Below are 55,337 nucleotides of genomic sequence, written 5' to 3'. Positions count from 1 at the left end.
CTCTCCACGCCGAGGGACCCGGACCCGGCGTACAGGTCCAGCACGTGCGCCCCGTGGAGCACGCCGTAGGACTCGAGGCTCGAGAAGAGGGCTTCCTTCACGCGGTCGGTCGTGGGCCGGGTGCCGTTTCCCTCGACGCTGGTCAGGGTCGAGCCGCCCGCGGCTCCGGCGATGATGCGCGTCATACCGTCGACTCTATCGCCCGCCCGGCACACGCGCCCTACACCGCGTAGATGCTCGCGTCCTCGTGGCGGAACCCCAGGAACAGGCGGCTGCCGGGCTCGATCCCGAGGGTGACGACGTCGGACGGTGCCACGTCCGCTTCCATGCCGCCCGCGTGCACCCGGACGAGGTCGCCGCGGTGCTCGACGTCGTCGACCTCCGCCAGACGGAAGGCCGTCCCCGGTGCGGTCGGGGCGCTGCGGGACACGGTGACCCGGCCGGGGCGGACGGCGAGCGCGAGGGACGCCCCCTCCGGCGCCGTGCCGGTCAGCGGCACCGTCCATCCGTCCCGTGACGCGAAACCGTCCGCCGTCCGGAGGCCCCGAAGGAGGTTAAGGCCGGCGAGGTGCGCGCCGAACGCCGTCACCGGCCGGGTCAGGACGGCCGCTGTGGCGCCGGCCTCGACCACCCGGCCGCCGTCGAGGATGAGCACGCGGTCGGCGAGGAGGAAGGCGTCGAGGGGATCATGGGTGACGATGATGGCCGACCGTTCCGCGAGGACATCCCGCAGCAGGGTGCGGATGGCCGGCGCGACGGTGACGTCGAGGGCGGACAGCGGTTCGTCGAGCAGGAGCAGGGAGGGGTCGGCCGCGAGGGCGCGGGCGACGGCGACGCGCTGCGCCTGCCCGCCCGAGAGCGCCCCTGGACGTCGTCCGGCGAGGTCCGCTGCTCCGACGCGATCCAGCCAGTCCATGGCCGTCGCGCGGGCGGAGCCGCGGTGCGCACCGCGGCTCCGGGGACCGAAGGCGACGTTCTCCAGCGCGGAGAGGTGCGGGAACAGCAGCGCCTCCTGCGCGAGCAGCGACACGCCGCGGTGCCGTGGTTCGGTGAGCGTGCGCCGGTCCGCGCCGACGTCGAACAGGACCGTCCCGTCCAGCTCGGCCCGTCCCGTGGACGGCGCGAGCAGCCCGGCGGACAGCGCGAGCAGCGTCGACTTCCCGGCGCCGTTGGGCCCGAGGACGGCGAGGGTCTCCCCCGGCGCGAGCTCGAAGGCGACGTCGAAGCCGCGGTCGACGAGGGTCGCGGCGAAGGTGAGGCTCATGGGCGGGCACCGTCCCGGGACGGTGCCCGCGGCGGTGCGAGGTCGCCGAGGGGGCGGACGCGGTGGGCCACGCCGACGACGGCGATGGCCACCAGCACGAGGATGAAGGAGAGGGCGACGGCAGCATCGGGGTCGGTCTCGCGCTGGAGGTAGACCTCGAGCGGGAGTGTCCGCGTGGTGCCCTGGAGGCTGCCGGCGAAGGTCAGCGTGGCGCCGAACTCCCCGAGGGCGCGGGCGAAGGAGAGCACCGCCCCGGACACGAGGGCGGGCAGCACGAGGGGCAGGGTGATGCGCCGCAGCACGGTCCAGCGCCCGGCGCCGAGGGTGGCGCCCACGGCCTCGTAGCGGGTGCCGACCGTCCGCAGGGCTCCCTCGAGGCTGAGCACCAGGAACGGCAGGGCCACGAAGGCCTGTGACAGGACGACGGCGGTGGTGGTGAAGGCGATCTCGAGGCCCAGGGCGCTGAGGCTGCCGCCGAGCAGGCCTCGCCGCCCGAAGGTGTAGAGCAGCGCGATGCCGCCCACCACGGGCGGCAGGACCAGGGGCAGCAGCACGAGGGCGCGCAGCAGCCGCTGGCCGCGGAACGAGGTCCGGGCGAGGACGAGCGCCATGGGGATGCCGACCAGGACGCAGAGCGCCGTCGCGGTCAGCGACGTGCGCAGGCTCAGCAGCAGGGCCGCCGTCGCGCTGTCCGAGGTGACGAGCACCAGGAAGTTCGGCCAGTCGACCCGCAGCGCCATCGCGACGACCGGCAGCACCACGAACAGGCTGCCGACGACGGCGATTCCCACCACCCATCGGGGCAGGCGTGCGGCGTTCATGGGCGCGGTGTTCATGGGCGCGACCTCAGGGCGCACCGAAGGGCGCACCGAAGCCGGCCGATGTCAGGACGGACCGCCCTGACGGACCGGACGCGAAGTCCACGAACTCCTGCGCGGTACGGGCATCGGAGCTCCCTGCGACGGTTGCGATCGAGTAGGTGGTGGGCACACCGGCGGCTTCGGGGAGGACGATGCCGTGGACGGCGCCGCCCGCCGCCCGCACATCGGTCACGTAGACCAGCCCGGCGTCAGCCTCGCCGGAGGTGACCTTCCCCAGCACGTCCGTCACGGAGGACTCCTCGCTGACGGGCCTCAGGTCCACGCCGGCAGCGTCCCCGACCCTGGCGGCAGCTGCGCCGCACGGCACCTGCGGTGCGCAGACCACCGTCCGGACGCCGGGCCGGGCCGCGTCGGCGAGGGAGGTGATTCCCGCCGGGTTGTCCGGCGGGACAGCGAGCTGGAGCGTGTTGGTGGCGACCTCCACCGGGTCCCCGACGAGCAGGTCCGACACCCGTCCCATGGTCCGGGCGTCGGCGGAAGCGAACACGTCCGCCGGGGCACCCTCGCCGATCTGGGTGGCGAGATCGGACGAGCCCGCGAAGGTCAGGCCGACCTCCGTCCCCGGGTGGGCCTCCTCGAACTGCCCGGCCAGTTCGGTGAAGGGGGCGGTGAGGGAGGCGGCGGCGAACACGGTGATGCTGCCGTCGCCCGCGTCGCGGCTCCCGGCAGCGTCAGTCGCGTCGGGGTCGGCGGTGCCGCACGCCGTCAGGGCGAGGAGGACGGCGGCGGCCCCCGCGACGACGGTGGCGGTTCCGACGGCAGCCGTCGAACGCACGCGGCTCATGCCTTGCCCGTGGGCGTCTCGATGATGACCGTGGTGGCCTTGACGACGGCGATGGCGATCGAGCCCTTCTCCAGGCCGAGGTCCCGCACGGCCTCGCTGCTCATGAGGGACACGACGCGGTGGGGCCCGCACTGCAGCTCGACCTGGGCCATGACGGTGTCGGTGATGATGTCCGTGATGATGCCGACGAACCGGTTGCGGGCGGACCGGCCGATGTCCGAGGGGTCGCCGGGCAGCACGGCGTTGCGACGGGCGAGCCCGGCAAGTTCCAGCGCGTCCACCACGGCCCGTCCCGAGGCGTCCTTCGTGCTGCCGAGGAGGCCGCCGTCGATCCAGCGGCGCACCGTGTCATCGCTGACGGCGAGGAAGCGGGCCGCGTCGCCGATCCGTATTTGCGTCATGCAGGAGACGTTACCCCCTCAGGTGCGGAGATCTCAGCCCTTCTCCAGGAACGCTTCCTTCTCGGGGTTGAGATACAGCTCGATGGCCAGGGCCAGGCCGGGCAGCTCGCGCAGATCCGGGTCCACGGCGACGATCTCCTGGGCGTCGGTGCGCGCCTTGTCGATGACCGTGCCGTGCTGGGTGATCTTCAGGAAGCGGAGGGCCGAGCGCCCACCGGACTGCGACGCCCCGAGGATGTCGCCCTCGCGCCGGAGTTCGAGGTCCTTCTGCGAGAGTTCGAAGCCGTCCGTGGTGGACGCGACGGCGGAGAGCCGCTCACGACTCGGGTGGTCGGGCTCGAGCTTCGTCACGAGCAGGCAGGTCCCCGCGTGCCCGCCACGGCCGATGCGCCCGCGGAGCTGGTGCAGCTGGGAGATGCCGAAGCGGTCCGCGTCCATGATGACCATGAGCGTGGCGTTGGGGACGTCGACGCCCACCTCGATCACCGTGGTGGCGATCAGCAGCTGCACGGTGCCGTCCGCGAAGCGCGCCATGACGTCCGCCTTGTCCTGCGGGTCCATCCGCCCGTGCAGCATGCCGCTCGTGACACCCTGCAGCTGGGGGATCCCCGCCAGGGACTCGACGAGCGCGACGACGCTGGTGAGCTCCTGCGCCCCCCCGGCCTTCCGGTCCGCGGCGGGCTCCCCGTAGAGCGCCTCGGGGGCGTCGTCGTCGGCCCTGCCGTTGTCGCCGATCTTCGGGCACACCACGTAGACCTGCCGCCCGGCGTCGATCTCCTCGCGGGCGCGCGCCCAGATCCTGTCGATCCACGCCGGGTGCTCGGTGAGCCCCACCTCGTGGGTGACGATCGGCGACCGGCCGGCCGGCAGCTCGGAGAGCGTGGACGTCTCGAGGTCCCCGAAAACCGTCATGGCGACGGTCCGGGGGATCGGCGTGGCGGTCATGACCAGCACATGCGGGGAGGTGCGGGCCTTGGTCCGCAGGGAGTCGCGCTGCTCCACACCGAAGCGGTGCTGCTCATCCACGACGATCAGGCCGAGGTCGAAGAACTGCACGTTCTCGGACAGCAGCGCATGGGTGCCGACGACGATCCCGGCGTCCCCCGAGGCGGCGTCGAGCAGTGATTTCTTCCGCTGCGCCGTGGACATGGACCCGGTGAGCAGCACCACGCGGGTGCCGTCCAAGGCTCCGCCGAGCATGCCGCCCTCGGCCAGCGGCCCGAGGGTCCGGGTGATGGACTGCAGGTGTTGCGCGGCGAGCACCTCGGTGGGCGCGAGCAGCGCCGCCTGTCCCCCGGCGTCGATGACCTGCAGCATGGCGCGCAGGGCCACGAGGGTCTTGCCCGAGCCCACCTCGCCCTGCAGCAGCCGGTTCATGGGGTGGTCCCGGGCGAGGTCCTCCGCGAGGGTCAGGCCGACGTCGCGCTGGCCCTGCGTCAGGGTGAAGGGCAGCCGGGCGTCGAACTGGTCGAGCAGTCCGCCCGTGGAGGGCGGGCGCGCCGTCGCCTCCTCGCGGGCAGCGAGCGAACGACGGCGGGCGAGGGCCGCCTGCAGCACGAACGCCTCCTGGTAGCGGAGGCGGTGCTGGGCCCGGTAGGCGTCCTCGATCTGGGGCGGCCGGTGCACGAGTTCGTAGGCCGTCGCGAGACTCATGAGCTTGTCGCGGCGGGCGATGGACCCGGGGATGGGGTCGTCGAGGTCGGCGAGGTGCAGGGTGTCGAGGACCACGCCCACGGCCTTGGCGATCGCGTCGCTGCTGAGCTTCTCCACCGCCGGGTAGACGGGGATGGGCCGTCTGGCGCGGGCGGGGTCGTCGTCGCCCTCGTCGAGCAGGGAGTAGCGCGGGTTGGTGAGCGAGAGCCGGCCGCGGTAGAGCGTGACCTTGCCGGAGAACATGGCCCGCACCCCGGGCTTGAGTTCACGGGCGGCGGTGAAACCGTTGAAGAACGTGAGGTTCATGCCGCCGAGGCTGCCGTCCGCATCGTCGGTGATGACCACCTCGAGGAGCGTGCCCTTGCGCGTGTGCATGCGCCGTGAGTTGGCGGACTGCACGCGGGCGATCAGGGTGACCTCCTCGTCCACCGGGACCTCGGCGATGGGCGTCAGTTCGCCGCGCTTGAGGTAGGTGCGCGGGAAGTGGTTGAGCAGCTCGCCGACCGTGGTGATGCCGAAGTGCTTCTCCAGGTGCTTGGCCACCGGGCCGAGGCGCTTGTGGAGCGGTGCGTCGAGCTCGGAAGCGGTCGTCTCCCGGACTGCACCCGTCATGGGCCGGACGACGTCAGGACTCACCGGCCTCGACTCCGACGGGCGGGGCGGCGAGCTGGGTGACCGTGATGCTGACGGGCGTGCCCGCCTCGTGGATGAGTGCCAGGGCGGGTGCCGGGTCCGGGACGTGCACGTGGACGCGCCAGCGGTAGCCGTCCTCCACGGGGGAGACTGCACTCATGATCACGGAGTCGCCGATCTCGTCGAGGTGCAGGCGCAGGGTGGCGGCATCCAGGGGGCTCAGGTTGATGGTGCACATGACCTCCACCCCGTCCGTGTCGCCGCCCAGGTGGATGTGCGGGGCCTGGATGTCGTAGCCGTGAAGGCCGTCGAGGAGCTCGTCCTGCAACTCCTCTCCGAGGGCCGCGGCGCGCAGCGCATCGAGGATCAGGAGGAAACCCACGCCTCCGGCGTCGACGACCTTCGCCTCGGCCAGCACCCCGAGCTGGCTCTCGGTGTCGACCACGGCCCGGAGTGCCGCCTGCACCGTGGCCCGGAGGGTCCGGGCGAGGGCGGCGTTGCTGTCATCGGCGGCGTCCCCGGAAGCGGTCTCGGCCGCGCCGCGCGCACTGGCCTCGAGGACCGAGAGCATGGTGCCCGGGACGGGATCGCTGAGCGCGGACCAGCTGCGGATCTGCGCGCGATGCAGGGCGGAGGCGAGCGACGAACTGGTGAGCCGTGTGGTGCCGTGCAACGGTTCGGCGAGTGCGGAGAGGAACACGGCGAAGAGAGTGCCGGAGTTCCCGAGCGCCTCCTCCATGGCGGCGCGGCCCGCGACGGACAGCAGTTCACCGAGGTCGTCGGCGTCCTCGTCGAGCGCGGCACGTGCGGCGGAGCAGACGGTCCGGTAGAGGTTGGTACCGGTGTCGCCGTCGGCCACGGGGAAGATGTTGATCGCGTTCAGGCGGTCGCTGTGATTGCCGAGGGACTCTTCGGCCTTGCTCAACCAACGCTTCATCGCGATCGCGTTCGCGGTGATCTTAGTGTGCAAAATGATCCCATCCCCTGAGAGCTGCGGCCTGTGACGCCAGTGTCACGAGCGGCTTGCCCGCCACTACCGAGCCTACCGCAGTGAACCCGGCCGGCAGCAGGGCGCCGCGGGGGAACGTGGCGAGGAGCCCGTGGTCCTCGCCCCCGCCGAGCACCCACTCCAGGGCATCCGCGCCCAGCAGCGCTGCGGCTTCCTGCAGAGGGACCGCGTAGCGCCGCAGCACGTCGGGGTCGAGGTCCAGTCCCACGCCGCTCGCCGTCGCGATGCGTCCGGCGTCGCGGAGGAGCCCGTCGGAGATGTCCAGCATGGCGGACGCGCCTGCGACGGCGGCGGCAGGACCGGCGGCAAGGGGCGGGCGCGGCCGCAGCTGCGCGGCGATCAGCTCCTCCAGTCCGACCTCCTCCACCGAGCGGCTGTCCTCGAGCAGGGCGAGGCCCGCGGCGGCCCGGCCCAGGGTGCCGGCGACGGCGACCGTGTGCCCGGGCTTCGCGCCGGAGCGCAGGACGGGCTCCCGGCCGTCGAGCACCCCGGTCACCGCGGCCGTGACGACGAGCTGCCCTCCGGCACCGAGATCACCGCCGACGACGCCGCACCCCACCGCGCCGAGGTCGCGGATCGCGGCCGTGAGGCCGTCGGCGAGCTCCTCCACCCACGCCACGGGGGTGGCGGGCGGGAGCGTCAGGCTGACCACCAGCGAAGTGGCGCGGCCCCCCATCGCGTTGATGTCGCTGAGGTTCTGGGCTGCACACTTCCAGCCGACGTCGAAGCCGGTGGTGCGGTGCCCGTTGGGGCGCAGGAGCCGGAAATCGTGGTCCTCGACGAGCGTGTCGATGCTGAGCACGGTCCTGCCGTCCGGCGCGGCGAGAAGTGCGGCGTCGTCGCCAGGACCCAGGAGGACGCCCTCCGGCACGGGGAGGCGCGGGAAGATCCGCGCGAGGAGTTCGGCTTCGGAGAGGTCCGCAACGAGGGAGCTCCCCGCCGCGTCCCCTGCGGGACGGGACGGCGATCCCGGGCGGTTGCTGCTCATGACGCTACCCCCGACGCGCCGGACCGGCAGGACCGGACCGATACTCGGTGGGTGCCGCCGGTCGCCAGAACTTTCCTCACGTCCTGCACCTTACCGGTCGCCCGCGGCGAGGGGCGCGACCGGATCAGTGCCGACGACGTCGGACGGCGAGGACCACGACGGCAGCGAGCGCGGCGGCGACCAGGCCCGCGCCGATCCACGCGACCGGTGCCAGCGAGGTCGCGCGCGCCTCCTCGGCGACGACCGTCGCGGTGCTGCTCGCGGAGCTGCTCGCGGTGCTGCTTGCGGTCGGCGTGGCGGACCGTGTGGCGAGCGGGGTGGCGTCGGCTGGTGCGGTGTCGGTCGCCGGGACAGTACCCACCGCGGCAGGCGAGGCGGTCGGTGCCGGTGGGGCGGTCGTGGCCGGGACGGTTGCCGTCGCGGCGGGCGTGGCCGAGGGGGACGCCGTCGTCTCGGCCGGGCTGGGACTCGGCGCGGGCACCGGCGCCTCGTCGGCGACCGGTACGACCTCGCGGGTCGCGGCGTCGTACCGGAGGTTCGTGTAGATGAGGGTGTCGGCGAACACGAGGTTGCCGGTGCCGGGTTCGATGAGGTGGCCTGTCCCGGGGTGGACGAGGAACCCCGTCCGGGCGTTGATGGCGAAGCCCGTGACCGGGTCCGTCCCGGAGGTCGCCAACGGGTCGACGACGGGCGGAGCCGGCTCCCCGAAGGTCGCGCCCGGCCGGGGTTGCTCCACGACGCGCGGCTGCTGCTGGCCCGCGACGGCGGGACGCACGGACGAGGGCTCGGACTCGACGGCCAGGGCGGCCGCGGGGGTCCAGAGGACGGCTGCTGCGAGGACGACGGCAAGGGCGCCGGTCGTGGTCCTGAGGGCAGTGGCGGTCAGGGGGAAGCGGTGGTGCGTGGTCATTCGTCCTCGGCTCGGGATCTCGCACGGGCGGCTGGTGGCGACACCGGGTGCGCGGGGGAACCGGCGGCCTGAGACTGGCTGCCGGCTCCTGCATCCTACGGGCGGCAGCTCCTGCCGCCCTGCTTCCGGCAGGCCTGACGGCGGCGTGTCGCACGCGAGCGGACGCCGCTCGGCGTGTGCGCACCATCCTCCCGGCGCGCGCACGGAGACCGCTCCCGCCGCTGCAGCGCACGTCCACCGATAGGCTGGCATCATGCCCGCCCTCCCCCGCGCCCTGACCGCCCTGCTGCCCGCCGTGGTCCTTCTGGCCGGGCTGACCGGGTGCTCGGCGGTGGTGGACGTGGACCCCGCCGGGGACGCCGCGAACGCCCGGTGCGCCGACGTCATGATCGCCCTGCCGCCCACCGTCGCCGAGAGCGAGCAGCGCGAGACGAACAGCCAGGCCACCTCCGCCTGGGGGGACCCGTCCCGGGTGGTGCTGCGGTGCGGCGTCGACGTGCCGGGCCCCACCACCGATCCCTGCGTCACCGTGAACGACGTCGACTGGGTGGTGCGCGAGGGGGACCCTGCGTGGACGGCCACCACCTACGGGCGGGATCCGGCGGTCGAGGTCCTGTTCGATCCCGACGAGGTGGCCTCGAGCACCGTCCTCGTGGAACTCGGCGATGCCGTGTCGCGGGTCGAGCCGACACGTGCCTGCGTCGGGCTGTCCGACGCCACCCCAGCGCCGACCGGCGGCTGACGTCCAACCCCGCGACCGCGCTCCATCCACCGACTGCCAGGAGGCACCGTGAAAGCCGAGCAAATCTCCGACGTCTGCACGTTCCATGGCGAGGGCCCGTACTGGGATCCGCGCCGCGGCGAACTCCTGTTCGTCGACATGATGGCGGGCGACGTCCTGCTGCGCCACGAGGACGGCAGCATCGACCGCTTCAGCGTCCACCCCCGCCTGGCCGGTGTGCTCCGCGGTCGCGCCTCCGGTGGCTACGTCATCGGCGTGGAGCGCGGCTTCGTGTTCGCCGACGACTCCTTCTCGACGCTCGAGCAGGGCCCCGAGGCCTTCAGCGACAGCGCGGTCCGCATGAACGACGGCGGCTGCGACACCGCGGGCCGCTTCCTGTGCGGGTCCATGGGCTGGGAGGGCGGCTTCGGCGCGGGGACCCTGTACTCGCTGGACACCGACCACGGTGTGTCCACGCTCCTGACGGGCCTCACCGTGTCCAACGGACTGCACTTCTCCCCCTCGGGCGACACCGCGTTCCTCAGTGACACCCCGACGGGGCGCATCGACGCCCTCGGATACGACGTCGACGCCGGCCGTTTCACCGACCGCCGCACGTTCGCCGTCGTCGAACCCGCCCTCGGCATGCCGGACGGCATGGCGGTCGACGCCGAGGGCGGCATCTGGACGGCCCTGTACGGGGGCGGCGCGGTGGCCCGGTACGACGCGTCGGGCCGGCTCTCCGAGCACATCACGCTGCCCGTCACCAACGTGACGGCGTGCGCGTTCGGCGGGACGGATCTCTCGACGCTGTTCATCACGACGACGCAGGAGAACATCCCGGAGGGCTCGGAGCCTCCCGCCGGCGCTCTGTTCGCCTTCGAGCCGGGCGTCACCGGTGCTGCCCTGCCCATGTTCCGCGGGTAACGCCGACGTTCCGCGGGTAGCGAGGAGGATGCGCCGGCACCACATGCGTCGGTCGAGGGGTGCGGTACCGGTGGTCCGGCCGTCCGGTCATCGGCCCGATCTTCCGCCGGGGTCATCGTCCGGCTCAAAGGACGGGCTGGCTCCGGTGACGGCGATGCGGGCGCCGGAGACGTAGTGCGCATGCGCACCGTCGACTGCATACCACCGTCATGGATGGCACTCCCCGGAGATGTCAGAGACGCTCAGTAGACTGACGGTCCACGCTGATCACGACGAAGAGGAACCGACATGGCAGACACACTGGGAAGCCCGCAATCCGAGCCCGAGGGCGGCTTCGAGCGCGATCCCTCCGACTGGGTCACGGGCGACGAACCGATGACGGCGGCGCAGCGGAGCTACCTCGACACCCTGGCACGCGAGGCCGGCGAGGAGATCCCCGCCGACATCAACAAGGCCGAGGCCTCCGAGCACATCGACCGGCTGCAGGGCAAGAGCAAGCGGGTCAGCGACTCCTGACCTGCGCCGATCCCGCTTCCCGAATCTTTCGGGGAGTGGGGTCGGACGCCCGGCGCCCTCTATCGCACGCCGGCGAAGTTGAACTCGGTGCAGATGTCCTGACCGAACACGAAGCGCCGCACGGGGGCGGTGCGCGCTTCGGCAAGCGCATCGGAGCCGGTGAAGCGGATGCCCGGGACGCCATCCCCCACGAGGACCGGCGCCGTGGTGAGGTACAAACGGTCCAGCAGGCCGGCTTCGAGGAAGCGCGACACCGTGTTGCCACCGCCCTCGATGAGGATCTTCTCGAGTCCACGCGCCCGCAGCACGTCCACGATGTGCTGCGGTGCGAAGTCCTCGTCGCGCGCCCGAAGCACTTCCACGGAGGACGGCAGGCCGTCGGGAACCGTTGCGTCGTCGCCGACGATCCAGAGGGTGAGCACGCCGTCGTCGGCCAGGACCCGTGCCCCCACCGCCACGCGCGCCGACGAGTCCAGGACCACCCGCACGGGGCTGGATCCGCGCACGTCGCGCACCGCCAGCGAGCAGTCCTCCGCGAGGACGGTCGACGCCCCGACGACGACGGCGTCGACCAGTGCGCGCAGGCGCTGCAGGTGCCCGTGGTCGCCGCGGTCCTCGTGGAGCCCGGCGTCGCCGGAGCGTGACGCGATGAAACCGTCGAGGCTCTGCCGCAGCTGGCCGACGACGAGCTGTCCGGACGCCGCCGCGAGATAACCGTAGCGGTGGGTCAGTTCCTCCGCCTCGCCCGGCGCGGGCGCCGGGGGGACGACGCCGTCGAGCAGTGACCTCCACGCGTCGGCGGACGGCGGAGTGTCGTGCCGCATCCGAGCGCGCTTCGTCGCGAGGTACCCGGCGTTCTCCGATCGCTCGGACACGGGGAGCCCGCGGCGCTCGACGACGTCGATCCCGAGGTCCTCGAGTGCCTCCTCCTTCGCGGGGTTGCCCGAGAGGAGGCGGACGGCACGGATGCCGAGGTCCTGGAGGATCTCCGCCGCCTGGTCGTAGCGCCGGGCGTCGACGGGCAGGCCCAGCTCCGTGTTCGCATCCACGGTGTCCACGCCCTGGTCCTGGAGGGCGTAGGCCTTGAGCTTGGCGAGCAGTCCGATGCCGCGGCCCTCGTGCCCCCGGACGTAGACGACGATGCCGCGTCCCTCCCCGGCGATGGCGGAGAGCGCGGCGTCGAGCTGTTCGCCGCAGTCGCAGCGCCAGGATCCGAAAGCGTCCCCGGTGAGGCATTCGCTGTGGACGCGGACCAGGGGCGGCACCTCGTGCCGGCCGTGCGCCGCATCGTCGATCCCCTGCGCCAGCGCCACGTGCTCCGTCCCCTCGCCGTCCCGGTAGCCGATCATGCGGAAGGTCCCGTGCCGGGTGGGCAGCACGGTCTCGACGACCCTCTCGATGGTGGCCGGCACGGGAGCCGATGCGGGGTGCGTGGACTGCAGGGACATGGAACAACCTTAGGAGCGGGGCGTGGGTACGCGAAAAGCAGGTCTGCTGGTGTCAACGGGCGGCGGCGGCCATTTATTGCTGGGCCTCCTCGTGCCGGCCCGCCTGCCGGTCCTCCTGCCGGTCCTGCTGCCGGTCCTGCTGCCGGTCCTGCTGCCGGTCCTGCTGCCGGGAGGGACGCCTGACCTCCGCGGCGGCCCGGCCCAGGACCTCACGGACCGCGAGGACGGCGGGACGCCGGGCGCCGGCGCGGCGCGCGGAGGTGAAGATGGAGCGCTGCGGATCCTCGGCGAGGTCGAGCAGTCGCACGGGCACGTTGCGGCCCGTCCAGACCAGCTCCGGCATCAGCGCGACGGCGTTGCCCGATTCGATGAGGCGGATCTGTGCCTGGAGATCCGCCGTCTCGTACCGCACGTCGGGTTCGAAGCCGGCCCGCCGGCACGCCTGCTCGGCCCAGTGCCTCGACGCGGCCCCCCGTGGTTCCATGACCCACGCCGCTTCAGCAGCCTCCGCCACCGAGGAGATGCGGGCGTAGGGGTGGCCCGCCGAGGGCACGGCGAGCTGGATGGCGTCCTGCGTCAGCGCGAGGTGGTCGAGTTCGGGGTGGCGTGGTGCGGCATGTCCGGGGTACTGCTCCGCGATCACGAGGTCGAAATCCCGGGCGAAGGTCTCGTAGAGGGCGGTCTCCGGCTCGCGCTGCACCATCTCCACGCGGACGTCGGGGTAGTCGTGGGTCATGGACGTCAGGGCGTCCGGCATCAGTGCGAGGGCGGCCGACTGGAACACCGCGACGCGGACGGTCCCCGACACCGTGGTCAGCGAGGCGGCGAGATCCGCCTCGGCGCGCTCGAGGGTCTCCAGCAGTTCGGCGGTGTGCGCGACGAGCACCTCGGCCTGCGCCGTGAGGACCACGCGGCGGCCGGTCTTCCGCAGCAGCGGGACGCCCACCTCCCGCTCGAGCTGGGCCAGCTGCTGCGACACGGAGGAGGGGCTGTAGCTGAGGGCTGCGGCGACGTCCGCGAGGGTCCCCCGGATCTTCAGTTCGCGGAGCAGCCTGAGCCTGCGCAGGTCGAGCATCGGCCTCCCGTACGGTTCGGTTTTACTGACGAATACCATTTGGTATTCATTGCTTTTCCTAATCGTACGATGCGCCCGATACTGGTAGGGAAGTAGCTGCTTCATCCTGTGCCCGGCGCCAGCCGTCCGACCGAAAGCCGTTGCCATGACAACCCAGATCCCGCCCCGCGAGGGCACCGCCACCACCCCGGCGTCCCCGGACCCGTCGATCGCCTCGCACCCGAGCGCCGACGTGGAGCCCGCCACCTTCTCCGCCGGGGCCGGCGGGACCACAGGGATCCCGGGAGGGTCGCCGGGCGAGGCGATCGCCCTGGTGCGGCGGTGGCTCACCGAGGCGTCGAAGGTCCCGGTCGATACCTCCGCCAAGCAGCTCGCCGGCGTCCTGAAGGACCCCGACGGGCTGGCCTTCACCGTCGGCTTCGTCGACGGCGTGATCCGCCCGGACGACCTCGCGGTCGCGGCCCGGAACCTCGGCGCCATCGCACCGAAAGTCCCCTCCTTCCTCCCCTGGTACATGCGCTCGGCCGTGAAGGTGGGTGCCGCCGTCGCTCCCGTCCTGCCGCAGGTCGTCATCCCGATCGCCCGCCGCGTGCTGCGCGAGATGGTGGGGCACCTCATCATCGACGCGTCCGACGCCCGGCTGGGGCGCTCCATCGGGAAGATCCGCGGCGAGGACGTGCGCCTGAACATCAACCTGCTCGGCGAGGCCGTCCTCGGTGACCACGAGGCCGAGCGCCGCCTCGCCGGCACCGTGCGACTCCTCGAGCGGCCCGACGTCGACTACGTCTCCATCAAGGTTTCGTCCACGGTCGCCCCGCACACGGCCTGGGCCTTCGACGAGGCGGTCCGGCACGTCGCGGAGAAGCTCGCTCCCCTGTACACGCTCGCGGCGCAGGCCGGGACGCCGAAGTTCATCAACCTCGACATGGAGGAGTACAAGGACCTCGACCTGACGATCGCGGTGTTCATGGAGATCCTCGACCGGCCCGAGTTCATGAGCCTCGAGGCGGGCATCGTCCTGCAGGCGTACCTCCCCGACTCCCTGGCCGCGATGATCCGGCTGCAGGAGTGGGCCGCGGCCCGGCGGGCCCGGGGCGGTGCCGGCATCAAGGTCCGCGTGGTCAAGGGCGCCAACCTCCCGATGGAGCAGGTCGAGGCGTCCCTCCACGACTGGCCGCTCGCCACCTGGGGCTCGAAGCAGGAGTCGGACACGCACTACAAGCGCGTACTGAACTACGCCCTGCAGCCGGGCCGCATCGAGAATGTGCGCATCGGCGTCGCCGGCCACAACCTCTTCGACCTCGCCTTCGCCTGGCTGCTCGCCGGCGAGCGCGATGTCCGCCACGGCATCGAGTTCGAGATGCTCCTCGGCATGGCCCAGGGGCAGGCCGAGGCCGTCAAGCGCGACGTCGGCTCCCTGCTCCTCTACACGCCCGTGGTGCATCCCGCTGAGTTCGACGTCGCCATCGCCTACCTCATCCGCCGCCTGGAAGAGGGGGCGAGCCAGGACAACTTCATGTCCGCCGTCTTCGAGCTCGCGGAGAACGAAGCCCTCTTCGACCGCGAGAAGAGCCGCTTCCTCGCCTCCCTCGAGGAGCTGGACACGGCCATCCCCGCGCCGAACCGACGGCAGGACCGCGGTGTTCCCGCCCCGGCCCACCCGGGGTCCGGGTTCTCCAACACCCCCGACACCGATCCCTCGCTCCCGGCGAACCGGTCCTGGGGACGGGCGATCCTCGAGCGGGTGGACGCGTCCGACCTGGGGAACGACGTCGTCGCCGCGACGACGGTGACGCGTGCCGAGGACCTCGAGGACACGATCGCCGGCGCCGTCGCCGCGGCCACGTCCTGGGGCTCGCTCACGGGTGCCGAGCGTGCCGCGGTCCTGCATCGGGCCGGCGACGCTCTCGAGGCGCGCCGGGCCGACCTCATGGAGGTCATGGCCGCCGAGACCGGCAAGACGCTCGACCAGGCCGATCCGGAGATCTCCGAGGCCGTCGACTTCGCCCACTACTACGCCGAGCTCGCCCGCGAGCTCGACGACGTCGACGGCGCGTCCTTCTCCCCCGTCCGGCTCACCGTCGTCACCCCGCCGTGGAACTTCCCCGTCGCGATCCCCGCGGGCTCCACCCTGGCGGCCCTCGCGGCCGGGTCCTCCGTGATCATCAAACCCGCCACGCAGGCACGGCGCTGCGGCTCGGTCATGGTCGAGGCCCTGTGGGAGGCGGGCGTCCCGCGAGAGGTCCTGCGCCTCGCCCACCTCGACGAGAGGGACCTCGGGCGCCAGCTCGTCGCCGATCCGCGGGTGGACCGCGTGATCCTCACCGGCGGCTACGAGACAGCGGAGCTGTTCCGCTCCTTCCGGCCCGACCTGCCGCTGCTCGCGGAGACCTCGGGCAAGAACGCCATCATCGTGACCCCCAGCGCGGATCTGGACCTCGCGGCGAAGGACGTGGCGCAGTCCGCTTTCGGCCACGCCGGCCAGAAGTGCTCAGCGGCCTCCCTGGTCATCCTCGTGGGCAGCGTGGCGACCTCGCAGCGCTTCCGCAACCAGCTGCTCGACGCCGTCGGATCGCTGACCGTGGGCTACCCCACCGACCCGGACACGCAGATGGGTCCCGTCATCGATCCCGCCGCCGGGAAGCTCCTCGACGGGCTCACGAGACTCGGCGAAGGAGAGTCGTGGGTCATCGAACCGCGGCAGCTCGACGACTCGGGCCGGCTGTGGAGCCCCGGCGTCCGCACCGGAGTGCAGCGCGGGTCCACGTACCACCTCACGGAGTACTTCGGTCCGATCCTCGGCGTCATGACGGCAGCCACCCTCGAGGACGCCATCGCGCTGCAGAACGACATCGACTACGGGCTCACCTCCGGCATCCACTCCCTCGACGGTCGGGAGATCGCCACCTGGCTCGACGGCGTGCAGGCCGGAAATCTCTACGTGAACCGGGGCATCACCGGGGCGATCGTCCAGCGCCAGCCCTTCGGTGGGTGGAAGAAGTCCGCCGTCGGCGCCGGCACCAAGGCCGGAGGCCCCAACTACCTCGTGGGCCTCGGCGCCTGGGCGCCGCAGGAGTCCCGGGCACAGGGTCGCCCCTTGCCCGTCGTCGAACCCCTGCTCACGGCAGCCCACGCGGCCGGCCTGCCCGAGGCCGACGTCGCCCGCCTCCACCGCGCTGCGGTGTCGGATGCGGCAGCGTGGACGAGCGAGTTCGGGCGGGTGAAGGACGTCTCCGCCCTCGCGGCGGAGCGGAACCTCTTCCGCTACCTTGCACACCCCGTGACGGTTCGCCTCGCCGCGGGTGCCCCGGTCGCCGACCTCGTCCGGATCCTGCTGGCGGCCCGCGCTGCCGGCGCCCCGGTGAGCGTGTCGAGCGCCGTCGAGCTTCCTTCGGCCCTGCGGCCCGTCGTCCTCGCGCAGGCGGAAGGCGTCACCATCGAGGACGACGACGCCTGGCTGGCACGGGCGTCGTCGCTCACGGCGCGCCGCGTGCGGCTGATCGGTGGCGGGGCGTCGTCGCTCGCGGAGGCGACCGGCGGCCGTCCGGATCTCGCGGTCTACGCGCAGCCCGTCACGGAATCGGGGCGGGTGGAGCTGCTGCCGTTCCTGCAGGAGCAGGCGATCAGCATCACGGCGCACCGTTTCGGGACGCCGGACGCGCTGACGGACAGCATCCTGTAACGCTGTCGCCCCGTCCACGGGGCACGCACCCGGCTCTTTCATGGAGCACCCGCTTCTACGGGCAGCGGCCTCACGCTGCTCCACCGACAACGAACTACGTGCATCCATCAAAACTGCTCCCCGGAAGTCGGAACTGAATGCCTCAGTCCACCTTCCGGGGAGCAGTTCACCATCGAATACTCATTCACTCATCGACGCCAATGAGGAGCGCGGTGGCTGCAGTAGTAGTGGCCGCAGCTCAGCCGAGCCAGTCCGGGGGCCCAGCGAGGCCGATCCGGTAGCGCGCCGCGTCCTCGGAGGGGCTATGCGGCCCGAGGGCCAGCTGGAAGGTCCGCAACTGCCAGCGGGTGCGCTGCAAGCGTAGGCGCGCCGCGGGCGAGCGATCACCGCGGCCGGGCACCCCGGCGAAGGGGGCCACGGACGGGGAGAGCACCAGCGCCCCGGCGCTGGCGAGGCCGCTGTAGAAGATCCGCTCGGCCCGGTTCAGCCCGTCCGGGGCGGAGAGGAAGGCCAGGAGCTCGGCGGGGACGGGTTCGAGGTCGGTCTCCAGCGCGCGCAGGGCCTCGGTGAGTTCCCGGCGGTTACCCGGGAGGTCCTCGGCCCCGAGCGCCCGGGCGCTGCGGGACCAGTCGGCGACGTAGGTGTCGGCCCAGTTGCGGCCGAACCGCGGGGTTAGGTCGTGGCCGACGGCCTCCTGGGCCCCGAGGAAGGCGTCGGTGAAGGCCAGGTGCACCCAGCGGAGCAGGGCGGGGTCGGAGGCGGAGTAGGCGCGGCCGTCGTCGGTGGTGCCGCGGACCCGCCCGTGCATGCCGCGGACCCGCGCCGAATCCCGCTCGGCGAGCTCTGCGGAGCCGAAGGTGCTCACGGTGAGCCAGCGGGCGGTCCCGGCGAGGCGGGCCCAGGGGTCGCTGCGGTAGGAGGAGTGCCGCGCGACCCCGGCCATCGCCAGCGGGTGGGCACCCTGCCCGAGGAGGGCCGCGACCCCGCCGACGAGGGTGGAGAGGTCGCCGTGGACCCGCCAGACGACGCCGTCGGGCTCGAACCAGCCCGGTCCCTCCCCGACCAGGGCGATGTCCCGCACCCAGTCCGGCGCCCCCGTGGGGTCACCGGAGACCCGGGCACGGAAGGCGCGGCGGACCCGGTGGGCCAGGTCGGCGGGGCGCGGTATCGGACTAGCAGGCATCATGCTCCATCGACGGTAGGTCGGGTACGACGGACACCTAAGGACAGGACTCCACTACGAAGCGTAGAACACGACCCTGACACGGCGATGGCCGAGTGGGTTCCTCATCGTCAGAAGAGCGTTGGTGCGTCGGGGTCGATGCCGCTGATCAGGGGGCGGATGATCGGACTATTACCCGCTCTACAGAACATCGTTTTGAGAACCATACTCATGTCGCTACCGTTAGTGAGAACAGTATTCAATAACGGGGGGTGTGGTACGTGGTGGGTCTTACCCTCAGCGACCTGTCTATTCGGATCGCAAACCATTCGCTCGTCAGGAATGTGGCCCTGTCAATTGCTCCTGGCGAAGCGGTGGCACTGATCGGAGCATCCGGGTCAGGTAAGTCGCTGACTGCCGCAGCCATCACGGGATCCCTTCCGGGAAGCGCGCAAGTCACGGGTCACCTGAAGATCCAGGGGCAGGACGTTCGTCTTGCCGACCGGCATCGCCCGGGCGTGGCCGCTGTGCGCCAGGACTCTCTGACTGCTCTTCACCCGCTGGTGCGGATCGATCGGCAACTCGCCCCTGTTCTTCTCCGATCAGATGCCGCTACGACCCGTGCAGCCGCGGTGGATCTGGCCGCATCCATGCTCGGGGAGGTCGGGTTCGCTGACCCACGACGCGTCCTCCAGAGCTTCCCGATGGAACTCTCCGGCGGGCAAAGGCAACGGGTCTGCATCGTGCAGGCGCTGGCCTGTCAGGCGTCGTTCCTGGTTGCGGATGAACCGACGACGGCCCTCGATGTCGTGTCACAGCAGCTCGTCCTCGCGGCGTTGCGGACAGCGGCTGAAGCCGGCGCCGGGATCCTGCTCATCACCCATGACGTTGCGGTGGCTGCTTCCCTGTGTTCCCGGGCAGTGGTCATTGATGACGGGGTTGTCGTCGATAGAGGTTCCTTCACCGATCTTGCCGTCGCCACGCATTCGAGCGCACCCGCGCTGATCCAGTCCGCGCACCACGCGCCTAGCCGGGGAAGCATCACGGCCGCATGACACTCCTTCCCACCGCTCCTACCGTGACGCTCACGGCACGGGATGTGCGGCTCTCACTGTCGCGGCCCGGGCTGGCTTTTCGCAGGAGCGCGTCCCCAGAGATTCTTCATGGGGTGTCCTTGAAGGTCTCCAGTGGCAGCAGCATGGGACTTGTCGGCAGCTCCGGGTCGGGTAAGTCGACGTTCTTGCGCACACTGCTGGCCCTCGAGACACCGGATTCCGGGTCGGTGACGCTGCACGACCGGGTAATCCGCCCTGGGTCGTTGAAGGCACTGCGCTGGTACCGGCAACAGGTGCAGTACGTACCCCAGGATCCGGCGAGCAGCCTCGATCCGCGGATGACCGTGGACCAGCTCCTGCGCGAGCCTCTTGTGTGCCTTGGAGTCGACGGACAGCACTCGGCCCGGATCCGCGACGCACTGTCCAGGGTGGAGCTCCCCGCGATTTCTTCTGGGAAGCGGCCGTTCGAGTTGTCCGGCGGGCAGAACCAGCGTGTGGCGATCGCCCGGGCCCTCGTGGTCGGTCCTGCAATTCTCCTCGCGGATGAGCCGGTGAGCGGGCTTGACCTGCCGTTACGCAATCAGGTGCTCGAGGTCCTGCGGATGCTCATCAGCGAGCACAACCTGGGGTTGCTGTTCGTGTCCCACGACCTCGATGCGATCGCCGCCGTGTGCGCGAGGACCGCGGTCCTCGCCGACGGGCGGATCGTGGAAGAAGGACCCACCGGGCGGATCCTCGATGATCCGCAGCAGGAGGCAACCCGCGAACTCAACGCCGCACGACTGTTCCCGGGCGCTGTCACTCGATGACCGCTAGCGCTCCTGCGAGGTACCACGCCTCGGCGTCCTTGCTCCTGCCCACCCAGCTGGTGTTCAACATCGGCTTCTACGCGGTCGTCCCGTTCTTCGCCCTCGTCATGAGCGAGGACCTTGGTCTTGGTGCCGCCGCGATCGGCCTCGTTCTTGGGGCGCGGACCTTCAGTCAGCAGGGCATGTTCCTCCTCGGCGGGGTCATCGCCGACCGTTGGGGGCCGCGCCGCAGCATCCTGACCGGCTGCATTATCCGCGCCGCCGGCTACTTCGGGCTCGCAACGTCCGAGACCTTCTGGCCCTTCCTGCTGAGCGCCGTGCTCACCGGCATCGGGGGCGCTTTCTTCTCACCGGCCGTCGAGGGTCTCATCGGCGCCCTCGACCGCGCCCGGAGCGCAGTTACCGCTCAAGGCACGGAAGCGAAAGGCGCGCCGCGACGGAACCTGTTCGCCTTGCTCGTACTGTTCGGAGAGATCGGCGCTGTTACCGGACCCCTTGTCGGCATCGGGCTTCTACCCTTCGGCTTCCCGGTAGTCGCGGTATCGGCGGCGTGCCTGTTCCTCGCCGTCGGCGTCGCACTCTGGCTCCTCCTGCCGAGACACACTGCCGGGACGGGAACTGAGGCCGGAACGGGTGCCGGACCTGCGCCTGAGCGTGCGCAATCAGGGTCACGCAGTGCGTTTGCCTGTCTGCGGGATCGTCGTTTCGTCGCTTTCGCCGCGTTCTTCAGTATCAACCTGCTGGCCTACAACCAGCTGTACTTTGCGCTGCCCCTCGACCTTCAGGACAGCGGTTCTGGTGCAGGGATGCTGGCCGTGATGTTCGCCCTCGCCTCGGTCCTGACGATCGCGCTGCAGCTGCCGATGTCCGCTCTGGCGACCCGCCTCGGCCCAGCCGCTGCTCTACGTACGGGCTTCATCTGCATCGCGGCAGGGTTTGCGGCGATCGCCCTCCTCGGCAGTACCGGGATGCATCTTCTCCCAGGGCTTCCGCCGGTGAACGGACCGGTCGTTCTCGTCGTCCTCCTCAGCCTTGGGCACATGCTCGTCGGACCGGCGGGCATGCAGCAGGTCCACCGCTTTGCCGGTCAACAGCCACTGGGCGCCTACTACGGCCTCCTCACCAGCTGCGGGGGCATCGCCGTCCTGGTAGGCAACAGCCTGACCGGCGTCCTCCGCGACACCCTGGGCAGTCCCTCCGGCTGGGTCCTCCTGACCCTCCTGGCTTCCATCAGCGCGGCGCTTCTGCCCCGCTTCCTCCCCGCAGCTTTCACACGTCCAGCACCGCCTGCATGTTCCTCATCACCGGCTCTCCTACCTGTTCTTTCGCCCGTTCCCGATCAAAAGGTTCAACCATGACTCCCCGCCGTTCCCCTGCCCTTTTCGCCGTCGCCACTATCAGCTGCCTCGCACTGACGGGCTGCTTCTCATCAGGATCCCCCGAGTCAGCACCGGCCACCGGCAACAGCGGTGACGAGGCAGATGATCGGGTGTCCATCGCGATGCTGCAGCCGCCCCGCTCGGGCCTGACCCCGCTCAGCGATGATGCGTTCAAGCTCTCACGTTGGTCCACGGCCGAAACGCTCGTCGTCCTCGACGAGCTCGGGGAAGCGCAGCCGGCCCTGGCCTCGGAGTGGGAGCAGACTGCGCCGACGGAGTGGACGTTCACCGTCCGCGACGGTGTGAACTTCCACGACGGCACTCCGCTGACCGCCGAGGATGTCGCCCGGTCGCTGACCGCCGCCGCGCAGGCATCCCCTACTCCGCGCATCCTGGACGGCGTGGATCTGACGGCTGGCGCCAGCGACGAGATGACGGTGACCGTGACGACAGCGGTCGCGGACCCGCTCGTGCCGCAGCGCATGTCCAGCCCGCAGCTCTCCATCCTGGCCGCCAGCGCGTACGAGGGGGACGCCGTCGACCCGGTCGGTACCGGGACCGGCCCGTTCGTCCTGACCGCCGTCGACGGCACGTCGGGGGCGACGCTGGACCGCAACGAGGACTACTGGGGTGACGCCGCCGCAGCCGCGGGGATCGATGTTCAGTTCGTGCCCGACGGTACTGCCCGCGCGGCCGCCCTGAGAACCGGCACGGCCGACGTCGTGGAAGCGATCCCGGTGAGCCAGGTCGCGCAGATCGATGAGGACCTTGTGTTCGAGGTGCCGATGCCGCGCACGAACACCCTGTACCTGAACACGAAGTCGGGGCCGTTCGCGGACCCCGCCGTGCGCGCCGCGGCACGGGAGGCCATCGACCGGGCGACGATCGTCTCGAACGTGTACGAGGGCCGGGCGGACATCGCCGAAGGCCTCCTCGGGCCGGCACTGCCGTGGGCGGCGGAGGAACGCGACGATGATTATCTGGCCGTCCTCGAGGACCGGCCCGAGCCGGCGCCGGTGGACGGCGTGCGGATCACCCTGGGCACGTTCACGGACCGTGCGGAACTTCCCGAGGTCGCCGTGCAGCTCGAGCAGCAGCTCGAAGCGGCCGGTTTCGTCGTCGAACAGGACGTGCGCGAGTACCAGTTCATCGAGGCCGACGCCCTCGATGGTGCGTTCGACGCATTCATCCTGTCCCGTGCCACGGTCCTCGATTCCGGAGATCCGGTGGCCTATATGTACAGCGACTTCGCCTGCGAAGGATCGTTCAACATCGCCCAGTTCTGCGACCCTGCCGTCGATGAGGCGTTGAAGACGGCGGCGGCGCTGCCGGCAGGTGCCGAACGACGGGACGCGATGATCGCCGCCGAAGCGGAGATCCTTGCCCGGGACGCTGCGATCCCGCTGCTGCACGAGCGCGTCATCCAGGGCGAAGCGGCCGGCGTGGACGGCGCGGCACGAGACCCCCGTGAACGGACGCTGATCACCGGCGACACCCACGTCGAACAGTGACACGTTTCCCTACCACGGCATTTCCTGCCGGTGCCGTCCTGGTGGGCCTGTCACGGGCGGGAGCCCTGCTGGTCGTCGTGATGGTGATCGGGATGCTGCCCTGGCTGTCCGGGCAGAGCCCGGAATACACGGTCCTTCGCGCCCGCTACGCCGACCTGGAGGCAACCCCTGAATCCTTGGCGATGGTCCGGGCCGAGCTCGGGCTGGACCGGGGTCCACTAGTGGTCTTTCTTGAATGGTTCTCCGGGATCCTCACCGGGGACTTCGGCCGCTCCTGGATCTCCAACTCCCCCGTCCTGCCCGGAACACTCGGCGCCCTCAGCGTCTCTGTGACACTCATGCTCTGCGCCGGGACGGTCGCACTGCTGCTCGCCTGCCTGTTCTCCCTGCCAGCGCTCCTGCGCACCTCCAGGGGTGAACGACGGCGGGGAGCCGGTCTGCTCGCCACAACAGCGGTGTCTCTCCCCGAGTTCCTGCTGGCGTCTCTGTTGCTGGTACTCGGTACAGTTTGGCTCGGATGGTTTCCGCCGTCGGGGTGGCTGGGACTGCATTACGCGGTCCTGCCCGCCCTGGCCATGGGCCTGCCCGCTGGAGGGTTGATGGGCAAACTCCTGGCCGACGCCATCAGCTCCGCCGGGGACGAGCAGTGGGTGTCCGCGTGGCTGTCCGCTCGTTTCTCACGCAGTCAGATTGCCGTCGGGCTCCTGCGGCGGGCGCTGCCGACGGTCTCCAGCCAGGCAGCGCTGGTCATCGTCGGGCTCACCGGCGGTGCCGTCGCGGTGGAGCGGGTCTTCGCCATCCCGGGCATCGGACGGGCAACCCTCGGTGCTGCCACGGCGCAGGACATCCCCGTGCTGCAGGCCGGGGTCCTCGCTCTTCTCGTCCTGGCGATCCTCTCCGGGATGGTTGCGGCGCTGATCCGCCAGGTGCTGCTCGGTCCTGCCGGGCGTCTGGGCATCGTGCCCGTCGCCGTCGCGCCTCCCGCGTGCCGTCGCCGGGACCTCGCCGTACCCCTGGGAGCGGCAACACTCCTCGGGCTGATCACTGTTGCCGGGGTCTTGCGTGACCCTTTCATCTCAGCCCACCCGCGTCTGGCAGCCCCGAGCTGGGCCCTGCCCTTCGGTGCGGACGCCAGCGGGCGGGACCTGCTCGCCCGCGTCGGACACGGCACCGTGTCCACCGTGGGCACCGCCCTCGTCGTGGTCCTGGTGTCCCTGCTGATCGGCATCCTGATCGGGTCCCTGCCACGCCTGGGAACAGGGCCGCTCGAGGTCGCCAACGCCGCCCCACCCGTGATCACCGGGATCATCGTCGCCGCGATCTCCGGTGCATCCATCGGAGGCGCCGCCCTCGCCGTGGCGCTGGTGAGTTGGGCGCCCTTGGCAGCCCACACCTCGGCCCTGACCCTGCAGGCCCGGAGCCTGCCGTTCGTCGCCGTCCTCCCGGTCCTCGGCGTGGGACGCGCCCGCATCCTGACCCGGCACATCCTCCCGCACATCATCGGACCCCTGGTCCGGCACGCCATGCTCCGCCTCCCCGGAACCGCCCTCGCCCTGGCAGCACTCGGCTTCCTCGGCCTCGGCGCCAACCCGCCCAGCCCCGACTGGGGACTCGTCCTCTCCGAAGGCATGGCCTACGTCGAACGCGCCCCCTGGGCCGTCTTCGCACCGGCATCAGCGCTGATCCTCGCCTCCGTCCTGGCCGTCTCCGCCTCAGGGCTCACCCTCCCCGCAAAGCCCCGTCGCCGGAAGAAGAACATCATTGAGGAAGACGCACCAGTAGCGGCCTGATGACACTCAGCTCGAACAGGTAGCGGAGCTGTTCAAGGCACTCAGCACGGTGTTCCGGCTGACCGTCATGCGGAGCACGATGGCCACTACGACGAGCACTAGGACACCCCGGTCCGCCTCGGACTGCGATCGCACCTACATGGCCCTGGGCGCGCTGGTGCAAGCACGGCGCGGAGATGAGTACGCCTCCTCGGGAACGGGCGACGGCCACTGCAGGATCAGTGCCACCGCACATGCGGGTCAGTGCGGCGCATGCCGCCCAAATCCAAGGCAACACCGGCCGACTACCCACACCCCGATCAGCCACGCCTAACGACATCGGCGATACCGTCGCTCGCCTCGTGGACGAACTGGAATCCGAACACGACCAGCCGGTGCAATCCTCCATCGGCATCACCTTTCCAGGCATCGTTCAGCACGGCACCTCAGGGGTTGCTGTTGCCACTAATAGTTAGTACGCTAAACGAGCAGAGTCGGCTCCCGGCACTCCTGCCTGGGGGCCGAAGGTTGACTAATTGTTGGTGGCCCGAGTATCGGCGCTGCTTCGTTCTAAGGAATTCTCATGGCTCAGAAGCCGTCGTTCACGAGCCGATTCATGAATGCCACCGGCAAGCTGCGGATGTTCTTCGGCCCCGCAGCCCGTGGGACCACCGCGGGCGAGATTGTGTACCGCGACGATGCCGCCCAATCAAGGCGGCAGCAGGAGCTGCAGCAATGGGACGTCGTCCGCAACGCTGACGGATCCTCGTACCTCAGCCCCCGTAAGCCCCAGGGATGACCGGCATGACAGATACAACAGAGACTGCCCACGACGCAGGACCTCAGGGTTCCCGTACATCTGAACCAGATGATCTGTTGCTGGAGCGCCAACTGTGCTTCGCCCTCTCGGTCGCGTCCCGCAGCGTCGTGAACGCCTACCGGCCTGTGCTGCAGGAGTTGGACCTGACGCATCCGCAGTACCTGGTGATGCTTGCCCTGTGGGAACGCAGCCCGCGGACGGTGAAATCTCTCAGTGAAGAGCTACTCATGGAATCAGCCACCCTGTCACCGATGCTCAAGCGCCTCGAAGCGCTCGGTTACATCACCCGCCAGCGCGTCGAAGGTAACGAACGCGCCCTGAACGTCGAACTGACCCCGGCTGGCACCACGTTGCGTGAACGTGCCCTTTCGGTCCCGGGAACCATGATGGAACGACTTCACCTGACACGCGACAAAGTCGCCGAACTCAACCGCGCCATGCGCGCCCTCATCGACGCCACCACTCTGAACTGAGCCCATGCTGATGGTGGGGGTGACTCCGTACGGACCTGGGCTGATCCCGACCGAAGGCCGGGACTGATCCCGGATCGGGTTCACACCGTGGAACCCTGCCCTACCCGCTTACCCCGCCTGTCCCCGCCTACTGCTCCTGGGGCGCGTCGTGGGCATCATCGTAGGCGTCCCGGGCATCGAGGATCGCGGAGACATTCTGTTCTGCCCAGTCCCGCACCGCATCCAGCGGACCCAGTAAGGTCTGCCCGAGCGTCGTGAGCTCGTACTCGACCCGCGGTGGGACCTGGGCGTACACCCGGCGCGTCAGAAGCCCGTCCCGCTCGAGTGTCCGAAGAGTCTGCGTCAGCACCTTCGGGGTGACATTCTGCACCGCGGAGCGGATTACAGAGAACCTTTGGGGGCCGTGCTTGAGGACCTGGAAGACCAGCGTCGTCCACTTGTCCCCGATCCGCTGCAGGACCACCCGTGACGGGCACTCCAGATTCAGCACGTCGAAGACGGCTTCGACCTGACGGTCACCCATAGTATCCATACGGATAGTATGGCACGTTGAGGTACTCAGTATTCAGAAGATACTTTCGTTGATGGCGGGACATCCCGCTCGACGGATCAGAAGCTGCAACCACCTTCTTCAGAAAGTAGGACCCATGTCCAAGGTCATCGTCTTCGGCGCCACCGGCTATGCCGGTAACCACATCACCAGCGAACTCGTCTCCCGCGGCCACGACGTGCAGGGGGTCGCCCGCCGCCAGCCGGAGACCGCTTCGGAGGGCGTCTCCTTCATCAGCGGGTCAGTGCACGACGCTGGTGCGGTCCGCACCCTCGTCAACGGCGCGGACGTCGTCGTCCTGTCGCTGCCGGCCCGCACCCCCGAGGACGGCGGACCCCGCCTCATCGACTCCCTGCCCGCGGTCATCGACGCCGTCATCGCCGCCGGAGCACGCCTGGGCGTCGTCGGCGGCGCCGGATCGCTCCAGGCCTACGAGGGCGGACCACTCGTCGTGGACCTCGACACCTTCCCCGCCGCAGCCCTCCCCGAGGCCCGGAATCACGAAGAAGTCCTCCAGGCACTGCGCGAAGCACCGGCTGAACTGGACTGGTTCTACCTCAGCCCCGCCGGCGGCTTCGGCGCCTGGGCGCCGGGAGAGCGCACCGGCGAGTTCCGTCTCGGCGGAGACATCCTGCTCACTGATGAGGCCGGGCAGTCGAACATCTCCGGCGCAGACTACGCAATCGCGTTCATTGACGAGATCGAGCGGCCCGCACACTCCCGCCAGCGCTACTCCGTCGCCTACTAGGACGACGCCAACCAGGACCAGGCCCCGCGCCTTACCTATCCAGCCCACCGGGTAACCGGGGTGGCCCGCCTCTATGGGCAACCGCGGCTACCTGCATCTCACCCAGCCCTGTTCCGGGCTCGACGATACTCCGCCTCCTCGTGCCACCGGCCCGAAGCCCGCACGCCGGGCGCACCCTTCCGACCCTTCCTGGCTGCCTGCCCACCCGACTCGTAACGAGGTCCCACTGTGCACGTATCCCGCCTGACCTATGCCTTCGACGCCTACTGCGGCTGGTGCTACGGCTTCGCCCCAGCACTGCACCAGTTCGCCAGAGACAACGCACACCGCATCGACCTCACGGTCCTCTCCGGTGGACTGTTCGTAGGAAGCGCCGACAACATCCTCTCCGGCCACGCCGCAGCCTCGATCTCCGCCTACCCCCACATCCCTGCAGCGAACGCCCGGATCAGCGCCCTGACCGGAGTGGAATTCGGGGAAGGCTACCTCGAGGTACTCCGTGAAGGCACCCTCGTCATGGACTCCACCGACGCCGCAACCGGGTTGCTGGCACTGACCCGACAAGATCCCACCCGGACCCTCGAAGCAGCCGGCGCCATGCAGGACGCCTGGTACACCCACGGATCCAGCCTGTCCGAGCCAGCAACCTACGCCCGCATCGCCGCCACCCTGGGCCTGGACGTCGAAGCAGTTACAGCAGCCCTGGCAGACCCCACCCTGCGAACAGTCGCTCAAGCCCAGTTCGAGGAAGTCGCCCAACTCGGCGTCCACGCCTACCCCACCCTGCTCCTCCATACCCCCGAAGGACCCAGGAAACTCGGAGGCCCGACTTCAAGCGCTGCCGCCCTCGCCGAAGCCCTCGACACTCTCACGGGGACCTGACCGCCTTGGACCCACCCGTATACCCGCACCCACGCCATCGGGAGTACCCAACAGCACGCCCCGCCAACCACCGCACATAAAACCGGCCACCCTGGCTGAAAGGCGAGCCTTGGCCTGGGTCGGCATGGACCCATACCCGGGAGACGCTCGGCATCCCTTCCCCGTGATCTGGTGGGTTGGTACGTTGCTCTGATGAAAGCGAAAGCAGTGACTGTCGGAATACCAGTCCGTGATCTGGAGTCAGCCGTTACCTGGTACACATCAGCGTTCAAGCTTGGGCAGCCTGCACCGATTCCCCTTGAAGGGTTGGTCGAGTTCGACCTCGGCCCTTTTTGGCTTCAGCTTGCGTTGGCTCCTCAACTCGCTGGGAAAGAGGGCATATCAGTCAACATCAGCGTGGAAGATGCAGTGAGGGAGCATGCAAGTTTCACCGAACTTGGTCTCGATGTCACTGAACTGCAGCGTTTCGAAGACGTTGTCGAGTTCTTCGAACTCACCGACATGGACGGTAACAAGATCGGCTTCGTGACAGAGTTGGGTTGAAGCAGAACCTTCTTCCCAGCGTCCGTAGAGCGATCCCTACCGCACCCTACTTAGTGCTCCTCTCTAGGAGGATGGGGACATGGGGAAGTTCATGTGCGTCCTGGCCGACAACATTCTCAGTACCCTCGGTCCTGAAGGTCGGATGGTGGCGATTGACGGTGTCGATGGCAGCGGAAAGACGTCGTTCACGGCCAAGCTAGCGGCGGAGATTCATTACCGTCCCGTGGTGATCATCCACGCAGATGATTTCCTCAACCCCTCGCGCGTCAGGCACGCCCGGGGCCGGCACTCACCGGAAGGATTCTGGAAAGACACGTACAACTACCCGGCCTTTCACCAGTACGTGCTCACACCGCTGGGGCTGAAGGGAGATGGCTGGTACTCGCCGGCTTCCTACGACCCAGTGACGGACCAACCGGCCACGGCGGCGTTCCTTCATGCCCCACCGGAGGCGCTGGTCCTAGTGGAGGGCATGTTCCTGCACCGCGACGAAGTCACCGCTTCCTGGGATGCCTCGGTATACCTCGATGTTCCCTTCACTGTGACCGCTGCGCGAATGGCGACCCGGGATGGCAGCAACCCTGACCCGGAACACCCGACGATGCGCCGGTATGTCCACGGCCAGCACCTCTACTTCGAAGCCGCACGACCCTGGGAGCGAGCGACCTTCGTCATCGACAACAGCGACTTCGCCGCACCCAAAGTCATCCGCCCCGTCGCCGCACCGACAGACTGCTGAGAGATCCCTTACCGGGAACAGCGCACTACAAGTGCTGATCTTGCAGGGAGCGGATGTAGGCCGCATTGCCGGTGATTGCTGGCTTGTACCGCTCGATGTCGGCAGTGCGGACGAAGTTCACCACCAGGTCAAGCAATGCCGCGACGGATTCATCTGATCGACCTGCTGCCTGCAGGGTGATGGCTTCGAAGGTGCCTAGTGCCGGGGAGTCAGGAAACGCAGCACGAGCTGCCCTGAAGACCTCGAGCGAATTCTCGTACTCGCCCAAATTTCTCAGCGTTGACCCATACTGGACATAGCACCGGCGCAGCAGATCACCGTCGAGCCCGGCAGCGAGAGCCTTCTCGTAGAACCCCCGCGCGACGTCTTCCTGTCCCGCGGTATCGTAGGCCCCACCGACTTCGTAGAGCACCCGCGCGTTCTTGGGATACGAAGCATAGTAGGGAAGCAGAGCTTCAATGGTTGGCTGCATGTTCTCGTGGTCCCGACGCTCGAAGATCAGGTCGAGTTCATTATCCAAAGTCATTGCGCTACTTTCGCATATAAGACTTATCCGGTGTTCATATACCGATCGGCTTGCGTGCACGCTAGGGAAACTGACGCGGCCTCCCTGGTGCATGGATACACGCATAGGGCACTTTTTGCCCATTCGCATCGTGCGGGTCAACGTGCGTTGGCTGGAGTTGCACCAACCTGCGTTGCACTTGCGGCCTAAGCACAAGCGGTGATGGGCGGCTGTATGCAGCCCATCGATATCGCTCACCTGGGCGCCGCCCCAAGCCCTCACTCGCACCGCGAGCTATCCACTCCTCAGTACATGAAGGCGTTTCTTTCGGCCGTGGAGCTACGGAGTAGACCTGCAACTCGAGATAGTCGAGACACGCTAAGAACTGAATACCAGGCGGCGACTCCCCTGAAGTGTGAGCGGTCGGACTCCACACCGTTCATCAGACCGTCCCGAGCGAGAGCGTCAAGCGGTATAGGTGTACGAGCCGCCGGTGACCGGGCTGGGCGCCTCGGTAGTGACGTAGTCTCCAGTGAGCGCGGACGCAGACGGGCAGGACGTGTAGGTGCCTGCGGTGATTTGGTTTCGCCGGGTCGTGCGCGCGGTAGTGACATAGCTCCCACCCAGCGAGGCAGGGATGAAGTGGTTCCGGGGAGCGGGGCGGACATTTGACGGGCTAGTCCGGGTGGTGGAATTGATGACAGTCATGTGTTTTCCTTCGTCGTTAGATCCGGGCATGACGGCATGACGGCAGAAGGCGCCTGCCCGGAAGGAGAACGCTGAACCGGGTTTCGGTCAGCGGTCGATTGCTGAGTGGTTTGTTGTGAGTGTTAGTGGTCGTCGTTGGTCGACGAAGTAGTACGGCATTGCTCGCACAGGCCGTTGAACGTCACCTCGGCGGCGAAGACCGTGAAGCCTGCATCATCGGATGGCTGCAGGCAGGGAGCTTCCCCGATGACGCAGTCGACGTCCCTGACAGTCGCACACCTGATGCAGACGAGATGGTGGTGGTTGTCCCCAACCCTGCACTCGAACAGGGCCGGCGATCCCGGGGGATCGAACCGGCGCACCAGCCCGGCTCCCGTGAAGGCAGCAAGGATCCCGTACACCGCCTGCGGGGAAGTGCTGGAAAGCTCGTCCTTCACGCCGTCGAAAACGCGCTCCGCACTCGAGTGTGGGAGCTGCTGCAGCGTGCGCAGCACGGCGACCCGGGGTCCCGTCACCTTCAGTCCCGATGCACGGATCATCTGCCGTAGCAGATCCGTGCCGGGGAGGGAAGTAGGTGCGGTACGCATGGTCAACACTGTACCGTTTGTTTTGACCTACTCAAAACAAGCCGTTGTAAGTCCGCCGTGAGGAGCGCCCCATGACCGATGTCGCCAGCCAGCCGCCCGCCGAAGGGGACGACCGCCCTGTCCTGACCAACCGCCAGGGCCACCAGGTCTACGACAACCAGAATTCTCGGACCGTCGGCGCCCGCGGCCCGGCCACCCTCGAGAACTATCAGTTCCTCGAGAAGATCACCCACTTCGACCGCGAACGCATCCCGGAACGCGTGGTCCACGCCCGCGGATTCGTCGCCTATGGCGACTTCGAGGCGACGGGCATGGTCGGCGACGAACCGATCGCCACTTACACCCGGGCCAGGCTCTTCTCGGAGCCGGGCAAGAAGACCGACGTCGCCATCCGCTTCTCGTCGGTCATCGGCGGCCGGGACTCCTCCGAAGCTGCCCGCGATCCCCGCGGCTTCGCCGTGAAGTTCTACACGGAGGACGGCAACTGGGACCTGGTGGGCAACAACCTCGCCGTGTTCTTCATCCGCGATGCCATCAAGTTCCCCGACGTCATCCACTCGCTCAAGCCGGACCCATCACGTTCAGGCAGGAACCGGCGCGCATCTTCGACTTCATGTCGCAGACCCCCGAGGCGATGCACATGCTCGTGAACCTCTTCAGCCCCCGCGGCATCCCGGCCGACTACCGCCACATGCAGGGTTTCGGCGTCAACACCTACAAGTGGGTCAACGCCGACGGCGACACCAAGCTCGTGAAGTACACGTGGCAGCCGCAGCAGGGCGTGAAGAGCCTGACCGAGGAGGACGCGGCCAACATCCAGGCGACGGACCTCGGCCACGCGTCGAAGGACCTGTTCGAGGCGATCGAGCGCGGCGACTACCCGAAGTGGGATCTGTATGTGCAGCTGATGGACGACGGCGACCACCCGGAGCTCGATTTCGACCCTCTCGACGACACGAAGACCTGGCCGGAGCAGGACTTCGTGCCGAAGCTGATCGGCACCATGACGCTGAACAGGAACGTCTCGGATCACCACAACGAGAACGAGCAAATTTCCTTCGGTACGGGCGTCCTCGTGGACGGCCTCGATTTCTCTGACGACAAGATGCTCGTGGGCCGCACGTTCAGCTACAGCGACGCTCAGCGCTACCGCGTGGGCCCGAACTACCTCCAGCTGCCCGTCAACTCGGCGAAGCACGCGCCCGTGCACACCAACCAGAGCGGCGGGCAGATGTCCTACGCGAGGGACCTGGCGCCCGGGCAGAACCCCCACGTCAACTACGAGCCCTCGATCACCGGTGGTCTCCGCGAGGGCGAGTACCCCACGCATGATGATCAGGGGCCCGAGATCCACGGGCGGCTGACACGCAAGCGCATCCCGCTCACCAATGACTACCTCCAGGCGGGCCAGCGCTACCAGTTGTTGGAGCAGTGGGAGAAGGACGATCTCGTAGGCAACTTCGTCACGCTCATCGGGCAGGCGGCACGCGCTGTGCAGGAGCGCATGGTCTGGCACTTCTACCTCGTCGACGACGAACTGGGAGCCCGCGTCGGTGCAGGTCTGGGCATCGGTCTCGACGAGATCAAGGACCTGCCGCCCCTCGCCAGCCAGACCCTGTCCGACGACGAGCTGGATCGCCTGCAGAACCTGGGCAACAACGGCCCGCGCGATGTCGAGGGACTCACCATGACGCACTGCGTGCCCAACGAGCACGTGGTCGTCACGCGCTAGCCATCCCTCCCCGCTTCAGTGGTTTTCAACCCCAAAGGAGCCCATAGGCACTTCTACGTCCAGCAACTTACCAATGAGATCGCCCCCGGCGAGCCGGATCCCGTTACTGCCAATGCCCTTCAGGAGGGCTTGAGTGGGCAATTCCCCCGCCACCACTGCTCCTCCTCTGTATTGCTGCCATGTCTCATAAGTAATGTGGAATTTTCGCAACAGAGGAGTCAGTTGCGAGACAGTTTCAGGGGCTACCAACGTGACGGAGTGGCATGGGCAACGTAACAGAGTCCACGAGGGGGCCGACGCGCGCCCAGGACACGGATCGGTAGGTCGCAGACATACTTGCCGCCAGAGTGCCGCGATGATCTCTACGTCAATCACGGGGTGAGGGGCGCCCATGCTCAGCGCCCGCACCCGCGCACCAGATGACCCCGACGCAACTTTCCAGGCTCGTAGTCGACCGAGCAAAGCGGCCTCGACGCGGTCGACACTGTTTCCTCTCGCTGATAGGGCATTAGCCAGGAAGTGCCCTACTACGATGCCTTTGGTGTCCAGGAAACGGTGATGGTCACGCCCGGTTCCGAGTCCTGCACGTACAGGTGTAGATCCTCCTCCAGCAAAGCCTCGTGCTCCACGGCATCACCAGCAGCGTCAGCCATATCCGCCGGCCGGGAAATGGCTCGCGCCATGGCTCGACCCCAGTCCTGGGGGTGCTTACTCGTTGACGGTTCAGTGACACTGAACTTCCGGTCGGGCGCAGCCATGATTCGGCGTCTCCTTACGTTCATATTCGCTGAGGCGAGAAAGGTGCGGGAGCTTCAGCCACCGGCGTCGATGGCGGATTTCAGGTCCCGCGCGGTTGCCACCAGCTCGTCCTTGCTCATGCCGTGGTCCGCACCCCAATGTTGGGCGAGCTGTCGACTGAGCAACTCCGCTAAGGCCTCTGCTGTGGAGTGATCAGCTGCCGGACGGACATCACGGATCGCCCGCGTCAGGGCTTCAGGGAAGCCAATGCCTTCACGCTCACTCATCCACACCCCTCTGCTTGTAACCCGGTCGCTAGGACTCAGCCCTCATCATTGAGTCTGGGGGCGCAGTCCCAACGCTGCTTCTTGTTGCTCCAGTCTACGAGGTAGGGGAACAACGGATTCAGATGCGCGGACGGTAGTTGCCGGGCGCTCGGCGCTTTCGCTAGGTCAAGGCCTTCGAATACTGGTGGTGATCGTTTACGGGCGTGGACCGCGGCACTACCTTGAGAGCATCCGGGTGGAGCCTGTTGATCTCAGCACCGAACGGGCTTTCCCGGTATCTGTCCGAACCGGCCACAGCGCCCACCATCCTGGTGGGTCGTGCAAGGAGAAACCCACCATGGCACAGAACCTGAATCAGCCCGTCACTGATGACAGCATCAAAGTCCGCCAGCTCAGCCACTATCAATTCAGCTGGGTCGCCGGCGACCCAGGCCAGCCCGGATCCTGGACCCTGCAACTGGTCCTCGACCAGGGAGCCTGGGAGGAAGTCCTGACCCTCGACGCCGATGACGCCGATAATCTTCAGGACCTGCTCTCGTCGGCGGAGACTGTGTACTACGACGTCCAACGCCGGACCCTGATGTTCGGAACGACCAAAACCGGCCACCATTAGACCACGTAGGCCCGCTGGCATCCCAGTGGCTGACCAGAGTTACCAACCTGACAGGGAAGGGACGGGTTAGTGCCAGCCCCTTCCCTGCTCCCTAGCAGATCCAACAGGCAGTACAGCGTGGAAGACGTTTCGCGCTGGCGGCACCTCCTGTGTAGGGGCGGGTCTCCTAGTGTGTGGAACGCGCGGTGAGAGCCTCGTAGTGGGATGGTCGGCGATCCGGGTTCTCACTCATCGGGTGTAGGTGCGCCCGAAGCTCAGGGCCGCTGGTAGCCATCAGGGAAGTGTGATCAAACAACTCCGAGTGCAAGCATGGAGTCCGCGACCTTCACGAAGCCGCTAATATTGGCGCCTGCCACGTAGTCTCCCGGCACACCGTACTCCTCCGCGGTTGTCGCGCATCTGTCATGGATGCCCACCATGATTTCGGTGAGGCGTTGCTCGGTATACTCGAAGGTCCAGGAATCGCGGCTGGCGTTCTGCTGCATCTCCAGCGCCGATGTTGCAACACCGCCAGCGTTGGCAGCCTTTCCAGGACCGAACAGGACACCGGCCTGCTGGAAAGCTTCCACAGCCTGAGGGGTGCACGGCATGTTCGCCCCCTCTGCCACCGCCAGCACCTCGGAGCGGATGAGCGAGCCTGCTGCTGCTTCGTCGAGTTCATTCTGCGTGGCACATGGCAGTGCGACGGTTGCTCCCACATCCCAGATCGAGCCACCCGCTACGAAGTGAGCCCTGGAACCTCGACGCTGCGCGTAGTCGGAGATCCGTCCGCGCTCGTTCTCTTTTACCTCTCGCAGCAGGTTCACATCGATGCCAGTCTCGTCCACGACATATCCGGAGGAGTCCGAACAGGCCACGACGGTCGCACCGAAGTGCTGTGCTTTCGCGATGGCGTGGACAGCGACATTGCCCGACCCGGACACGATAACCCGCTGTTTCTCGAGGTCCAGTCCTCGCGCTCGAAGCATCTCACGGGCGAACAGGACCGCCCCGTACCCTGTTGCTTCCGGGCGGACCAGCGACCCACCCCAGCTGATCCCCTTGCCGGTCAGTACCCCGGACTCGTACCGGTTCGTGATCCTCTTGTACTGCCCGAACAGGTAACCGATCTCCCGTCCGCCGACTCCGATATCACCGGCCGGGACGTCCGTGTATTCGCCGATGTGCCGGTACAACTCCGTCATGAAGGACTGGCAGAACCGCATGATCTCCCCATCCGACTTACCCTTGGGGTCAAAGTCCGAGCCGCCCTTCCCCCCACCGATCGGCATCCCGGTGAGTGCGTTCTTGAAGACCTGCTCGAAACCGAGGAACTTCACGATCCCCAAGTACACGGAGGGGTGAAACCGCAAGCCGCCCTTGAAGGGCCCCAGCGCGGAGTTGAACTCCACCCGGAACCCTCGGTTGATCTGCACGTTCCCGGCGTCATCGACCCACGGAACCCGGAAGATGATTTGCCGCTCGGGTTCGCACAATCGCTCCAGTACCGCCGCATCGACGAACTCAGGGTGCTTCTTCAACACCGGCCCCAGCGAGTCGAACACCTCGACCACAGCCTGATGGAACTCCGTCTCACCCGGATTACGCCGAAACACCTGATCGCGCACGGCAGACAACGCCGAATCCATGACACCCACCGATCTCAACAATGGAACCTCTGAAGGACGAAGAACAAACACGTCCCCGGCCTATTTGCGGCACCGGCGACTGCAGGCCAGCAGGCCCTCAATGCACCGTACAGCGCGCAGTCCACTCAAGGCATCTACGAAGATGTTCATCCATAATCTGATCCGGTCCACGGCGAGATGCGACAACCCCCCGCTTGCTCAAGCGGGGAACGCTGACATGGACCTCAGCGCATGACGCGGGGGTGAAGGTAGACAGGGAGAGTCGACCTACCTCTACCGTCGTGGCACCACCCTTCTCCCGCAAGCCCGCGAGGTATGGCCGCTACCGCTTACTTCGAAAGGCCGCAACACCCGGGGTGCCCGCTTCGGATCAACCGTCCACGCCGTCCTGCACCACTCCACAGGAAACGTCATCGTCGCCCGCTAAGGGATTCGGGGTGGGCGGGCCGGCGCTCGAAGGCCACTGCCTATCTGAAAGTGCCTGAAGTCCGGTGAGGGCCGCATCGGCCCGCTGGTTGGAGAACCGAAATAACACCAGATGGGCACTTATATGTCCTCAAAGTTTACGGCCCCGGCGAGAACCATAGGGAAAAAGCTTTGGTGCGGAACTGACTGATAGAGGGTGCTCAAAGTTTGGTGGCTGGCAGCTGGTAGGACCCGCCTGAGCCCGGGAAGGCCAGCACGGCACTCCGTAAGAACGTCGCGGCCTGCTTACAGGTCACCAACTGCTGGGTGCTCCCGTCGGGGTCTTACATCGGGAGGGCTCCTGTCGCGGTGATTGCGGAGCGTCGCTGGTCAGGAGCAGAGGATACGGTGAGATCCGGGGAAAGAGAACCAGGCGCGCCTCGCGGCCCTCATGCGTGTTCAGTTGCAGACCTTGGGCAAGATCCTCGAGAAACTCGAACTCAAAGGACTGGTATCACGGTCACGGGACACCTCGGACGCACGTTCGATACGCACCCGCCTCACAAATCAAGGCCGGACAGTCCTAGACCGTATCAACCAGCTGCGCCGGACCGCAGCAGGATCAGGCATGCTGCCCGATCAAACATTCCGGAACCAGCTGATCGCCATCATCACCCGGCTCGGGCCCGCGACCGCCTGACAGGGGGTCCTCTGACAGGGCGCCGTCTGACAAGGGGCCGCGGTGGGCTCGCTCGGCAATCACGCCCCGGGACCGCCACGGTGCGTCACGGTGCGTCATGACGGATTGCCACCCATCCCGTAGGGCAGGCGTCGACCTGGCCGGCCCCGCATACCTCGATCACAGGAATGAGGTCCTCATGGAAGTTCAGGTCCAAAACGAGAACGAGCCCGTCCCGCAGCACAGCGAAATCGGTTCACTCGAAGAGGTCAGAACCACTTTGGCCGAGGACTGATGTTGGAAGCCAATCCCGGCATGGTCGTCGTTGGTGAAGCGTCCGACGGCGCGCAAGCAGTCAGCGCGGCCAGCCGGCTCCAGCCCGACATCGTACTGATGGATATTCGCATGCCAGGAATCGGCGGCATCGAAGCAACCCGACGCATCACCGGCCTCCATCCGGACATACGGGTCCTGGTCATCACCACCTACGACATCGACGAGTACGCTTTCGGGGCCCTTGAAGCCGGTGCGGCCGGCTTCCTCCTGAAAGACACCCGCCCAGAGGATCTTGTGACCGCGATACGCGCAATCCAATCCGGAGATGCCGCCGTGTCACCGCGCATCACCGCGAAACTCATCCAGATTGCAGCCCCGCACCTCCTCGTACGGCAGACCGTCGACGCTGATAGAGCGCTCACCGAGCTGACCGTCCGTGAACGGGAAATCTTCGTCCTCATCGGGCAAGGCGAGACGAACAGCGAGATCGCAGCAACGCTGTACCTCAGCGAGTCAACCGTCAAGGCAAACGTCGGACGGGTGCTGTCCAAGCTCCGCCTACGCAATCGAGTCGAAGCGGTCATCCGCGCCTACGAGATTGGTGTCGTCGGCCAGCAGGTCAACTGAACATGAATCACCCATGTCATTGCGCCAAAGCATGTGGGGCTCAACTGACGTTCCGGCTTTAGATAAGCCACTTGTGACTTAGTCAGGTACATCCGCAACCAAGAGGACTGTTGCGGGGCTGCTGAGGGTTCCGGTTCGTACGCGCTTTCGGATTTGACCTTGTACCTACTGGAGGCTTCATCGTTATCTACATGACTGAGCAACCCCTTTTGTCGATCGGGGACTTCACCCAGATGTCCTCACTGTCCGCCCAGACCTTGCGCTACTACCACCACCAAGGACTTCTGGTTCCAGCCGAGGTCGACGAGGACACCGGGTACCGCGGGTACACCTTCGATCAAACCCACCACGCACTTCTGATCGTGACTCTGCGCCGGGCCGCAGTAAGCATCCGTGACATCCGCAATATCCTGAACGACCCTGACCTACTACCCGCGGCACTCAGAGAGCACCAGGCAATGCTCGAACGTCAACGGAGCCACGAAGACCGCGCCATGGTTGAAGCCTGGCGACTCGCCAAAGGATGGCCGATTGCGGATATCCGGGACAGGGCTCCAAGCACAGCAATCACGAGGCAGATACCCGCCGAAACAGTCGAGCCGGACGACATAGTGGTACCGCAGCGGATACGCGCAGAAGCGGAGGCGCTGCACCGCGAACTCGTAGGCGCGGGCCTGGAAACCACCGGACTGCCCTGGTGCCGGTACGCACTCCACACATCCGAGGACAAAGCGAAAATGATGATGCCTCAAGGCCCGGACTGGATCGTTGCGGTAGACCTTCCTCGGGCCGAGGACGCCCCAAACCCGCTCCCGTCCAACCACGCCCTCCACAACTGCTCGAATCGCCGAGAACTCATCGTGCAGCTACCCGCCACCCCCACGATGGTGACTTATGCCGCTGCAATCGAATACCTGACCAGAGCATGCCGAGACCAGGACCTGGTGCCTGACTTCAATCAGCTCCGTTACGGCCTCGCGCCTACCCACGTCGAACTCGCCCTCACAATCACCCCACTTGATCAGATCGACCCGGTGGTTCCATCTGAGCGGTACCGACATCAGTCGAATCACCCCGGCCCTTCAGATACCTCGGAAAGCCCATGAAAGCGGTGCCCCGGTTGTGGGGACTGGGAAAAGAGCGATGTGGGAAGGTCCGGCCTGATCCAAGAGGAGAAGGCCAGCACTAACACAACCGAGAAGCTGGACGATCAGAAGGACCTCGCCCAACAGCTACATGCCCGCGCCACGGAACAGAGCGTGAGGCTGGTCCGGGCGAGCGGACCGCTGAACCAGCTGACGACAAATGTCCTCGAGGCCGTGCTTCATGCAGACTCGAAGGAACACCGTGGGCATGAGCATGCGCCGACACCGATGGCGGCCCGTATGCTCATCGACATCAGATTGGAGGCAGTCCTGATACACCCCCCGTATCACTTCGGCTCACTTCACCAGTGCGCCAGGACCATAACGGACATCCCGTCTCCGATAGTCGCCTCCACCCAGGATGAATCACGGGCGGGAACATTGGAGCTCAGTGAGGTGAAGAGTCCTGCTCAGGCTGGTTGAGGGGTCGCACCTTGGTCTTCCTTCTGGCTGCAGCACGATCACTCAGGAATCCGGCGAAGGTCAATGCTGCGGTACCCGCTGCCATCCAGCGGCGTGGGTGCCGTGTGCCGGCCTGGCGCAGCTTCTCCTCAACTCGAGCATCAATGACGTCGGTGGCTTTGGCGAAGCGAAGAGTTGCAACGGCCGAGGCAAGTCCGACTAGTACTCGCGGCAGTAGCCGCTTACCTCCGATCGTGATGCCGAGGTACACGCCGGTGAAGACTGCGGTAGCGATGTGAGCGGCCCGGCGCTGCTGGTCGTTCAACTTCGATGTGTCAATCAGGGGCAGGGCCCCCAGAATGGCGTTGACGTGATGCCGAAGGCAGGTGACGTTGGATCGGCTAGCACGAGTTGTTTCTTATGAGTCACAAGTGGTCCTCCTCTTCGCAGGTGCGCTCCAGTTTTGTCTACCACGAAAGGACCACCTAGCCGAGGTCCCGGGAAGACGTATGGCAATGGTCGTGGATGGAAGGCGAACGCAGTTGTAAGTGACTTCGCAGCCGGTCCGGTACGTGTTTGGCCGCCCGGTTAGGACACCTCCTTGAGCCCCATGCTGAGGTAGCGGTATACCGTTGCCCGGCTGGCCCCGATGATCTTCCCGATGTCAGCTGGGGCAAGACCTTGAGCTTTCAAGTCCCGGGCTCGCCTGACCTTCGCATGGTCGGTAGTCACTTCCCACCGGCCGGCCTTACGTCCATGTACGGCGGCCGCGGCCATGCCTGCCCTGGTCCGCTCGGCGAGCTGATCCCGCTCAAGCTGAGCAAAAGCGGACATCACGGTGAGCAAGGCCCTACCCATGGGGCCGGTCGTACTGAGGCCTTCAGTGACACTGGGGAAGTGCACTCTTCTGTGCGCCGGTGCTGAGAACACCGAGACGGGTCGAAGCCTCACCGACCCGTCCGGTCAAAGGATCCATTACGGCGCCGGCCGGCAGGAGAGGCTTGCGTCCCTTGAGTAGACTGCGCCGCTCGCCAATCTTGTACTGCACTCTTGACACAAAATAAAAAGGCGGTTTGTATTGCAGAGACGGTACAAGCGAGATGAGGGAGACGTGGTGGGATCGATTTCGATACTGGTGGCGGTCGTGCTGGTGGCATTCCTGGCGGTCGGGGTGTGGGTGGTAATCCGACGAGCAGTGACTGGTAGTCAAGAGAAGCCGAGACACCAGCAGGAGCGGTCTGATCGCACCGGAGCTCAGGTCGCCCCTGTATATCGGGGGGAAGCCTTGGCGGCCCTTGCGGCTTTGGTTGTTGGGTGCTCAGGTGCGCTGGTGATGTGCCTGATCGGGTCCTGGTGGAGTGAGGGGTACGGAGTTACGTATGCCCTCGCTGGCGGAGTAGGGGCGCTGGCCGGCCTGCTCGTCTACATCGTCTATCCCAGGCCTGCCTGGGGCTCGGAGGAAGGCGGGCGCGTTGTCGCTGAGCTTTCGCCGCGGAGGCCTACATCCTTTGCCCGGCAGTGGGTGTTCGTCCTGCCGCTCTCCGCCGCGGTCATCCTCATCCTTGGGTTGCTGCTGGCCGGAAGCTATTCAGCAACGGATGAATACGGTCTGCACCGTGTTTTTCAGCGGCGAAGCCTGGCGGGCTGGGGTGTCCAGGACGGACAGGTCGTAGACGTGCAGTACAACCTCTCGACCAACGGGCCGTTCCCGGGCTGGTACTACGGGATTCCGGTGATCATCTGCACACTTCTGCTGATCGCCGTCGTCTACTGGGCCTTACACCGCACGGCCACCGCTCCGCGGCCGGCTTCAACGGATCTATTTACGGACGACACATTCCTCCGCTCGCACCGCACCCTGTTCATCATGTGCGCATCCAGCGCCGCCCTCGCCTCCCAGATCGCGGGACTTGCAGCGATCACCGGCATCGTCCTGAGCGCAGCTCACCGTGACTCGGTTCCAAGAGCTGACCTTGATGCTGTTGCCGACACGATCGCGGTCGAGCCCGGACACACACTCGGGCTGATCATGATGCTGTTCTCGTTGATCATCGCGGTCGCCGCGGTCGTCCTGCTGATCAAGACGTGCTCCATCATCGCCGGTTTGTGGTCGGCAAGCGGCGAAATACGACGCGCGCGACGTGAACCTGTCCGATGATCAGCATCGACCCCTCATCGCCCCTCTCCCCTGTCGAGCAAATCCGGTCACAACTCGCGGCTCAGATACGAGCCGGACAAATCCCAGCAGACGCCCGGCTCCCTCCCGTGCGGCAGCTTGCCGCCGACCTTCGAGTGTCTGCCGGATCGGTGGCGAAGGCCTACAAAGATCTCGAGACCGCAGGACTGATCCGCACAGCACGAGCAGCAGGAACCCGCGTGAACCCCGGCCACGCAACCACGAAGCCACTCATCCGGGCGGCAGAAAGTCTCGCGCTTCAAGCTGCCGAAGAAGGCCTAGGCCTCACAGAAGCACAGGGGCTACTGGCACACGCATGGACACAGATACACTCCGCGTCTGAATAAGCGCACCCGCCCTCGATGTAGCACTAGTGGGACGTGTCCAGTCGGAGAAACCGCTACCACGCGTCAATCAGCCCCAACCGGCCGCCAGCCCCTGCCGTTGTTCCATTCAAAGGATCCATCGACGGATGGGCTTAGGGGCGACCCATCGGATCATCGGGGATCTTGGTCCAGGCTTCTTGATAGGTGGAGCGGTGCCACTGCTGGCGCGGGCCCTCCCATTCGCGTGCGACGTCGGTCAGCCACATCGTCGTATCGGGATTCCACCCTGCGAGGACCGTGAACGTGTCGGCGTCGATTTGCAGTGCACGGTTAGCGCCACCGAGGTAGGCCAGGACTGTCAGGTGCACCGCATCCCACCGCTCCGCGACCTTCTCCCAGTCCGGGATGACCCACGCGCCGTCGTGCCCGGTACACCGGAACCAGTCATGGCGCCGGGATGCCGTGACCTCCAGCGGGTACTCACGGCACAGTGACATCCAATCGTCCGCGGTCCGCACCTCGTAGGTGCATCCAACGCCGCGCACGGGGATCACCGTGGCGTGCTCCTCTCCGAAGGAGTCCTCGATGAGGTTCAGTCCCAGCGGTACCCGGCCGGTGGTTTGCAGTGTTCCGTGTGGGAAGGACCACCACGTCCCCGACCAGTTGGCGCGAGGATTCCGGGGGCGTTCCTTTTCCGCCCGGACCTCCTCCGCACGGGCGTCACGCGCCCACGTGGCAAGGCCTCGCGCCGGATACCTGGTCAGCGGAGCCCGGTCATCTGCTGAACGCCAGTCGATGGCCCACTGCTCGACCTGCCGGCCGTGCGACCACCATCGGGCGGAGGATGCGGTCATCACGTGCCGGGCGATCGGAGTAAGGGCGGCCTCTACCTCGGGAAGCGCTGCCAGGACGTCCTCCCCGTCCGACTCCTGCCAGGGCCGGGACGTGTCCACCGCTGTGGCCAGCGCCCGGTCGATCGCACCACCGCCGATCCGCGTCACATCAAACGAGGCAAGGCCCGTGATGAGGTCCGTCATAGCCGGTCTCGGTGGCCGGTCAGCTCCCTCGCCGGAGGTAGCGGTGATCAGCACCCGGGATGTGCCCTTGCCGGGATCCAGGTCGTGGGCGAGCCAAAACACGATGGACCTGACCGACGGGTCCACCCCCATGGCCAGTTCCAGGCAGAGACGTCGACCCCGAGGCCCTACCAGCAGCACATCAGCGCCCATCTCCATCCGCTCACCCTACGGGTGACGACATTGGCAAAGCAGGAGCGAACCACCACAACGACCTACCAGTCCGGTTTGCAGAGCGATCCCCTGCGAGGGCACGCGTTGGGCCGGGCCTACACCGCGCAACGGATCCCGTGATAAGTCAGATTTACATCTGTGCGGACCCCGCGCTAAGCACGTCGCCACCACGTCTCTTGCCGTAGTGGAAACCATGCCTTAGTCTTGCCGTTATGGAAACTAACTCTCAGGGCGTGTCCCGTGACGAAGCCCTGGATGCGCTGGCCGGTTTATCCGCAGACCGGGCTCGACTCGCCGAGGGCATCCGGGTCCCGTGGTCGCTTCTTGCGGGCTTCGGGGCGGTAGCTGCGTGGTGGGTCGGCGCGGCTGCTGGGACAGCCCCTGGTGAGGACTACGACCGGCCGGCGGTCGGGGGGCTCGCCCTGGCAGTGGTCCTCGTCATCATCTATTTGATCCAGCGAGAGACAGGTGTCCGCTTCGCGAGCATGGGCTGGCAGGCCGGAATGGCTGTGGCTGGGATAGTGGTCGGCTGCCTGGTGCTGTTCAGCGTCTCTCTCGGCTTGGTGTCCTTCGGCCTGCATTGGGCAGTGATCGCCACAAGTGTGGTGGCGTTCGGTCTCACGACATGGCTGGCCGGCGTGGCCTATCGTAGCGCCGCCCGGAATCTCCGTCATGGGTAAGGCGCACTTCGACGACGTCATTCACGCCCCCCTGCGGCTACGGATCTGCGGACTGCTCCGCCCTGTGGACCGCCTCGACTTCGCAGTCCTCCGGACCGCCCTGGAAGTCTCGGACGCGACCCTGTCCAAGCACTTGAAGACCCTGGCCGAAGCTGGCTATCTGGTCTCCGACAAGACGGCGTCAACGGAGCGCAGTGATGCGCGACGCGTGATGTGGCTGTCCCTCTCCCGAGCCGGCAGGGCGGCTTTCGACGGACACATCCAGGCGCTCCGGGACATCTCCGGCACCCTCTGACCCACACGACCAGACACTGTTCACCCATGGATCAGCACCGAGAACGTGCACACATCGATCACTGCACGGTTGCGCGGTGGGCGATGATCGCTGCGTGCGGCCGCTGGCCGCCGGTCGTCCTGGTGTGTGTTTCGGCCACCTCGAAGCCGGCCGAGATCAGTTCCTCACTGAGGTCAGTCACCGGCCAGCGGTACGCCGGAGCCACGGCGTGAGCAAACTGCTCGATCACAGAGCCCTCGAAGAACCCGATGAGGAGCGCGCCACCGGGACGCAGAACACGGCTGAACTCCTGGAGGGGAGTCCTGATCGTGGTCGACTCGTGGTGGATGAGTGAGTACCAGGCCAGGATCCCGCCGACCGTTCCTGCTGCCACATTCAGGGCGTTGAGACTGCCGACGTCGAACGGCACGCCCGGATAGGTGCTGCGTGCACGCTCGATGAACTCGGGCACAAGATCCACGCCGCGGGCAGCTAGCCCCTGCTGGGCGAGGAAGTTCGTCCACTGGCCCGGACCACACCCCGCGTCGATGACAGGGCCCTCGATACCCTCAGCCCAGGTGGAGACAAGCTGGCGGTCGGACGGATGCACCGCGCCCATTGAGCCGAAGAGCTCCCCGTATTCCGTTGCACGCCCCGAGTACGCGTCCCTGACCTCATCCATCATGTGAGCGAGTCTAGGCACGCATCAGATGGGCACCCGATGGCGAAGCGTTCACCGGGACGATGCCAGGAGCGTTTCAGCCCAGAGCTCGTGGTGATGCGTCGCGCAGTCGGTGACGGCTCACCGAGGGCGCCGAGCAGCATGCCGTCGATGACCAGCAGGTCGGGCGGATCCCGGCGGACCGCGAAGATCAGGTCACGGGTGATACCGGATCCATGCTGGGGGACGAGAATACTGTCCTCCCCCGTGGAACAATGGCCGGGACCCCCGTCCGGAACCTGAAAGCACCCCATGCCGTCACCGCCCGCCCACTTCACCGTCCTCCGGGCGCGAACGCAGTCGCTGGCGCCCGGACTGGCGGTGGCCGCGGCCGGGGTAGCCATCGCAGTCTGGCTCGGAATGCTGCAATCGGTGCTCGGGCCCCTGGTGATCGCGCTGGTGCTCGGTGTCCTGCTCGCCAACTCCTCCCTGTACACACCTGCCTTCCGGCGCGGCGTCACAGCGGGCACCAAGAAGCTCCTACGCGCCGGTGTCGTCCTGCTGGGCCTTCAGCTCGCGCTGCCCGACATCGTGGCGCTCGGCCTCCCGGTCCTCGGCCTGATCGTGGCGAGCGTGGCCCTGAGCTACGTCCTCACGCTGCAGCTGGGCCTGCGGCTCGGGCTGACCCGCGCCGGCGCCACCCTCATGGCGGCCGGCTTTTCGATCTGCGGGGCATCGGCCATCGCGGGGCTCCAGGGAGTCGTGAAAGCCGACGACGACGAGACCGCCGGCGCCGTCGCCATGGTGACGCTCTACGGATCACTCATGATCGTCGTCCTGCCCGTGCTCGGCGGCCTGCTCGGGCTGAGCGATGAGCGATTCGGAATGTGGGCCGGCCTGGCCGTCCACGAGGTGGCGCAGGTCGTGGCCGTCGCGGGTACCGCCGGAGCCACGGCGCTCGCTGTCGGGACGGTCGTCAAGCTCGGCCGGGTGCTGATGCTCGCCCCGATCGCCGCGGTGGCTTCGCTCGGCGAGCGACGGCGTGCCGCAGTACTGGCAGGCTCGGACGGACGCGGTGAGAGGCTCCCGGACGCCGCGGCGACCGTGCCCCGTCCGCCCGTGGTGCCGCTGTTCGTGCTCGGGTTCCTCGTCATGGTGGCCGTCCGCTCGCTCGGGATCGTGCCGGATCAGGTGCTGGAAATCGGCCGCACCGTCACGACCGTGCTCCTGGCGGCGGGCATGTTCGGACTCGGTGCGGGCATCGATGTCCGGCGTCTGCTGCGCACCGGCGGCCGCTTCGCCGTCGTCGGCGCCGGCTCGACCATCCTGCTCGCGGGTGGCTCGCTCGCCGGAGTGCTCCTGCTGACCTGACCGCCGCACTCGGCGGACCGTTCTCCCCACCGACTCATCGCAGGGACCTCCTGCGTCGGCGGACCGATCTGCCCGGCGACACACCGAACTCGGTGGGCATCTCTTGCTATGCCCACCGACGCCCCCGAGTCGGCGCGCACGACGAACGGAGCACGCGGCCCCGCGTGGAACGGGGCCTCAGCGCAGGCCGGTGCCCCGCTCGAGCGCGAGCCCGATCAGCTCGTCGATCAGCTCGGTGTACCCGAGCCCGGACTTCGCCCACATCTGCGGGTACATGCTGATGGGCGTGAAGCCGGGCATCGTGTTGATCTCGTTGATCACGAGACGCCCGTCCGGCGTGTAGAAGAAGTCCACGCGGGAGAGCCCCTCCCCCCCGATCGCGTCGAACGCATCCGCTGCCAGGAGCCGGACGCGCTCGATGACCTCCGCCGGAAGGTCCGCCGGGCAGGTCAGCTCGGCGGCGGCGCCGTCAACGTACTTCGCCTCGAAGTCGTACCAGGCGTGGTCGCCCGGCTGCATCGCGATCTCTCCGGGCAGGGAGGTGCGTGGGGCATCGTGCCCGCGCCCCTGCAGCACCGCCACCTCGATCTCGCGCCCCTCGATCCCCGCTTCGATGATCACCTTGGGGTCGAACTCGCGCGCGGCCTCGATCGCCGGCCGGATCCCGTCGACGTCCTCCACGCGGCTGATCCCCATGGACGAGCCGGCACGCGCGGGCTTCACGAACAGCGGGAACCCGAGGGCGGCGGCGCGACGCACGCCGGCCTCGGGGTCGGTGCGCCACTGGCGGTCGGTGACGACGTCGTACGGGCCGACGTCGAGCCCGGCGGCCTCGAACACCACCTTCATGTAGTGCTTGTCCATGCCGACGGCGGATGCCAGCACGCCCGCGCCGACGTAGCGCATGTCGGCCATCTCGAGCATGCCCTGGAGGGTGCCGTCCTCGCCGAACGGGCCGTGCAGCAGCGGCAGGACGACGTCGACACCGCCGAGGCTCTCGGGCACGGAGCCGGGCGCGGCGATGAGCAGCTCCTGGCCGGTTCCGCCGTCGGCCGCGGAGCCCATGACCACAGCGTGCTCGGTCGCGGTGACCTCGGGAAGCACGTCGGAGCGCAGGGACCACGCGGAGGGGTCCGCGGAGACCAGGGACCACTGCCCGGAGCGCGTGATGCCCACGGGCACGACGTCGTAGCGGGTCCGGTCGATCGCCTCGAGGACGCCGGCGGCGGTCACGCAACTGACGGCGTGCTCGCTCGAGCGTCCCCCGAAGAGGACGAGGACGCGGGGCTTACCGGAGCCGGCCGGGGTCCCGGTGGGCAGGGTACTCACGGTGGTCACGGGGTGTGATCGCCTTCCGGCTTGAGGTTGCGGGCCAGCAGGCGCGGCCCGAGGTCGTCGACGGACAATCGTCCCTGGAGGACGGCCACCACACTCGCCGTGATGGGCATGTCGACGCCGTGCTGGTCTGCGGCGTCGAGGACGGCCTGTGCGGACTTGATGCCTTCGGCGGTCTGGTTCATCCTCGTCGTCACCTCGTCGAGGGTCAGTCCCTGCCCCAGCAGGTGACCGGCGGTGTGGTTGCGCGAGAGCGGCGACGAGCAGGTGGCGATGAGGTCTCCCATCCCGGCGAGCCCGGCCATCGTCTCCCGGCGTCCCCCGAGGGCCACGGCGAGGCGCGTGGTCTCCGCGAGGCCGCGCGTGATGACGGAGGCCTTGGTGTTGTCGCCCATGCGGCGACCCTCGCAGATCCCGACGGCGAGGGCTATCACGTTCTTCACGATGCCGCCAATCTCCACACCGATCACATCCGTGGAGGTGTAGGGACGGAAGTAGGAAGCCGTACAGGCCGCAGCGATCCAGGCGGCCGTGTCGTGGTCGGAACAGGCGACGACGGACGCCGTCGGCTCCTCCCGGGCGATCTCCATCGCGAGGTTGGGGCCGGACAGCACGGCGATCCGCTCGGTGGGCAGCCCGAGTTCCTCCGCGATCACCTCGCTCATGCGGGCGTCGGTGCCGACCTCGAGGCCCTTCATGAGGGAGACGACGACGGCGTGGGGAGCGATGAGGGGACGCCACGCCGGGAGCTGGGCGCGCAGGGTCTGGGCGGGCACGGCGAGGACCACGAGGTCGCTCCCGGCGAGGACCGCTCCGACGTCGGCCGACGCCGTGATGTTCACCGGGAGCGTGGTCTCGCCGAGGTAGCGCGAATTGCGGTGGGTGGTGGTGATCTCGACCGCCACCTCGGGCCGGCGCGACCACAGCATGACCGGGGTGCTGGGGGACGCATCGGCGAGGACCTTCGCGAAGGTCGTCCCCCAGCTGCCGGAGCCGAGGACGGCGATCTTCGCGGACCGTGCTTCGCACGCGTCGGCCGTCACGGCGTCTCTCCTGGTGCCGGTCCGTCGTCGACGCCGTCGGCACGGCCCTCGAAGTCGCGGCCGGTGAGCTTCTGGTGCTTCTTCGACGGATCCCAGCGCTCGGCGGGAGGCTCCTCGCCCCGCAGCTCCGCCAGCAAGGCTGTGATCGCGTCGACGATGCGCTCGGTGGCGCCATCGAGCGTCGTCTTCGTGAGCGGCGCGTCCCGGAACTCGGAGAGGTCCACGGGATCACCGACGAGCACGCGGACCCGCTTGCGGGGGAACAGATGGAAGCGCTTCGCGTAGCGGGGGAAGACCTCCTGCGCCCCCCAGTGCGCGATGGGCACCACGGGGGCGCCGGTCTGGAGAGCGAGGCGCGCGGCGCCGGTGCGACCCTTCATGGGCCACATGTCCGGGTCCCTCGTGAGCGTGCCCTCGGGATAGATGATGATCCCCCCTCCGTCGGCGAGTGCCTCGCGCGCGGCCTCGAGCGAGCGGTTGGCGCCCGCCGAGGTGCGCTCGACCGGCACCTGCTTGATGGTCCGCAGGATGGATCCGACCACCGGCACGTCGAACAGCGTCGCCTTGGCGAGGAAGCGCGGCATGACGCCCTGGTTGTAGAGGAGGTGCGAGATGACCACGGGGTCGATCTCGGTGACGTGGTTGGGACACACGATGATGCCCGTGTCCCGCCGCAGTTTCTCCTGCCCGCGCCACTCCTTGGCCATCAGGGCGTTCATGACCGGCCTCACCCACAGGCCGAGGAACATGTACATGGCCCGTGAACTCAGCGACTCCCCCACTGCCCGGCCGCCTACGCGAGTGCCACGGCGACAGCCGGGGCGTCCTCCGTGACATCGAAGTCCGCGCCGAGGCCCGCGAGCTTGTCCTGGAAGCGCTCGTAACCGCGGTTGATGAGCTCGATCCCGGTGACGCGGGAGACGCCGTCCGCGGCGAGGGCCGCGATGAGGTGGCTGAACCCTCCACGCAGGTCCGGGATGTCGATCTCGGCACCATGCAGCTGCATGGGACCGGAGATGACCGCCGAGTGCAGGAAGTTCCGCTGCCCGAAGCGGCACGGGACGCTGCCGAGGCACTCGCGGTGTACCTGGATGCTGGCGCCCATGCGCAGCAGCGCCTCGGTGAAACCGAACCGGTTCTCGTACACCGTCTCGTGGACGATCGAGACGCCGGCGGCCTGCGTGAGCGCGACGACGAGGGGCTGCTGCCAGTCCGTCATGAAGCCGGGGTGCACATCGGTCTCGAGCACGAGCGGGTTCAGGGGACCGCCCGGGTGGTAGAAGCGGATGCCGTAGTCGTCGACGTCGAAGGCGCCGCCGACCTTGCGGTACGTGTTGAGGAACGCCGTGAGGTCGAGCTGGCGCGCGCCCTCCACGTAGATGTCGCCCTTGGTGACGAGGGCGGCGGACGCCCAGGACGCCGTCTCGTTGCGGTCGGAGATGGCCTTGTGGTTGTACCCGGTCAGCTCCCTGACGCCCTCGATGCGGATGACGCGGTCGGTCTGCACGGTGATGATCGCGCCCATCTTCTGCAGGACGGCGATGAGGTCCATGATCTCGGGCTCGACGGCGGCACCGGAGAGCTCGGTGATGCCTTCGGCGCGGACCGCGGTCAGGAGCACCTGCTCCGTGGCGCCGACGCTGGGGTACGGCAGCGTGAGTTTGGCGCCGTGCAGCCCTTTGGGCGCGGAGATGGAGATGCCACCCGGGCGCTTGTCGACGACGGCGCCGAAGTTGCGCAGGACCTCCATGTGGTAGTCGATCGGCCGGTCACCGATCTTGCACCCACCGAGGTCGGGGATGAAGGCTTCGCCGATGCTGTGCATCAGGGGCCCGCAGAAGAGGATGGGGATGCGCGAGTCCCCGGCGTGCGCGTCGATGTCCTTGGACATCGCCATCTTGGCGTCGCTCGGGTCCATGGTGAGGTCGCCGGTGGTGGGATCCTTGGTCACCCTCACGCCGTGCAGCTGCAGCAGGCTGGTGACGACGTCGACGTCCTTGATCTCCGGGACGTTGCGGAGGACGGACGGCGAGTTGCCCAGCAGCGACGCCACCATCGCCTTCGGCACCAGATTCTTCGCCCCCCGGACGAGGACTTTGCCCGTCAGCGGAATGCCGCCTCGGATGGTCAGAACGCTACCCATGAATACCTGTTTTCCTCACACGTCGAATCCCCGCGAACCCGGAAATACCCCTCCAAGCATAGGAGTACCGTCGGGCAGACAAGAAACAAGGGTACGGGGTGCACTCCCTGCTCCCCAACAGGAACCGCCCGGATTGCGTCCTCATTCCTTCCCAGTTCCGGCCGAGGACGTGACATGCGCGACACCGGCGCGGCTCCCCGTGGGCCCGGACGCGGAGCGTCAGGTACGGACGGGGAGGGTCGTCGGCTTGTGGGACGGCCGGCGGGCCTCGAACGCCGTGATGTGCTCCTCCTGGCGCAGCGTGAGGCCGATGTCGTCGAGTCCCTCGAGCAGGCGCCACCGCGTGTAGTCGTCGAGCTGGAAGGGCGCACTCACGGGCCCGCACTGCACCGTGCGCGCCTGGAGGTCGACCGTGACGGTCGCACCCGGCTCGTTCTCGAGGACCTTCCAGATGAGTTCGATGTCGTCCTGGGCGACCTGCGCCGCGACGAGGCCCTGCTTGCCCGAGTTGCCGCGGAAGATGTCCGCGAAGCGCGAGGACAGGACGGCCTTGAACCCGTAGTCCTTCAGCGCCCACACGGCGTGTTCCCGCGAGGAGCCGGTGCCGAAATCGGGGCCGGCGACCAGGACGGAGCCCCGGGAGTAGGGCTCGCGGTTGAGGATGAAGTCCTCGTCCCTGCGCCAGCCGGCGAAGAGCGCGTCCTCGAACCCCGTCCGCGTGATGCGCTTGAGGTAGACGGCCGGGATGATCTGGTCGGTGTCGATGTTGCTCTGGCGCAGCGGGACACCGATGCCGGTGTGCGTGGTGATCTTCTCCATGGTGGGCTCCTAGGCTGCGGTGACGGTCGAGGGGGCGGCGTGGGCACCTGTGCCGTGGGCCTCCGAGCCGGCGGGACGAGGGGGCAGGTCCGACGGCGAACTGAGCGTGCCGCGCACGGCCGTCGCGGCAGCGACGACCGGCGAGACGAGGTGCGTCCGGCCGCCCTTGCCCTGGCGACCCTCGAAGTTCCGGTTCGACGTCGAGGCGCAGCGCTCGCCGGGCGCCAGCTGGTCCGGGTTCATGCCGAGGCACATGGAACATCCGGCGAACCGCCATTCCGCCCCGAAGTCCTTGAAGATGCGGTCCAGGCCCTCCGCTTCGGCCTGCAGCCGCACGCGGGCCGATCCGGGGACCACCATCATCCGGACGGCCGGGTCCTTCTGGCGCCCCCGGATGATGTCGGCGGCGATCCGCAGGTCCTCGATCCGGCTGTTGGTGCAGGAGCCGAGGAACACGGTATCCACGCGGATGTCCTTCATGGCCGTGCCTGGCTGCAGGGCCATGTATTCCAGCGCCCGGCTGCACGCGGCCTTGTCGTTCTTGTCGGCGAAGTCGTCGGGTGACGGCACGGCCTGCGAGAGCGAGACGCCCTGCCCCGGATTGGTGCCCCAGGTGACGAAGGGCTCCAGCTCGTTCGCGTCGAGGAAGACCTCCGCGTCGAAGACGGCGTCGTCGTCGGTGCGCAGCTCGCGCCAGTCCGTGACCGCGGCGTCCCAGTCCGCGCCCTCCGGCGCGTGCGGGCGGCCCTTCAGGTAGGCGAAGGTCGTCTCGTCCGGGGCGACCATCCCGGCGCGCGCACCCGCCTCGATCGACATGTTGCAGATGGTCATGCGTGCTTCCATGGACAGCGAGCGGATGGCCGAGCCGCGGTACTCGAGCACGTAGCCCTGCCCGCCGCCGGTCCCGATCTTCGCGATGACGGCGAGGATGATGTCCTTGGACGTGACGCCCGGTTTCAGCGTCCCCTCGACGGTGATGCCCATCGTCCGGAACGGCTTCAGTGACAGCGTCTGCGTGGCCATCACGTGCTCCACCTCCGAGGTGCCGATGCCCATGGCCAGGGCACCGAAGGCGCCGTGCGTGGAGGTGTGCGAATCGCCGCAGACCACGGTCAGTCCGGGCTGTGTGAGGCCGAGTTGGGGCCCGACGACGTGCACGATGCCCTGTTCGGCGTCCCCGAGCGAATGGAGCCGCACACCGAACTCCTTGCAGTTGGCGCGCAGGGTCTCGATCTGGGTCCGGCTGGTGAGGTCGGCGATGGGCTTGTCGATGTCCAGCGTGGGCGTGTTGTGGTCCTCGGTGGCGATCGTCAGATCAGGGCGGCGCAGCGGACGCCCGGCGAGGCGGAGACCTTCGAAGGCCTGAGGCGAGGTGACCTCGTGCACGAGGTGGAGGTCGATGTACAGGAGGTCCGGCTGAGCTTCCGCTCCGACGACGTCGCCCTTGCGCACCACGTGTGCGTCCCAGACCTTCTCTGCCAGTGTCTTGCCCATGACCATCGTCCTCTTCCGCTCCGGCGTCCTGACCCCGGTAGGGGCAGCGGCCGGAACTCATCGTGTCCTCAACTCAACCAGCGCCCGACGGCGAGTGCCAGTCGTACAGCTTGCGTCTCAGATTATGAGACGGCAGTATCATTCTATGGACAATTCTAGCGGCGTCGGAGTCATCGACAAGGCCGCCCTCGTGCTCGACGCCCTCGAGGCCGGGCCCACGACGCTCGCCCAGCTCGTCGCTTCGACCGGTCTGGCCCGGCCGACCGTCCACCGGCTCGCCCTTGCCCTGGCCCACCACCGGCTGGTGGGCCGGGACATGCAGGGCCGGTTCGTCCTCGGCAGCCGGATCGTGGAGCTGGCCTCGGCCGCCGGCGAGGACCGCCTGATCGCCTCGGCGGGGCCGGTGCTCCTGGCGCTGCGGGACGCCACGGGCGAGAGCGCCCAACTGTTCCGGCGCCAGGGCGAGTGGCGCGTCTGTGTGGCATCCGCCGAGCGTCCCGTGGGTCTGCGTGACACCATCCCGGTCGGTACCCAGCTCTCCATGAAGGCCGGCTCTGCCGCGCAGTGTCTCCTGGCATGGGAGGACCACGACCGCCTGCTCAAGGGCCTGCAGGACGCGCGGTTCACGCCGACCGTCCTGGCCGGCGTGCGGCGCCGCGGCTGGGCGCAGAGCCTCGGTGAGCGGGAGAACGGCGTCGCCTCCGTCTCGGCGCCGGTCCGCGGTCCGTCCGGCCGGGTGATCGCCGCCGTGTCCATCTCCGGGCCGATGGAACGCCTCACCCGTCAACCCGGCCGCATCCACGCCGAGGTCGTCTCGGATGCCGCGCGGCAGCTGACCCTCGCGGTGGCCAAGGCCACGGACTGACATGGGCGGCCAGATCCCCGACCCCGAGCGTCGGTACGCGATCTTCCTCCGCGGCGTGAACGTCGGCGGGATCACCGTCCGCATGGCCGACCTCCGCGCACTGCTCGCCGGTCTTCCGGTGCGTGAGGTCGCCACGGTCCTCGCGAGCGGCAACGCCACGTGCTCATCGGTACTCGACGCCGAGCAGCTCAAGGACCTGGTGGAGGAGGCGCTGCGTGCACGCTTCGGCTATCCGGCGCGCGTGATCGTCGTCGAGCGCGCCGAACTCGCCCATATAGCGGCGTCGGTGCCCGACCAGGGCACTCCGGACACGCACGCGTACGTCACGCTGTTCACGGGGCCGGAGGAGCAGATGGCTCTCGTCGACGAGGCACGCGCCCTCGGAGAGCACCCGGCCGTCCTCACCGGATCCGCGATCGCCTGGTTCGCACGGAAAGGCACGTCGACCGAGGTCCCCCTCGCGAAGCTGCTCGCCCGCGCGTGGCACGCGGCGACCTCGACCACCCGCAACGTCAATACCGTGGACAAGGTGCTGCACCTCCTGGGGTGAGGCTTGGTAGGGTTCCCAGCACGCGCCGACCCAGCCGAAGGACCTCCATGCTCCCCATCACCCAGGACTGCCACCAGCTCGAGCAGCAGAAGGGTTCCCACGGCTTCGTGGTGGTCGGCTCAGGGCGGACCGCCGTGATCGACCCCGGCCTGGCGTCCGGGTTCGACGGCGTCATTGCCGAGCTGCGGGCGAACGAGGCGACGACGGGCGCGGTCACCGACATCGTGCTCACCCACTACGACCCGGACCACGCCCAGGTGGCGCAGCGCCTTCAGGCGGCGCTCGGCGCGAGCGTCTGGATCGGCGCCGCCGACGCCGGGGTGCTGCGCGGCCGCATCAGGCCGAAGACCCTGTTCCGGCGGGTACTGCAGCGACTCGTCCGCGTCCGGCTCCCCGACGGCGCCCGCGAACTCACCGGGTCCGGCGAGATCTTCTCCGGCCTCGAGTACTTCCCGACCCCGGGACACACACCGGGCCACTACGCCTACCAGTGGCGCGGCGTCCTGTTCACCGGGGATGCCGTCCGCGTGTCGGCGAACGGGGATGTCCGGGACTTCTATGCCCCCCTCGATGATGACCGGCCCGCCGCCGCGCGGACCGTACGACTCCTGGCCGAGCGCATCCGGACGGGATCCGTGGAGTGGGTCTGCTCCGGTCACAGTCCGACCGCCCGGGTCGCGGCGCCC

At 67.9% G+C, this 55,337-nt stretch carries 55 protein-coding genes and 2 pseudogenes (2 of these 57 cut by a window edge); 29 read left to right on the top strand and 28 right to left on the bottom strand.

What is annotated here, in order from left to right; all coding sequences use genetic code 11:
* From rsmD to ACX80F_RS03125, 9 genes are all read right to left on the bottom strand, one after another.
* Positions 1–185, bottom strand: the 5' end (the start) of a protein-coding gene (gene rsmD, locus ACX80F_RS03165) for a 16S rRNA (guanine(966)-N(2))-methyltransferase RsmD (protein WP_459334912.1). The gene continues 388 nt to the left of window position 1, outside the view; only the first 185 of its 573 coding nucleotides appear in the window; the start codon lies at positions 183–185; the stop codon falls past the left edge of the window.
* A gap of 35 nt (positions 186–220) precedes the next feature.
* Complete coding sequence (locus ACX80F_RS03160) at positions 221–1,264, bottom strand: sulfate/molybdate ABC transporter ATP-binding protein (protein WP_459334911.1); 1,044 nt, start codon at positions 1,262–1,264, stop codon at positions 221–223.
* Positions 1,261–2,100, bottom strand: a complete 840-nt coding sequence (locus tag ACX80F_RS03155; protein WP_459334910.1) for an ABC transporter permease — start codon at positions 2,098–2,100, stop codon at positions 1,261–1,263. The genes ACX80F_RS03160 and ACX80F_RS03155 overlap by 4 nt, the downstream gene beginning before the upstream one ends.
* Before the next feature lie 10 nt (positions 2,101–2,110).
* Positions 2,111–2,929 (bottom strand): molybdate ABC transporter substrate-binding protein, encoded by an 819-nt coding sequence (modA, locus tag ACX80F_RS03150; RefSeq protein WP_459334909.1) that lies wholly within the window; start codon positions 2,927–2,929, stop codon positions 2,111–2,113.
* Positions 2,926–3,330 (bottom strand): TOBE domain-containing protein, encoded by a 405-nt coding sequence (locus ACX80F_RS03145; RefSeq protein ID WP_459334908.1) that lies wholly within the window; start codon positions 3,328–3,330, stop codon positions 2,926–2,928. Before ACX80F_RS03145 ends, modA begins: the two co-directional genes overlap by 4 nt.
* A 33-nt stretch (positions 3,331–3,363) precedes the next feature.
* Positions 3,364–5,595: an ATP-dependent DNA helicase RecG gene (locus ACX80F_RS03140; protein WP_459334954.1), complete on the bottom strand. Its 2,232-nt coding sequence runs from the start codon at positions 5,593–5,595 to the stop codon at positions 3,364–3,366.
* A gap of 13 nt (positions 5,596–5,608) precedes the next feature.
* A complete protein-coding gene (locus tag ACX80F_RS03135; protein ID WP_459334953.1) occupies positions 5,609–6,553 on the bottom strand; it encodes a DAK2 domain-containing protein in 945 nt (314 codons plus the stop codon).
* A 22-nt stretch (positions 6,554–6,575) separates the two neighbouring features.
* Positions 6,576–7,613: a thiamine-phosphate kinase gene (locus ACX80F_RS03130; RefSeq protein WP_459334907.1), complete on the bottom strand. Its 1,038-nt coding sequence runs from the start codon at positions 7,611–7,613 to the stop codon at positions 6,576–6,578.
* A 124-nt stretch (positions 7,614–7,737) separates the two neighbouring features.
* On the bottom strand, positions 7,738–8,523 hold the full coding sequence (locus tag ACX80F_RS03125; RefSeq protein WP_459334906.1) for a hypothetical protein: 786 nt from the start codon (positions 8,521–8,523) through the stop codon (positions 7,738–7,740).
* Between the two features lie 253 nt (positions 8,524–8,776).
* Here ACX80F_RS03125 and ACX80F_RS03120 point away from each other — a divergent pair, with 253 nt between their 5' ends.
* From ACX80F_RS03120 to ACX80F_RS03110, 3 genes are all read left to right on the top strand, one after another.
* The gene (locus tag ACX80F_RS03120) at positions 8,777–9,265 is read left to right on the top strand and encodes a DUF3515 domain-containing protein (protein ID WP_459334905.1); all 489 of its coding nucleotides are present in this window, start codon (positions 8,777–8,779) and stop codon (positions 9,263–9,265) included.
* A gap of 48 nt (positions 9,266–9,313) precedes the next feature.
* Positions 9,314–10,171 (top strand): SMP-30/gluconolactonase/LRE family protein, encoded by an 858-nt coding sequence (locus ACX80F_RS03115; protein WP_459334904.1) that lies wholly within the window; start codon positions 9,314–9,316, stop codon positions 10,169–10,171.
* A gap of 288 nt (positions 10,172–10,459) precedes the next feature.
* On the top strand, positions 10,460–10,687 hold the full coding sequence (locus tag ACX80F_RS03110; protein ID WP_434993972.1) for a DUF3072 domain-containing protein: 228 nt from the start codon (positions 10,460–10,462) through the stop codon (positions 10,685–10,687).
* Positions 10,688–10,746: 59 nt separating this feature from the next.
* Here the strand turns inward: ACX80F_RS03110 and ribA are convergent, their stop codons facing one another.
* Positions 10,747–12,135 (bottom strand): GTP cyclohydrolase II, encoded by a 1,389-nt coding sequence (gene ribA / locus ACX80F_RS03105; protein WP_459334903.1) that lies wholly within the window; start codon positions 12,133–12,135, stop codon positions 10,747–10,749.
* A 73-nt stretch (positions 12,136–12,208) separates the two neighbouring features.
* The gene (locus ACX80F_RS03100) at positions 12,209–13,210 is read right to left on the bottom strand and encodes a LysR family transcriptional regulator (RefSeq protein WP_459334952.1); all 1,002 of its coding nucleotides are present in this window, start codon (positions 13,208–13,210) and stop codon (positions 12,209–12,211) included.
* Between the two features lie 145 nt (positions 13,211–13,355).
* On the opposite strand from ACX80F_RS03100, the gene ACX80F_RS03095 reads away from it, so the two are divergent.
* On the top strand, positions 13,356–16,892 hold the full coding sequence (locus ACX80F_RS03095; RefSeq protein WP_459334902.1) for a bifunctional proline dehydrogenase/L-glutamate gamma-semialdehyde dehydrogenase: 3,537 nt from the start codon (positions 13,356–13,358) through the stop codon (positions 16,890–16,892).
* Positions 16,893–17,130: 238 nt separating this feature from the next.
* On the opposite strand, the gene ACX80F_RS03090 is transcribed toward ACX80F_RS03095, so the two are convergent.
* The gene (locus ACX80F_RS03090) at positions 17,131–18,078 is read right to left on the bottom strand and encodes an oxygenase MpaB family protein (RefSeq protein ID WP_459334901.1); all 948 of its coding nucleotides are present in this window, start codon (positions 18,076–18,078) and stop codon (positions 17,131–17,133) included.
* Positions 18,079–18,326: 248 nt separating this feature from the next.
* Here ACX80F_RS03090 and ACX80F_RS03085 point away from each other — a divergent pair, with 248 nt between their 5' ends.
* The 7 genes from ACX80F_RS03085 to ACX80F_RS03055 all read left to right on the top strand — a co-directional run bounded on the left by ACX80F_RS03085 (position 18,327) and on the right by ACX80F_RS03055 (position 25,870).
* Positions 18,327–19,109 (top strand): ATP-binding cassette domain-containing protein, encoded by a 783-nt coding sequence (locus ACX80F_RS03085; RefSeq protein ID WP_459334900.1) that lies wholly within the window; start codon positions 18,327–18,329, stop codon positions 19,107–19,109.
* Complete coding sequence (locus ACX80F_RS03080) at positions 19,106–19,918, top strand: ABC transporter ATP-binding protein (RefSeq protein ID WP_459334899.1); 813 nt, start codon at positions 19,106–19,108, stop codon at positions 19,916–19,918. Before ACX80F_RS03085 ends, ACX80F_RS03080 begins: the two co-directional genes overlap by 4 nt.
* A gap of 38 nt (positions 19,919–19,956) precedes the next feature.
* Complete coding sequence (locus ACX80F_RS03075; RefSeq protein WP_459334898.1) at positions 19,957–21,276, top strand: MFS transporter; 1,320 nt, start codon at positions 19,957–19,959, stop codon at positions 21,274–21,276.
* Positions 21,273–22,808, top strand: coding sequence for an ABC transporter substrate-binding protein (locus ACX80F_RS03070; protein WP_459334897.1), 1,536 nt, complete (start codon positions 21,273–21,275; stop codon positions 22,806–22,808). Before ACX80F_RS03075 ends, ACX80F_RS03070 begins: the two co-directional genes overlap by 4 nt.
* Positions 22,805–24,598 carry an ABC transporter permease subunit gene (locus ACX80F_RS03065; RefSeq protein ID WP_459334896.1) on the top strand — a complete coding sequence of 598 codons (1,794 nt, stop codon included), beginning with the start codon at positions 22,805–22,807 and terminating at the stop codon, positions 24,596–24,598. Before ACX80F_RS03070 ends, ACX80F_RS03065 begins: the two co-directional genes overlap by 4 nt.
* Positions 24,599–25,160: 562 nt before the next feature.
* Positions 25,161–25,376 (top strand): hypothetical protein, encoded by a 216-nt coding sequence (locus ACX80F_RS03060; protein WP_459334895.1) that lies wholly within the window; start codon positions 25,161–25,163, stop codon positions 25,374–25,376.
* Between the two features lie 5 nt (positions 25,377–25,381).
* On the top strand, positions 25,382–25,870 hold the full coding sequence (locus ACX80F_RS03055; RefSeq protein WP_459334894.1) for a MarR family winged helix-turn-helix transcriptional regulator: 489 nt from the start codon (positions 25,382–25,384) through the stop codon (positions 25,868–25,870).
* 127 nt (positions 25,871–25,997) lie between these two features.
* On the opposite strand, the gene ACX80F_RS03050 is transcribed toward ACX80F_RS03055, so the two are convergent.
* Entirely contained in the window at positions 25,998–26,402 is a 405-nt protein-coding gene (locus tag ACX80F_RS03050) for a winged helix-turn-helix transcriptional regulator (protein ID WP_459334893.1), read from the bottom strand.
* 115 nt (positions 26,403–26,517) lie between these two features.
* Between ACX80F_RS03050 and ACX80F_RS03045 the strand changes: the two genes are divergently transcribed.
* The 4 genes from ACX80F_RS03045 to ACX80F_RS03030 all read left to right on the top strand — a co-directional run bounded on the left by ACX80F_RS03045 (position 26,518) and on the right by ACX80F_RS03030 (position 29,332).
* Positions 26,518–27,168 (top strand): NAD(P)-dependent oxidoreductase, encoded by a 651-nt coding sequence (locus ACX80F_RS03045; RefSeq protein WP_459334892.1) that lies wholly within the window; start codon positions 26,518–26,520, stop codon positions 27,166–27,168.
* 228 nt (positions 27,169–27,396) lie between these two features.
* Positions 27,397–28,050 carry a DsbA family protein gene (locus ACX80F_RS03040; RefSeq protein WP_459334891.1) on the top strand — a complete coding sequence of 218 codons (654 nt, stop codon included), beginning with the start codon at positions 27,397–27,399 and terminating at the stop codon, positions 28,048–28,050.
* 192 nt (positions 28,051–28,242) lie between these two features.
* A complete protein-coding gene (locus tag ACX80F_RS03035) occupies positions 28,243–28,593 on the top strand; it encodes a VOC family protein (protein ID WP_459334890.1) in 351 nt (116 codons plus the stop codon).
* Positions 28,594–28,672: 79 nt separating this feature from the next.
* On the top strand, positions 28,673–29,332 hold the full coding sequence (locus ACX80F_RS03030; protein ID WP_459334889.1) for a nucleoside/nucleotide kinase family protein: 660 nt from the start codon (positions 28,673–28,675) through the stop codon (positions 29,330–29,332).
* Positions 29,333–29,357: 25 nt separating this feature from the next.
* On the opposite strand, the gene ACX80F_RS03025 is transcribed toward ACX80F_RS03030, so the two are convergent.
* Positions 29,358–29,858, bottom strand: a complete 501-nt coding sequence (locus ACX80F_RS03025) for a tetratricopeptide repeat protein (RefSeq protein WP_459334888.1) — start codon at positions 29,856–29,858, stop codon at positions 29,358–29,360.
* A gap of 809 nt (positions 29,859–30,667) precedes the next feature.
* Positions 30,668–31,132: a Fur family transcriptional regulator gene (locus tag ACX80F_RS03020; RefSeq protein ID WP_459334887.1), complete on the bottom strand. Its 465-nt coding sequence runs from the start codon at positions 31,130–31,132 to the stop codon at positions 30,668–30,670.
* Between the two features lie 71 nt (positions 31,133–31,203).
* Between ACX80F_RS03020 and ACX80F_RS03015 the strand changes: the two are divergent.
* A pseudogene (locus tag ACX80F_RS03015) lies at positions 31,204–32,366 on the top strand (catalase); the annotation flags it as partial.
* On the top strand, positions 32,364–32,864 hold the full coding sequence (locus ACX80F_RS03010; RefSeq protein ID WP_459334951.1) for a catalase-related domain-containing protein: 501 nt from the start codon (positions 32,364–32,366) through the stop codon (positions 32,862–32,864). The pseudogene ACX80F_RS03015 and the gene ACX80F_RS03010, both read left to right, overlap by 3 nt.
* Before the next feature lie 527 nt (positions 32,865–33,391).
* Here ACX80F_RS03010 and ACX80F_RS03005 read toward each other — a convergent pair.
* Positions 33,392–33,622 (bottom strand): hypothetical protein, encoded by a 231-nt coding sequence (locus tag ACX80F_RS03005; RefSeq protein ID WP_459334886.1) that lies wholly within the window; start codon positions 33,620–33,622, stop codon positions 33,392–33,394.
* 54 nt (positions 33,623–33,676) lie between these two features.
* Positions 33,677–33,889 (bottom strand): hypothetical protein, encoded by a 213-nt coding sequence (locus tag ACX80F_RS03000; protein WP_459334885.1) that lies wholly within the window; start codon positions 33,887–33,889, stop codon positions 33,677–33,679.
* Positions 33,890–34,226: 337 nt separating this feature from the next.
* Here ACX80F_RS03000 and ACX80F_RS02995 point away from each other — a divergent pair, with 337 nt between their 5' ends.
* Positions 34,227–34,502 carry a hypothetical protein gene (locus ACX80F_RS02995; RefSeq protein WP_104164482.1) on the top strand — a complete coding sequence of 92 codons (276 nt, stop codon included), beginning with the start codon at positions 34,227–34,229 and terminating at the stop codon, positions 34,500–34,502.
* A gap of 287 nt (positions 34,503–34,789) precedes the next feature.
* Here the strand turns inward: ACX80F_RS02995 and gdhA are convergent, their stop codons facing one another.
* Positions 34,790–36,130, bottom strand: coding sequence for an NADP-specific glutamate dehydrogenase (gdhA, locus tag ACX80F_RS02990; protein WP_459334884.1), 1,341 nt, complete (start codon positions 36,128–36,130; stop codon positions 34,790–34,792).
* Positions 36,131–36,974: 844 nt separating this feature from the next.
* Between gdhA and ACX80F_RS02985 the strand changes: the two are divergent.
* The 3 genes and pseudogenes from ACX80F_RS02985 to ACX80F_RS02975 form a co-directional block, all read left to right on the top strand.
* Positions 36,975–37,235, top strand: a pseudogene (locus ACX80F_RS02985) (MarR family transcriptional regulator); the annotation flags it as partial.
* A gap of 273 nt (positions 37,236–37,508) precedes the next feature.
* Positions 37,509–38,117 carry a response regulator gene (locus ACX80F_RS02980; protein ID WP_459334883.1) on the top strand — a complete coding sequence of 203 codons (609 nt, stop codon included), beginning with the start codon at positions 37,509–37,511 and terminating at the stop codon, positions 38,115–38,117.
* 191 nt (positions 38,118–38,308) lie between these two features.
* Complete coding sequence (locus tag ACX80F_RS02975) at positions 38,309–39,223, top strand: MerR family transcriptional regulator (protein WP_459334882.1); 915 nt, start codon at positions 38,309–38,311, stop codon at positions 39,221–39,223.
* A gap of 427 nt (positions 39,224–39,650) precedes the next feature.
* Here the strand turns inward: ACX80F_RS02975 and ACX80F_RS02970 are convergent, their stop codons facing one another.
* Positions 39,651–39,989, bottom strand: a complete 339-nt coding sequence (locus tag ACX80F_RS02970) for a hypothetical protein (RefSeq protein WP_459334881.1) — start codon at positions 39,987–39,989, stop codon at positions 39,651–39,653.
* A 263-nt stretch (positions 39,990–40,252) separates the two neighbouring features.
* The gene (locus ACX80F_RS02965) at positions 40,253–40,567 is read right to left on the bottom strand and encodes a recombinase family protein (RefSeq protein ID WP_459334950.1); all 315 of its coding nucleotides are present in this window, start codon (positions 40,565–40,567) and stop codon (positions 40,253–40,255) included.
* Positions 40,568–40,775: 208 nt separating this feature from the next.
* Between ACX80F_RS02965 and ACX80F_RS02960 the strand changes: the two genes are divergently transcribed.
* Together ACX80F_RS02960 and ACX80F_RS02955 are read left to right on the top strand one after the other, a co-directional pair.
* Entirely contained in the window at positions 40,776–41,822 is a 1,047-nt protein-coding gene (locus ACX80F_RS02960; protein WP_459334880.1) for a hypothetical protein, read from the top strand.
* Entirely contained in the window at positions 41,819–42,187 is a 369-nt protein-coding gene (locus tag ACX80F_RS02955) for a GntR family transcriptional regulator (protein WP_459334879.1), read from the top strand. Before ACX80F_RS02960 ends, ACX80F_RS02955 begins: the two co-directional genes overlap by 4 nt.
* Positions 42,188–42,318: 131 nt before the next feature.
* Here the strand turns inward: ACX80F_RS02955 and ACX80F_RS02950 are convergent, their stop codons facing one another.
* Positions 42,319–43,203 carry a hypothetical protein gene (locus tag ACX80F_RS02950; protein WP_459334878.1) on the bottom strand — a complete coding sequence of 295 codons (885 nt, stop codon included), beginning with the start codon at positions 43,201–43,203 and terminating at the stop codon, positions 42,319–42,321.
* A 446-nt stretch (positions 43,204–43,649) separates the two neighbouring features.
* Between ACX80F_RS02950 and ACX80F_RS02945 the strand changes: the two genes are divergently transcribed.
* Both ACX80F_RS02945 and ACX80F_RS02940 read left to right on the top strand, forming a co-directional pair.
* Positions 43,650–44,096, top strand: coding sequence for a hypothetical protein (locus tag ACX80F_RS02945; RefSeq protein ID WP_459334877.1), 447 nt, complete (start codon positions 43,650–43,652; stop codon positions 44,094–44,096).
* Positions 44,089–44,391, top strand: coding sequence for a transcriptional regulator (locus ACX80F_RS02940; protein ID WP_459334876.1), 303 nt, complete (start codon positions 44,089–44,091; stop codon positions 44,389–44,391). Before ACX80F_RS02945 ends, ACX80F_RS02940 begins: the two co-directional genes overlap by 8 nt.
* A gap of 58 nt (positions 44,392–44,449) precedes the next feature.
* On the opposite strand, the gene ACX80F_RS02935 is transcribed toward ACX80F_RS02940, so the two are convergent.
* Complete coding sequence (locus ACX80F_RS02935; protein ID WP_459334875.1) at positions 44,450–45,055, bottom strand: class I SAM-dependent methyltransferase; 606 nt, start codon at positions 45,053–45,055, stop codon at positions 44,450–44,452.
* 288 nt (positions 45,056–45,343) lie between these two features.
* On the opposite strand from ACX80F_RS02935, the gene ACX80F_RS02930 reads away from it, so the two are divergent.
* Positions 45,344–46,402, top strand: coding sequence for a YeiH family protein (locus ACX80F_RS02930; RefSeq protein ID WP_459334874.1), 1,059 nt, complete (start codon positions 45,344–45,346; stop codon positions 46,400–46,402).
* A gap of 177 nt (positions 46,403–46,579) precedes the next feature.
* Here ACX80F_RS02930 and ACX80F_RS02925 read toward each other — a convergent pair whose 3' ends face one another.
* From ACX80F_RS02925 to leuC, 6 genes are all read right to left on the bottom strand, one after another.
* Positions 46,580–47,731, bottom strand: coding sequence for a D-alanine--D-alanine ligase family protein (locus ACX80F_RS02925; RefSeq protein WP_459334949.1), 1,152 nt, complete (start codon positions 47,729–47,731; stop codon positions 46,580–46,582).
* Between the two features lie 5 nt (positions 47,732–47,736).
* Positions 47,737–48,780, bottom strand: coding sequence for an NAD(P)H-dependent glycerol-3-phosphate dehydrogenase (locus ACX80F_RS02920; RefSeq protein ID WP_459334873.1), 1,044 nt, complete (start codon positions 48,778–48,780; stop codon positions 47,737–47,739).
* Complete coding sequence (locus ACX80F_RS02915) at positions 48,777–49,562, bottom strand: lysophospholipid acyltransferase family protein (protein WP_459334872.1); 786 nt, start codon at positions 49,560–49,562, stop codon at positions 48,777–48,779. Before ACX80F_RS02915 ends, ACX80F_RS02920 begins: the two co-directional genes overlap by 4 nt.
* An 11-nt stretch (positions 49,563–49,573) precedes the next feature.
* Positions 49,574–50,923 (bottom strand): UDP-N-acetylglucosamine 1-carboxyvinyltransferase, encoded by a 1,350-nt coding sequence (gene murA / locus ACX80F_RS02910; RefSeq protein WP_459334871.1) that lies wholly within the window; start codon positions 50,921–50,923, stop codon positions 49,574–49,576.
* A 219-nt stretch (positions 50,924–51,142) separates the two neighbouring features.
* Positions 51,143–51,742, bottom strand: coding sequence for a 3-isopropylmalate dehydratase small subunit (leuD, locus tag ACX80F_RS02905; RefSeq protein WP_459334870.1), 600 nt, complete (start codon positions 51,740–51,742; stop codon positions 51,143–51,145).
* A gap of 9 nt (positions 51,743–51,751) precedes the next feature.
* A complete protein-coding gene (leuC, locus tag ACX80F_RS02900; protein WP_459334869.1) occupies positions 51,752–53,236 on the bottom strand; it encodes a 3-isopropylmalate dehydratase large subunit in 1,485 nt (494 codons plus the stop codon).
* A gap of 145 nt (positions 53,237–53,381) precedes the next feature.
* Between leuC and ACX80F_RS02895 the strand changes: the two genes are divergently transcribed.
* The 3 genes in view from ACX80F_RS02895 to ACX80F_RS02885 are tightly spaced (at most 47 nt apart) and all read left to right on the top strand, a layout consistent with a single transcriptional unit that may run on beyond the window.
* Positions 53,382–54,101: an IclR family transcriptional regulator gene (locus tag ACX80F_RS02895; protein ID WP_459334868.1), complete on the top strand. Its 720-nt coding sequence runs from the start codon at positions 53,382–53,384 to the stop codon at positions 54,099–54,101.
* 1 nt (position 54,102) lies between these two features.
* On the top strand, positions 54,103–54,651 hold the full coding sequence (locus tag ACX80F_RS02890) for a DUF1697 domain-containing protein (RefSeq protein ID WP_459334867.1): 549 nt from the start codon (positions 54,103–54,105) through the stop codon (positions 54,649–54,651).
* Positions 54,652–54,698: 47 nt separating this feature from the next.
* Positions 54,699–55,337 carry the 5' portion of an MBL fold metallo-hydrolase gene (locus ACX80F_RS02885; protein WP_459334866.1) on the top strand. Its footprint extends 9 nt past the window's final position, so only the first 639 of its 648 coding nucleotides appear in the window; the start codon lies at positions 54,699–54,701; its stop codon lies beyond the right edge, outside the window.

The organism is Arthrobacter sp. TMS2-4 (assembly GCF_054511075.1).
Note: the sequence above shows the minus strand (reverse complement) of the source record. Positions and strands in the feature narration are given on the sequence as shown.

Excerpts from the sequence above, each read along its gene's own strand:
- ACX80F_RS03160 (WP_459334911.1), bottom strand. The coding sequence starts at position 1,264 with ATGAGCCTCACCTTCGCCGCGACCCTCGTCGACCGCGGCTTCGACGTC.
- ACX80F_RS03155 (WP_459334910.1), bottom strand. The coding sequence starts at position 2,100 with ATGAACACCGCGCCCATGAACGCCGCACGCCTGCCCCGATGGGTGGTG.
- modA (WP_459334909.1), bottom strand. The coding sequence starts at position 2,929 with ATGAGCCGCGTGCGTTCGACGGCTGCCGTCGGAACCGCCACCGTCGTC.
- ACX80F_RS03145 (WP_459334908.1), bottom strand. The coding sequence starts at position 3,330 with ATGACGCAAATACGGATCGGCGACGCGGCCCGCTTCCTCGCCGTCAGC.
- ACX80F_RS03140 (WP_459334954.1), bottom strand. The coding sequence starts at position 5,595 with ATGACGGGTGCAGTCCGGGAGACGACCGCTTCCGAGCTCGACGCACCG.
- ACX80F_RS03135 (WP_459334953.1), bottom strand. The coding sequence starts at position 6,553 with ATGAAGCGTTGGTTGAGCAAGGCCGAAGAGTCCCTCGGCAATCACAGC.
- ACX80F_RS03130 (WP_459334907.1), bottom strand. The coding sequence starts at position 7,613 with ATGAGCAGCAACCGCCCGGGATCGCCGTCCCGTCCCGCAGGGGACGCG.
- ACX80F_RS03125 (WP_459334906.1), bottom strand. The coding sequence starts at position 8,523 with ATGACCACGCACCACCGCTTCCCCCTGACCGCCACTGCCCTCAGGACC.
- ACX80F_RS03120 (WP_459334905.1), top strand. The coding sequence starts at position 8,777 with ATGCCCGCCCTCCCCCGCGCCCTGACCGCCCTGCTGCCCGCCGTGGTC.
- ACX80F_RS03110 (WP_434993972.1), top strand. The coding sequence starts at position 10,460 with ATGGCAGACACACTGGGAAGCCCGCAATCCGAGCCCGAGGGCGGCTTC.
- ribA (WP_459334903.1), bottom strand. The coding sequence starts at position 12,135 with ATGTCCCTGCAGTCCACGCACCCCGCATCGGCTCCCGTGCCGGCCACC.
- ACX80F_RS03100 (WP_459334952.1), bottom strand. The coding sequence starts at position 13,210 with ATGCTCGACCTGCGCAGGCTCAGGCTGCTCCGCGAACTGAAGATCCGG.
- ACX80F_RS03095 (WP_459334902.1), top strand. The coding sequence starts at position 13,356 with ATGACAACCCAGATCCCGCCCCGCGAGGGCACCGCCACCACCCCGGCG.
- ACX80F_RS03090 (WP_459334901.1), bottom strand. The coding sequence starts at position 18,078 with ATGATGCCTGCTAGTCCGATACCGCGCCCCGCCGACCTGGCCCACCGG.
- ACX80F_RS03080 (WP_459334899.1), top strand. The coding sequence starts at position 19,106 with ATGACACTCCTTCCCACCGCTCCTACCGTGACGCTCACGGCACGGGAT.
- ACX80F_RS03070 (WP_459334897.1), top strand. The coding sequence starts at position 21,273 with ATGACTCCCCGCCGTTCCCCTGCCCTTTTCGCCGTCGCCACTATCAGC.
- ACX80F_RS03060 (WP_459334895.1), top strand. The coding sequence starts at position 25,161 with ATGGCTCAGAAGCCGTCGTTCACGAGCCGATTCATGAATGCCACCGGC.
- ACX80F_RS03055 (WP_459334894.1), top strand. The coding sequence starts at position 25,382 with ATGACAGATACAACAGAGACTGCCCACGACGCAGGACCTCAGGGTTCC.
- ACX80F_RS03050 (WP_459334893.1), bottom strand. The coding sequence starts at position 26,402 with ATGGATACTATGGGTGACCGTCAGGTCGAAGCCGTCTTCGACGTGCTG.
- ACX80F_RS03045 (WP_459334892.1), top strand. The coding sequence starts at position 26,518 with ATGTCCAAGGTCATCGTCTTCGGCGCCACCGGCTATGCCGGTAACCAC.
- ACX80F_RS03035 (WP_459334890.1), top strand. The coding sequence starts at position 28,243 with ATGAAAGCGAAAGCAGTGACTGTCGGAATACCAGTCCGTGATCTGGAG.
- ACX80F_RS03030 (WP_459334889.1), top strand. The coding sequence starts at position 28,673 with ATGGGGAAGTTCATGTGCGTCCTGGCCGACAACATTCTCAGTACCCTC.
- ACX80F_RS03025 (WP_459334888.1), bottom strand. The coding sequence starts at position 29,858 with ATGACTTTGGATAATGAACTCGACCTGATCTTCGAGCGTCGGGACCAC.
- ACX80F_RS03020 (WP_459334887.1), bottom strand. The coding sequence starts at position 31,132 with ATGCGTACCGCACCTACTTCCCTCCCCGGCACGGATCTGCTACGGCAG.
- ACX80F_RS03010 (WP_459334951.1), top strand. The coding sequence starts at position 32,364 with ATGTCCTACGCGAGGGACCTGGCGCCCGGGCAGAACCCCCACGTCAAC.
- ACX80F_RS03005 (WP_459334886.1), bottom strand. The coding sequence starts at position 33,622 with ATGGCTGCGCCCGACCGGAAGTTCAGTGTCACTGAACCGTCAACGAGT.
- ACX80F_RS03000 (WP_459334885.1), bottom strand. The coding sequence starts at position 33,889 with ATGAGTGAGCGTGAAGGCATTGGCTTCCCTGAAGCCCTGACGCGGGCG.
- ACX80F_RS02995 (WP_104164482.1), top strand. The coding sequence starts at position 34,227 with ATGGCACAGAACCTGAATCAGCCCGTCACTGATGACAGCATCAAAGTC.
- gdhA (WP_459334884.1), bottom strand. The coding sequence starts at position 36,130 with ATGGATTCGGCGTTGTCTGCCGTGCGCGATCAGGTGTTTCGGCGTAAT.
- ACX80F_RS02980 (WP_459334883.1), top strand. The coding sequence starts at position 37,509 with ATGTTGGAAGCCAATCCCGGCATGGTCGTCGTTGGTGAAGCGTCCGAC.
- ACX80F_RS02975 (WP_459334882.1), top strand. The coding sequence starts at position 38,309 with ATGACTGAGCAACCCCTTTTGTCGATCGGGGACTTCACCCAGATGTCC.
- ACX80F_RS02955 (WP_459334879.1), top strand. The coding sequence starts at position 41,819 with ATGATCAGCATCGACCCCTCATCGCCCCTCTCCCCTGTCGAGCAAATC.
- ACX80F_RS02950 (WP_459334878.1), bottom strand. The coding sequence starts at position 43,203 with ATGACGGACCTCATCACGGGCCTTGCCTCGTTTGATGTGACGCGGATC.
- ACX80F_RS02940 (WP_459334876.1), top strand. The coding sequence starts at position 44,089 with ATGGGTAAGGCGCACTTCGACGACGTCATTCACGCCCCCCTGCGGCTA.
- ACX80F_RS02935 (WP_459334875.1), bottom strand. The coding sequence starts at position 45,055 with ATGATGGATGAGGTCAGGGACGCGTACTCGGGGCGTGCAACGGAATAC.
- ACX80F_RS02930 (WP_459334874.1), top strand. The coding sequence starts at position 45,344 with ATGCCGTCACCGCCCGCCCACTTCACCGTCCTCCGGGCGCGAACGCAG.
- murA (WP_459334871.1), bottom strand. The coding sequence starts at position 50,923 with ATGGGTAGCGTTCTGACCATCCGAGGCGGCATTCCGCTGACGGGCAAA.
- leuD (WP_459334870.1), bottom strand. The coding sequence starts at position 51,742 with ATGGAGAAGATCACCACGCACACCGGCATCGGTGTCCCGCTGCGCCAG.
- leuC (WP_459334869.1), bottom strand. The coding sequence starts at position 53,236 with ATGGGCAAGACACTGGCAGAGAAGGTCTGGGACGCACACGTGGTGCGC.
- ACX80F_RS02895 (WP_459334868.1), top strand. The coding sequence starts at position 53,382 with ATGGACAATTCTAGCGGCGTCGGAGTCATCGACAAGGCCGCCCTCGTG.
- ACX80F_RS02890 (WP_459334867.1), top strand. The coding sequence starts at position 54,103 with ATGGGCGGCCAGATCCCCGACCCCGAGCGTCGGTACGCGATCTTCCTC.